This is a genomic window from Nonomuraea rosea, assembly GCF_039539705.1.
GTDB lineage: Bacteria > Actinomycetota > Actinomycetes > Streptosporangiales > Streptosporangiaceae > Nonomuraea > Nonomuraea rosea.
Genome location: NZ_BAABDQ010000061.1, coordinates 1 through 55,229 on the forward strand (window position 1 = coordinate 1; position 55,229 = coordinate 55,229).

Consider the following 55,229-nt stretch of genomic DNA (forward strand, 5'->3'; position numbering starts at 1 on the left):
TCAGATTGTCGCCGTAGATGATGACCTTCTGCGCCAGGAAGTGCGTGAAGGAGATGACGCTGCCGTCCTTGTACTCCAGCCGCAACGGCTTGGCCGAGCTCATGCCCGTCGTGTGGTCCTTGAGCTTACCCGGATAGGCCCCCAGGCCCAGACCGCCCGCGTTGGCGGGCGTGTGCTGGTAGCCGGTGTTGGAGAAGTCCGGCCACAGACCCGAACCGTCATTGGGCCGCGCGTGCAGCCGCGCAGTCGCCGTCACCGCGGTCTGGCTGGGTGTCGCCGAAGCCGACGCCGTGGAGCTGGGACTCTTGGTCGGCGTGGCGGTGGGAGTCGCCGTGGGGCTCTTGGTCGGCGTGGCGGCCGGGGTTGCCGTGGGAGTCCTGGTCGGCGTGGTAGATGCGGTGGGAGTCTTGGTCGGCGTAGCAGATGCGGTGGGCTTCTTCGAGGGGGTGGGCCTCGGCTTGTGCTTGCGCTTGCGGCTGCGCGTAGGCGTGGGAGTGGCGGCGGCCTGCTGAACCGTCTCAGAGCCGGCGGCCAACCGGACATTCGACTCCGCAAGGCCCCGTTCCGGGCTTGCGGCGACGACAAGGACAGAAGCGACAAGGGCCGCGGCTGCTGATACAGCGCCGACAAATCGGCGTCTACTGGCTAAGTGATGTCGTGCCATAGTTCTTCCTTTAGTCGAAACGGAGAATGGTAAAACGGCGAAGTGGACCCGCTCACGCCGCCGGATCTCCGAGAGCGGAAGACACCCCGGAGACAGGCCACGCCTCCTGCGCGGGCCGCACGATCGGGAAGCGTAGTGTATGTGTCATCCGTAATCTGGCGAATCGGTCATCTGAATTATCTTTTCCGGCGAGAAGACACGGCCAAAGGTCGTCTCTACAGGAAGCAAATCCAATTGCGTGATGAGCGGGTCACCTCTTAGTGACCTCAGGTCATTAATATTGGCTCAAGGTCAGTATGTCAACTGCGCGCGCTCAGTCCTGCAGAAGCTTCACCTGCCAGCCCCACTTGAGGCCGCCGAAGACGTGGACGACGGCCTTTCCGGCCGCGTTCCTGGTTCCGGTGTCCTGTACGAGAAACGTCTCGGCCAGGAACTGCACCGTGGCCTCAGGCCTTCCGACGCCCACTGAGGGCGCGTCGTAGAAGCTGCAGACGTTCTGACCGTTGACCGAGGTCAGGCCGCCGGCGAGATAGAACGGGTTGGCGCGCCAGAGGTTGTCGAGCGGTGGGCCCAGCGACTTGACGACCTGGATCCACTGCAGCTTGTCGGTGGCGGCCGGATCTTGCTTGCGGGGGTCGGGGCGGTAGACGACGTGCAGGTCGGCGCCGCAGTCCAGAGCGGCTGCGTTTCCCGCCGGTCTGCTGGTGTACACGCTGTGCGACTGGATGCGGAACTCCTCACGGCCACGGAGACCACCCGCGTAGGTGAAGGTGTAGTGGGCTCCGAACGCCTCGGCGAGATGCCGCTGGAAATCGACGGCCGGATCTGCCGGAGCGTCTTGGTAGACCAGGTGGGGATCATCGCTGGATGGGCTGATCGGGAGCAGGGCGACACGATAGGGCTTGCCGTTGTGCTCGAAGTCCTTGGAGGTGACGTGTCCGCCGACCGTGGAGCCCTGGTACCACCCGTGTGGCCGGCTGGGCTGATAATCCCGCACGACGTGCGTCCGTGACACGGCCGCGGCGGGCGTGGTCGCGCCGGCGAGCGTGGACAGGCCCAGGAGGCTGCCGCCTCCCAGCACGGACCTTCGTGACGGGCGCAGCGGATCGGCGGCATGGTGGAGCTGGGTCGAACGCATGGAGCCGGCAACCTCACGATCGTCGTGGCGGGTGAGTTGGTTCATGGTTGTGGGTTCTCAGTTGCCGGCCGCGCGCGATGTCAGCTGCCAGCCGTATTTGATGCCGCCGAAGACGTTGACGACGGCCTTTCCGGCCGCGTCCTTGGTCCCGGTGTCCTGCACGAGGAACGTCTCGGCCAGGAACTGGACGTCCGACGGGGCGGACGTCTGTTCCGGCAGGACGCCGTAGGCGAAGTTGACCACCTGATCGCCGTAGACCGAGGTGCGTCCGCCGTACTTGTAGAAGGGGTTGGGGCGTCCGGCGTTGTCGACCTGGGCGGCGGAGGGTCCGCCGGCCACGATCCGCTTGCCGACCTGGATCCATCGCATGGTGCCGCGGCTGGGGGGCGGGTCGCAGACGACGTACAGATCGGCGCCGTAACTCAGGTCGGGCGAGCCGTCCTGGTAGGCGTACACGCTGTACGACTGGACCTCGAACGCGTGCCTGGCCCGGGAACCGCCCACGTAGGTGAACGAATAGCGGGCGCCGAACGCCTTGGCGAGAGTTCTTTTGAAGTCGATGGCGGGGTCCGCTGGTACGTCCTGGTAGAGCGGTTGCGGCGACCCGCCCGCCTCGCCGAGCGGTAGCAGGCCGATGCGGTAGGACCTTGCGTTGAAGGTGAAGTCCTTGGCCGCGGTGTGCCCGCCGACGGTCGCGCCGACCTCCTGCCCCGGCCGCGCGGGCCAGCCATGGGGCTGACTGTTCCGGTACGTCAGGAGGAGGCGGGTGGATGAGGTCACGGTGCATGCCTTCCGTTGTCGCGTCGTTCGCCCTACTTCTTCACTTGGGCGAAGCACCGGGAGGCGTTTCAGGATCCGGTCCGGGGCTTCGCCGCGAACAGGCCGGACGGGCAGAAACGTCGTCGTGATGCGCGCTGGAAACGCTTTTGGCTGCCCGGCCCAAGTAGGGGTGTGAGGAGCGGACGGCGAAGGGAACGAGGCGCGACGGCGCTGACCCTTCCCACCGGCACAAGCGGCGACGGGTCGCCCGGCTGCAGCCCGGCGGGATCTGCCGACCATCACGATGCGAACCCAGACAGGAGAAGTATGAAGATCAGCTTGATGCTGGCCGTGCCGCTGATGGCTGTGGCGTTGACCGCGTGTGGCGCCACAGCCGAGGACGGCGGGGTGGCCGGCGCGAGCGGCAACACAGCCACGTCATCGGCACCGGCGTCGTCCGCGGCCTCGGCACCGGCCGATCAGCGGGAGGCGGCGCTCAAGTTCGCCCAGTGCATGCGCGAGCACGGCGTCGACATGCCCGACCCCGAGCCCGGCGGCCCCATCGCGATCCAGGAACGCGCCGGCGACGGCGAGAAGGCCAAGAAGGCGCAGGAGGCATGCAAGCAGTTCCTGCAGGCCGCCGTGGGCGAGCAGGGCAAGGGCATCGACCCCGGTGAACGCGACATGCTGGTCAAGCTCGCCCAGTGCATGCGCCAGCACGGCATCGACATGCCCGACCCCGGCGCGGACGGGAAGGTCGAGATCAACGTCCCGGCGGGGACGCCCGAGGAGAAGGTCAAGCAGGCTCACGAGGCGTGCAAGGAGTTCTCCGCCGATCTGCCGCTCAAGCCGTGAGGAAGGCATGGGCGTTCGGCGGCGGTGTCGTGCTGGCGGCGGCGGTCGCCTGGACGGCGGTGACCCTGTCCGGCGGCGGTGACGAGGCCGGGACGACGCCGTCCGGCGCCCAGGCCGTTCCCGCCACGGCGACGATCACCCGGCAGGACCTGGTGGACGCGAAGACCGTGGACGGCGCTCTCACCTACTCCGGCTCGCACCAGGTGACGGGCGCCATCGCCGGCACCGTCACCTGGGTGGCGGCCGAGGGCGCGATGATCCGCCGCGGCCGGCCGCTGCTCAAGGTGGACCGCAAGCCGCTGGTGCTGATGTACGGCGGGCTGCCGCTGTATCGCGAGCTGAGCCAAGGGGCCGGCAACGGTCCCGACATCGAGCAGTTGGAACGCAACCTGCGTGCCCTCGGCTACGGCGACTCGCTGACCGTGGACGAGCGTTTCAGCTACGCCACCTACCTGGCCGTCCGGCAATGGCAGGACGATCTCGGCCTGACCAGGACGGGACGGGTGGACGCGGCCCAGGTGGTGTTCCTGCCCGCCGCGGTCCGCGTGACCGAGGCGAAGATCGAGGTCGGCGGGCGTACCGGGCCGGGACAGCACCTGCTCACGGTCAGCGGCGTACGGCGCCTGGTGCACGTGGACCTCGACACCGACGATCAGGCCCTGGCCAAGAAGGAGGCGGAGGTCACCGTCAAACTGCCGGGCGGGGAGCAGATCACCGGGAAGATCACCACGGTCGGCACGGTGGCCCGGTCGACGCAGCCGGCGCAGGGACAGGACAGCGGCAGGACCACGATCGACGTCGACATCACCCTGGACAAGACGCCCCGGACGAAACTCGACCAGGCCCCCGTGGAGGTCGAGCTGGAAAGCGAACGCCGCAAGGACGTGCTGGCCGTACCGGTCGAGGCGTTGCTGGCGCTGCGCGAGGGCGGCTACGGCGTCGAGGTCGTCGAAGGCGCCGCCACCAGGATCGTAGCCGTGAAGGTCGGCGCGTTCGGCGGCGGCAAGGTGGAGATCAGCGGCACCGGCCTGGCCGAGGGCGTCAAGGTGGGAGTGCCCGCCCCATGAGCGTCGTCGAGTTGCGCGGCGTCTCCAAGGTGTACGCCGGGCCGGTCGAGGCGCTCGGCGGCGTGGACCTCACCGTCGAGCAGGGCGAGCTGCTGGCCATCGTGGGCCCGTCCGGCTCCGGCAAGTCCACCATGCTCCAGCTGATCGGCACCCTCGACCGGCCGACGTCGGGCAGCGTGCGCATCGCCGGATACGACGTGGCCGCGCTGCCGGACCGGGAGCTTTCGGCGCTGCGCGCCCGCCATCTGGGCTTCGTCTTCCAGCAGTTCCGCCTGGCCGCCGGCGTGAGCGCGCTGGACAACGTGGCCGACGGCCTGCTCTACACCGGCGTCCCCCGGCGCGAGCGGCGCGAACGCGCCGAAGCCGCCCTGAACCGGGTCGGTCTGGGCCACCGGCTGGAACACCGGCCGCAGCAGCTGTCGGGCGGCGAGCAGCAACGGGTCGCGGTCGCCAGGGCCGTGGTGGGCGATCCGCCGCTGCTGCTGGCCGACGAGCCGACCGGCAACCTCGACTCCCACGCCGGGGCCGAGGTGCTGGGCGTCCTGCATGACCTGCACGCCGCCGGGACCACGATCGCGGTCATCACCCACGACGCCGACATCGCCGCATGGTGCCCACGGCAGGTACGGGTACGCGACGGGCGGATCACCGCCGACGACGGGCCCGGCCGGGGCCGCCGTCCTCGGGCCGAGACCCCGAACGGCCGCGGCCCCGTCGCGTCGAGACAAGGGAGCGGCGCGTGAGGCCCCCGAAACTGTCACCCGCCCGGCTCCACCTCGCCGATGTGCTGCGCGTCGGCGCGAGCGGGATGCGGGCGCGTCCCGCGCGGGTCGTCCTGTCGGCGCTCGGCATCGCCATCGGCATCGCGACCATGGTCGCGGTGATCGGCATCTCGTCGTCGTCGCAGGCGCAGCTGCTGCGCCGGCTCGACCGGCTCGGCACCAACCTGCTCACCGTCACGCCCGGCCGCACCTTGTTCGGGGAGCAGGCCAAGCTGCCTGCCACCGCGCTGGGCATGGTCAAGCGCATCGCGCCCGTCCGTACAGCCTCCGCCACCGGCACCGTCGAGGCGACCGTGCGGCGCACCGACCACGTGCCCGAGGCGGTGACCGGCGGCATCGCCGTCCAGGCGGCCAGCGCCGACCTGCTCACCACGCTGGAAGGCGCCGTCGCCAAGGGCACCTGGCTGAACGCCGCCACCGAGGCCAGGCCCGCCGTCGTGCTCGGCTCGGCGGCGGCCGAACGGCTCGGCCTGAGCAGGACCGGGATCCAGGTGTGGATGGGCAGCCGGTGGTTCACCGTCGTCGGCATCCTCAGGCCGATGGCGCTCGCCTCCGAGATCGAACGCTCGGTGCTCGTCGGGTTCCCCGCCGCCCAGGCCTACCTGGGGTTCGACGGCCACCCCACGACCATCTACGAACGCTCCGCCGAGGACGCGGTGGAGGCGGTCAGGGCGGTGCTGCCGCGTACCGTCAACCCGCGGAACCCGCAGGAGGTCGCCGTCAGCAGACCCTCCGACGCGCTGGCCGCACGCGTGGCGGCCGCCGACGCCTTCACCAGCCTGCTGCTCGGGCTCGGCGCGGTCGCGCTGCTGGTGGGCGGGGTCGGCGTGGCCAACACCATGGTGATCTCGGTGCTGGAACGCCGCAAGGAGATCGGGCTGCGCCGCTCGCTCGGCGCCACCCAGGGTCAGGTACGCGTCCAGTTCCTGACCGAATCCCTCCTGCTGTCCGCGCTCGGCGGGCTCACCGGCGCGCTCCTCGGAGCCCTGGCCACCGTCGGCTACGCGCTCACGAGGGACTGGCCGCCCGTCGTCCCGGCCTGGGCGCTCGGCGGTGCGATCGGCGCCACCCTCGTCGTCGGCAGCATCGCCGGGCTGTACCCCGCCATGCGCGCGGCCCGCCTGCCGCCGACGGCCGCCCTGGCCACCACCTGATCGCCGCCTCCCGTACATCACGAAAGGGATCGTTGAATGATGTCTCTCATCAGGACCGTGGTCGCGTCAACCGCGCTCGCGGCCCTGCTTCCGGCCTCTGCGGTCGCGCGGACGCCGGCTGCGGAGATCAGCTGGCATGCGTGCCCGGCTTTGCCCGACGACGTGCTCAAGGCTCGCGGGGTCGTCGCCGATCGGATGCCGCAGCTCCGCACCCTGCTGGCCCGGATGGAATGCGGAAAGGTCAACGTCCCCCTGGACTACCGTGCTCCACACGGCCGGCGGATCACCATCGCTCTGACCCGGCTCAAGGCAACCGGCTCGGCGAACCGGCTGGGCAGCTTGGCGCTCAATCCCGGAGGGCCGGGTGGCAGCGGATATCTGATGCCGGTCGAGGTCGTCATGATGAGCGAGCAGAACGCCCGGTTGAACGACCGCTACGACCTCATCGGCTTCGACCCCCGCGGCGTCGGCCACAGCACCAAGGCCGCCTGCCCACCCGCCGCCGGCGGACCGCCCGCACCGGGCCCGCTCACCAGGCAGGCGGCCAAGGCCGTCTACGCGAGCGAGAAAGCCGCCAACGCCGCCTGCGGACGCTCCGACCCGGACTTCCTCGGCACGCTCACCACCCTGAACGCGGCCCGCGATCTCGACCGCATCCGCGCGGCACTGGGCGAGGACAAGCTGAGCTTCCTCGGCGTGTCCTGGGGCACCTGGCTCGGCGCCGTCTACCGCGGCACCTATCCGAACCGGGTGCACCGCATGTTCCTCGACAGCGTGGCCCTGCCCCGCTTCCGCCTGGACGACTTCGAGGACGGCCGCGCCGACGCGACCGAGCGAGGCTTCTCCCGCCTGGCGGCCTGGATCGCCCGCCGCCATGACACCTACGGCTTCGGCGGCACCGCCAAGCAGGTCACGGCCGCGGTGGTCAAGCTCGGCCGCGCTTATGACGACCGCCCCCGCCGCTACACCGACGTGCCCGCCGTCGCTGACGGCGCGCTGGTCGCCATGCTGGCCGGACGCGGCTCGCCCGACTGGCCCAAGGTGGCCAAGGCCCTGAGCGAGCTGCGCGACGCCACCGGCACCACCGTGCCGCCCGCCGTCAAGGAGATGCTCGGCGGCCCGCCGCCCGCCATGCCACCGGGCGCGCCGGAGCAGATGAACGCGACCGCGAGCCAGGCGTTCTTCTGCGACGAAGACGCCAGCCGGCTCGGCTTCGACGCCGCCTGGACCGCCTACCAGCGCCGCTTGGAGCGCAACCCGGTGACCGGCCGGGCACAGCGCTTCTCCGCCGGATGCGCCGGCTGGCCGCTCCCCGTCCAGAAGATCGAGGTGAACCGGGTCGCGGGGTCGCTGGTGCTGTCCGGCCACCGCCACGAATCCATCTCCCCCTACGCATGGACGACGGACATGCGCAGAACCATCGGCGGAACCCTGTTCACCGTCGAAGACGACATGCACGGCTCCGCCATCCGGGAACCGGATTGCGCCGCCGAGCTGGTGTCGTACTTCCTCACCGGCCGGATCGGCCGAGGCTGCCAGGGGGTGGCGACACCGTAGCGGCAGTGAATGCCCGACGCGAGCGCCGCAGACATAGGCGGCCCTCGACCCCGAACCGGGCCAGACCGGCACCGATCCAGGTCAACCCGCGCCCAGCCTCCCTTTTGCCCGGCGAGCTCCCACATGCGTCGTCACTGGCTGGGTGTCAGCGGCTATTAGCTAAAGTCGGCTTCATGTCTGGAACGGAGCCGGTGACCTTCTCGATCGGCGAGGTGGCCAAGCGCTTCGGCGTGGAGGTGTCCACGCTGCGGTGGTGGGAGAAGTGCGGCCTGCTGGTGCCCAGCGGCCGGGAGTCCGGCCGGCGGCGTTACGACGCGGCGGACATCCGGCGGGTCGCGCTGATTCAGCTGTTGCAGGAGACGGCTCTGATGAGCCTCGATGAGATCCGGATGGTGCTGAGCGGCGGCCGCCACTCGGGTGGGTGGCGGCAGGCCGTCCAGGCGCGGCTGACCGCATGCGAGGAGCAGCAGGTTCGGCTGCGATCGGCGCAGGCGTACCTGTCTCACGCGTTGAATTGCCGACGTGATGACCCCGTCGACGGGTGTCCCCACCTGGCCGGGGAGATCGACGGCTACGTGGCGGCGCTCGGCGATCGCGACGGTGACCGAACGCTTCGGGCGCAGCATCGCTCCCGGCGACGCTCCGAAGTACTGGCCGAGACGACTGCTGACCGGCGGCGGGAACCCCGGTAGTCATTGCCGGGCGGTGCCATGAACGGTCCGAGGGCCAGCCCGGTGAACGCTGGCCGGCCGGAACGTGCGGATCGGTGGCGGAGGTGTCATGACGTCCTCGCGGCGATGGAAACGGGCTTCACGTCAAGCGCCTGCCGCCAGCGCACGGTCGGCGTCGTAGCCGTAGAGCCAGTCGAACTTGCTGAGGCTGTACCGGCGCAGGATCACGTCGCGGGCGCGCTGTTTGAAGCCGTTCGGCAACTGGAAGAGATCGCCGTTGCGGATGGATCGTTGCTGGACGGTGGCGGTGCGGGCGTGACGGGCTTTCTCATAGCTGCGGAGCGCGTCCGGTGCCGTCGATCTGGTCGCGCCTTCGAGACTGCGGCCCAGGACCCAGGCGTCCTCGATCGCCTGGGCGGCGCCCTGGGCGAAAAAGGGCAGCATGGGGTGCGCGGCGTCGCCGAGCACGGTGACGCGTCCCGATCCGGCGTCCTTGAGCGGCGGCCGGTCGAACAGGGGCAGGCGCAGCGTTGTCGTCGCGGCCGAGACGATCGTGTGGATGTCGGGGTCCCAGCCGGCCAGCGCGGCGGCGAACTCCTCGGCCGGGCCCTGGCGTGTCCACGATTCGGTGTCGGCGATGTCGGCGGGCAGCGCCGCGGCGAGGCTGAGCAGGCGTCCAGCCGAGACCGGGTAGGAGACCAGATGCTTGCCCGGCCCGAGCCACATCCGCACCGTGGGCGGCTCGGCCAGGTGTGCGACGGCTTCGGCGGGTACCAGGACCCGCCAGGACGCCTTGCCGGAGAAACGCGGAGTGCCGAAAACCGAGCATCAGCAGCCAGGAAAGACGCGCCGGCGCGGAGGCACCGGGGTCATACGTCGCTCAACGATCGAAGCAGTCGGCTGACGTGGTGAGGCGGGCAGACATGTTGCGCTCCATCATGCACAGTGCCGCCTGGCCAAGGTCCTCATGGATGGCCGCCACACAGTCGGGTGGCACGATCAAAGCGTAGTGCCGCACGTACGCGTCCAAAGCGCTGTACAGCACGCACTGCTCTGTCACTTGTCCGGTCAGCACGACCGTCTCCACCTGCGCACGAGACAGCAGGTATTCCAGGGCGGTACCGAAAAACGCGCTGTGGCGAACCTTGGGCAGGAAGGCGCACCCGGGCGGCGGCAGGATCGGCTCGACCAGATCCGGCCGCCTGCCGTTCAGCGCCCGCGCCTCGATCCCGTGCCGGTCGGTGGCGAAGTCGCCGTAGTTGTCGTTGACGTACACCAGCTCGACATCGTCACGCTCACGGGCGCGCGCGACCAGTCGCGCCAGCGGTTCGGTGATCGCTGCCACCCGCTCGCCGAGTTGCTCGGCGTCCTGGTGGTCGTACGGATTGAGCATGTCGATGACGACCAGCGCGGATCTTGCCATAGCCTCTGTCATCTCCAGAGACCTGCCCGTTTATCCCGGCACGAGGCAGGCGACTGGGCCCATGTCCGGATTGTTCTGCACCGGGCGTGCCACCGCACCTGGGAGCAGTGCCGTCGTCACGATGACCAGCGAAGCCAGACGGCATTTTCGTCACCGTACCTGGGCCGGCACAGATCCTGGCGGCAGTCTTTCGACCTGCAAGAAAGTGGTCAGGCGGAGCTCATCCGGCCGGGGCCGCGTGGCATGGAAGGATGCCCCTGATCGCGTCCTTGACGTGGGCGGGATACCGCCGTTCCGTCATGGCGCGGCCTCGAAGCTCGGCGTGTCCCGCGTAGGCTGCGCGGTGGTGAGACGGACGAGGAAGCCCCTCCCCCACCACATGGTCATTCGGTGCTTCTCGAATCAGGATCTTGCTGTTGGCCCGGTCAGTGCCGTTGGGCCCACAGCAACCGTTGACAGAGCTTGCCAGGCCGCCTTCTTTGCAATGCCGCACGGCACCCACCGGACCACGTACGAGCGTCAACTGCTGAGGCGCTTCTTGAGAAGCTCCTTCGCCTGGTCGGCTCCCTTACGGCTTTCTCCCTGCGCGCGCCGGAAGAAGTCCGCGAGCTCCCGGTCCCCCTCACGCTCGGCGTCTTGCGCGTAAGTCTCCAGACGCAGCACGTTGCTCAAGCAGGTTTCGGTGAACCAGAGGATGTTGTAATCCTTGTCTTTGGTTCCGGTGACCCGGCCTGTCTCTTCAGCAGACATGAGTCCTCCTGTTGTCGGGTGGGCGTCGCCTACCCGCACAGGCACCGGCGAATCTGGCTACCTTCCGCAAATGGCGTCAGCGAATTCGAGATCAGAATGTCCGTGGTCGCGAACCAGGTCAACGAACGAGGGGAAGGACCTGTTCGGCGTAGAAGTCGAAGAACGCGTCCTGCTCCGGACCGATCTGGCACACGTAGATTTCGTCGAAACCCGCCTCCACATATTCCCGAAGCGCGCGAGCGTGTACCTCCGGATCGGGACCGCACGGCACTGAACGGGTCGCCTCCTCCTCGCTCACCATCCCGGCGAGCTGCTCGAAGTGCCGGGGCAGCGGCAGCAGCTGGGAAGCCTCCCCCTGGATGCCCTCGGTGGGCCAGATGCGGTGGGCGGTTTTGCGGGCGGTCGCCTCGTCGGAGGCGTAACACACCTTGATCCCGCCTTGCACGACCTTGCCCTGGCCGCCCGATTCGTGAAACGCGCGCACCAGGTCAGCAGCCGGTCCAGTACAGATGTAGCCGTCACCGATCTGTCCGGCAAGCGCCACCGCCTTCTCGCCGAAGCCGGAGATGTAGATCGGTGGCGGCTCCTCAGGCAGCGTGTAGAGCCGCGCGGTGTCCACCTCGTAGTGCTCGCCCCGGTGGGTCACCAGCTCGCCGGTCCACAACCTGCGCATCACGCCGACGGCTTCCTCCAGCATCTCGCGCCGCTGTTCGGCCGACGGCCAGCGCGCCCCGACGATGTGCTCGTTCAGCGCCTCTCCCGTGCCCACACCCAGCCGGAATCCCCCGCGCGACATAACGGCCGCGGTCGCCGCCGCCTGCGCGACGATGGCCGGATGGATCCTGACCAGCGGACAGGTCACCGCCGTGGTGATGGGCAGCCTGATCGCCTCCGCCAGCGCTCCGATCACCGTCCAGACAAAGGCGCTCTGCCCCTGCTCGTCCGTCCACGGATGGTAGTGATCAGAGATCCACAGTCCCTCGAAGCCCGCCTGCTCGGCCAACTTGGCCTGGCGAACCAGCTCATCCGGGCCGTGCTCCTCACACGCCAGGAAATATCCGAACCGGGCCATCATCTCCCCCTCCTCGTTTTCGGCGGCCCCTACCCTCGATCATGGGTTTCATCTGCCTAGCCTCAGAGGGCGCCCACGGCCACGCTGCCGGCCCATCTCAAGCGCTCTCTGACCTGTCCGTTCACACCCGCCACCAGCTCGACGTCGTCGCCGCCCAGCCTGCCCCTGACCTGTGAGAGCAACAGGACGGCCGGTGGTCCTGGTGGGCTAATCAGCCGCAGTGTTCCCGGCTCTGCCCGTCCTGCTGCCGGGCCCCAACTCCTCGGACAGGAGCTCCAACAGACCGGGCAGATGCTGCTCGATGTCCTGCCTGGGCAGCGAAACGGCGCTGCCGTTGCCGTGGTCACGCTGCGTGATCAGCCCCGCCTCACGCAGCACCCGGAAGTGATGCGTGCGCGCGGCCTTCTTCACCGGCAGGTCGAACGAGCCGCAGGCGCGCTCCTGGTCGTCGGGGTCGGCCGCGAGCTCGGCCACCACCCGGCGGCGGGAGTCGTCGGCCAGCGCGCGGAACACCTTGCCCAGATCCATGGCTTACTCCTAGGTACGATTTGCATCATACCTGACCGATGGCTAGCGTTGGCAGGTATGAAGATTGTCGTACCTGAAGGAGACGGGGCAGTCGGTATCTACGGCTTCGCCCGGCCGAAGCCCGAGCGCGCCGATGAGCTGGAACGGCTGCTGCTGTCATTCGTGGAGCCGACCAGAGCCGAGCCTGGCTCGATGCAGTACCAGGTCCACCGCGACGTGGCAGATCCCAGCACGTTCGTGTTCTACGAACTGTGGCGGTCGGCCGACGACCTGCGCGCGCACCTCGCGCGTCCCGAGCTCGCGCACTTCCAGCAGCACCGCATGGACTACCTACGAGAAGACCTGGAGATCCACTGGCTCACGCCTCTCAGCGTGACCCCCTGACTCCCGTTTCAGCGGCTCCACGCCGATATTCTGGACAGAGCGACCGACCTTGGCCAGGCGCGCCGCGCGGATCACCAGGCCCTATGAGGACGGCAACCCGCGACAGTTGAATAGACGACCCCACCGCTGTCGACCCCGAGAAACCCACCGAAGGCAATCCCGGCAGGGCGCCCTCGGCCCAAACCAATGGTCTTGGCAGAACCGCTCTCCGGAGGTCCCAGCCGGGGACCTCCGGAGACGTGGCTCTGGTGCAGGTGGTGGGCTCAGCTGATGACGCCGATCCGGTACCTGGACTCGCCGCTGCGGAATTCGTAGTTGCGGGTCACGTGCCCGCGGATGCGGATGCTGCCGAGGTTGTCGTTTGAATCGAGGTCATCGACCTCGATGAGCCTCTGCAGGCTGCCGACCTTGACGCACTTGTCCACCTCGACCCGCTGGTCCCGGGCGATCGACACATAGGGCGCGGTCACCGGCCAGATCTTCTTGCCTCTGCCATTCACGATCTTCACTTCGTCGCGGCCGTTTTCGCTGACCTCGAGGGCCCTGATGCCGTCGAGGAACACGCCCCTGCCACAGAGGCTGGCGGCGGCCTTGTCGGTTCCTGGTGCGGCCTGGGCGGTCGCCGGGCCCACGAGCGCCACGACGCTGATCGCCGCGGCGGCCAGACCCGCGAATGTGTGAAGTAGTCGCATTTCTTTTCCTTCCCCGAAGATGTCGCCGTTTGCTTTCTGCGGAGTTTCAGAATGCCGAACCGGGCAGCAAAGATCTGTTTCGGCCGTCGCGCTTCCGTTTACGGATCTTCCGGTTTATCGGATCATCGCCGTTCCTCCGCAATAGGAACGTTCGCAAGGTGCGAGGAGACCTTGCAAGTAATCGGGGCGAGATGGGATGGTGGGATGGGTTCCCAGCTGTAACCTGCGGTTATGCCGACCTGCTGGGACGCGGGTGGGATGCTGGGAAACGGGTCGACGCTCAGGCCGTGGAGTCGTTTGGGGTCACGTTGTGCAATCGCAGGAAACTGACCGGTTCGCCGCCCAGATCCGGGCGCTTAAAGATCGCGCCGGGATCAGCTTCGAAGAGCTGGCCAGGCGAACCGGAATCAGCAGTTCAAGCCTTCACCGCTACTGCTCCGGAGCCAAGATTCCCGCTGACTACGGCGTAGTTCACGCACTCGCCAAGGCCTGTGGCGCGAGAAACGACGAACTCCGGGAGCTGCATCGACAGTGGGCGCTCGCCGATGCCACACGATCATCAGTGTCACCCGGCGAACTGCCGGCGGCCGTTCCCGGCGATGACCAGAGCACGAGGTCACCCACGACTTCCTGGGGCGCACCCGAACCAGCGCGGCGGTCGCACCGTCGCAGGCTCACGATCGTGACGATCGTCTGTCTGATGACGATCACCGCAAGCGTGGTCGCCGTACTGAACGCCTACCGGCCTGACAGCTCGAAGGCCGGGAGCGACCCGCCGGCAAACGCCAGGGCCACCGCCCCCGTGCGGGTCTTCAACATCGAGGAACGCTGCCGAAAACGCAGTGACAGAGCCCCGGGCTGCAGCATCGGACTGGCGATCAACCCACGGCTCAACTACGACGCCCGCAACGTGGTGAACCACCGCGTCTGGCACAACGACGTACTGAACGCCGACTGCGTCCTTCACGACGGCGACGACGTCTTCGATGAAATCGGCACCAAAGGCACCCGCTGGTACCGAGTCCGCCTCGACGACGTACCCGGCGGCCACGCCTGGCTGTCCGGCATCCGCACCCGCGACACTCCGGCGCTGCCGACATGCGCACCATGACGCAGCGTATCGGCGACGTGCTCGCCCAGCGGCCGCCCTGACCGGACGGCGTCCCGGCCTGCCGAACCAGCTCAGCCCCTTACGGGCCGGGTTGCCGCCGGGGACGACATGCGCTATCACGTACGGTGACAGATTCAGTACACTCAGTGATAGCGCAGAGGACTCTCCGTGGAATCACAGCTGCCGGTCCCCGGCGAACGATGCTCACGCACGCTCCGCCGCCTGCGCGACGAGGCCGGGCCGGTCGTGCCCGTCATCCTGCCAGGTGGCGTCCGCGTCTGGTGTGTCATGTCCTACGAAGCGGTCAACGAGGTCCTCGCGGGCGACGGCGTGCTCTACAGCAAGCAGGCCAAGAACTACACCGCCCTGCACGACGGCACGATCCCCGCCGACTGGCCCCTGCGGCAAATCCTGGAGGGCAACCACCTGCTCACCAAGGACGGCGCCGATCACCGCAGGCTGCGCAGCCTGGTCAACCGGGCGTTCACGCCGGGCCGCGTAGAGGCGCTGGCGCCGCGCATCCAGGCCCTGGCCGACGAGCTGCTCGACGGGCTCGCCGCCAAGGGCGACGGGGCCGACCTCGTCCACGCCTTCAGCGAGCCGCTGCCGATCACCGTGGTCGCCGAGCTGTTCGGCGTGCAGGCGCAGGAGCGCGGGCTGATCCGCGAGTGGACGCAGACGATCGTGGCGCACGACTCCGCCCCGGAGGAGGCCGCCAAGGCGGGGGCGGACCTGCTGGCGTGCCTGTCCGGGCACATCGCGCGCCGCCGCCGCGACCCCGCCGACGACCTGACCACCGCCCTGATCCAGGCGCAGGACGAGGACGGTGACCGGCTGTCCGACGACGAGATGGTGGGCATCCTGTGGCTGGTGATCGTGGCCGGCCATGAAACGGTCGTGCACCTGCTCGCCAACACCGTCATCGCGCTGTGCACCGATCCGGGGCAGCTGGCCCTCGTACGGGAGCACGGCGACTGGTCGCTGGTGGTGGAGGAGGCGCTGCGCGCCCGCAATCCCGTCAACAGCGCCATCCTGCGCTACCCGCTGAGAGACGTGACGATCGCCGGGGTGCCGGTGCCCGCCGGGGAAGGCATCGTCATCGGGTTCAGCGGGACGGGCACCGACCCCGCCCGGTACGGCCCGGACGCCGGGCGCTTCGACGTCGCGCGGGCCCCGGAGACGCATCTGGCCTTCGGCCGGGGCCCGCACTTCTGCGTCGGCGCGCCCCTGGCCAGGCTGGAGCTGCGCATCGCACTGTCGGCGCTGTTCGAGCGCTTCCCCCGGCTGCGCCTGGCCGTGCCGGAGGAGGAGATCGTCTACACTCCGTCGATCATCACCGAGGGGCCGGTCGCGCTGCCGGTGCTGCTGTAGCGGCACGAAAGACGCCATCGTACGAACGAGATCCTCAGATCCAGCCCTGCCGCTTGGCGAGCAGGGCTCCCTGGAAGCGGTTCGCGGCGCCGAGCCGGTCGAGCAGCTCGGCCACGTGCCGCCGGTAGGTCCGCAGGCTCACGCCCATCTCCCTGGCCGCGACCTCGTCCTTGTCGGTGCTGGCCAGCAGGTACAGCACCTGCCGCTCCCGGCAGGTCAGGCCGGGCTCGGGGTGGGGTTCGAGATCCACCGCGTGCGCCCACACCCGCTCGAACAGATCCACCATCGTCGCGACGACTCCCGTCTGCGAGATCATCAGGGCGCTCCGGTGACCGCCTTCCGGCTCGCTGGGGACGAAGACCACCGCACGGTCCACGATCACCATCTGCTGTCCGGCGTCGTCGACGATACGGTGAAGGTCACCGGCGCGGTGCAGCGTGATGCAGTAGTCCATCAGCGCCGGGTCGATCAGGGCCTTCCTGGCGACGATGGTGCGCCACCGGACACCCTCCTGGAGCCGCTGAAGGTAGGCGGGCAGCCTGCCGGGGTGCGGGCGCTGCCGTTCCGACTGCACGGACAGCACCTCGTGCGCGTCGAGCGCCAGGGACCAGATCCGCCCGTTGATCCGGTCGGCGCCGTCGATCCGCTCGATCGTGACCGTGCGGTCGGGCCCGCGGCGCTCCGCGCTGAGCAGGTGCAGCGCCTCCCACGCGGCCGAGATGCGGCGCTGCTCCGCGCTCGTCTCCAGCAGGCGGCGCCTGATCAGGCGGCTGATCCCGATCTCCGGCTCGACGGCGGAGGGCCGGCCGGCCGGGTCGAATTGGATGAGGTCGAGTGCCGCGAGCCGCTCCAGCGCCGCTCGCAACGCGTCCGGATCGCCCGCCGCCGCTTGGCAGCCGTGCAGGAGGTCGCGGTACACCGTCTCGTCGAAAGCGGTCAGTCCGAGACTGCTGAGACTCATGTGGCTCCCGATGTAGCGAAAGGGACCGGCGCGGCTGCTGGTGTACGAGTGGCAGCAAGTTGCACGGCCCTGCAGCTTGATGCCAGTCCCGACTGCTTACTTCAGTTGATCATCCGTGGCTATTGTCCTGTTGTCGGCGGCGTTGAACACCCAAATCGCGCATGTCGGCTTACCGGCACCCCCACCGCCGGTTCGCACAAGAGGAGGATCCCTGTGTTCCGTGCACTCAATGAGATGAGCGACCGGCTTCTCAGTAGGTTGCTGCCCACCGCCACAGCCGAGGCCGAGCCCTGCTGGTGGACGCCGACCGGCATCAGGTGCTGCATCTACGCCGGCAAGACGTACTGCAGCCACTAAGCCTGAGCCGAACGGATCGGCCGCGTGGAGTGCGTCGCGCTGACCGCCACGGTGGCCGCCCTCGACGGTGGAGCGTACGGCATCGGCCAGGCCGGTGCCGTACGGCATCCCCTTTTCCGCCTGCTGAACCGTAAGGGACGCCGATGTCCTTCCTCGTGGCCGCCGTCGTCTTCGTCGGCGTGCTGAGCGCCGTCAATCTGTTCCTGCTGCTGGCCGTGATCCGCCGCCTCCGCGAGCACGCGAACATCCTGCGGAACACCTCCATGCCGCCCCCCTTCACCGCACCGGGCACGAAGCTGCCGGAGTTCACCGCCACGGACAGCACCGGCGCCTCCGTCACCCGCGCCACGTTCGGCGCCGGGGGCGGGACGACCGTCGTCGGCATGTTCTCCACCGACTGCGCGGCCTGCGACGAGCACCTGCCCGAGTTCGCCGAGCGGGTCCGCACCCTGGGCCGCGACCGCGTCATGGCGCTGGTCGTGGGCGGAGGGCCGAAGCGGGAGACCTTCACGGCCGCGCTCGCCGCCATCGCGACCGTGGTCGCCGAGGAGCGCGACGGCCAGGTGTACGCGGCCTTCCGGCAGCCGCCGTTCCCCGGCTTCTACCTCGTGGACGGCGAGGGCGTCGTGACCGCGTCGGCGGGCTCCCTGGACGAGCTCCCGATCCCGGCGAACGTCTGACCGGTATGGCGAACCCCACGCTCGGGCGGGTCCGGGTCGCCGTCGCCCTCGCCTGGGCGGCCCATCCGGTGGCCGCCGCCGGCGCGGCCGTACTCGGAGTCCTCGCCGGTGTGGCGCCGGTCGCGACCGCCTGGCTGACGAAGCTGGTCCTCGACGCGCTCGTCCAGGGCGCCGGGTTCGCCGCCCTGGCGCCCCTGGCCGGTGGGCTCGCCCTCGCCGGACTGGCGGTCATCGTGCTGCCGCACGTGTCGGACTATGTCGAGGCGCAGCTGCGCAGGTCGCTGCGCCTGCTCATCTACGACCGGCTGTTCCGGGCGGTCAACCGTCATCCCGGGCTCAGCCGTTTCGAGAACCCGAACTTCCACGACACGCTCCGCCTGGCCTACGACTCGAGCCACAACGCGCCGGACCGCCTGGTCATCGGTGCGCTGGCGATCGGTCAGGCGCTCATCACCCTCGCGGGCTTCGCCGTCACCCTGTTCGCCGTCAACCCGCTCATGGTCGCCGTCATCCTCGTCGCCGCGCTGCCTTCGCTGCGCATCCAGCTCATGCTCAGCCGCAAGCGCGCCGAGGTCATGTGGGACATCACCCCCGCCATGCGGCGGCAGGTGTTCTTCGGCGATCTGCTCACCAGGCCGGAGGCGGCCAAGGAGGTGCGGCTGTTCGGCCTGGGCGACTACCTGCGGACCCGGATGCTCGACGAGGTGCGCGGCATCAACCAGGCCGAGCGGGACGTCGACCGCCGGACCCTGCGCAGCCAGGGCGTGATGGCGCTGCTCGGGAGCGTCGTGGCGGCCGGCGGGCTGCTGTGGGCCATCCTCAGCGCCGCCTCGGGAGGCATCAGCGTGGGCGACGTGACGGTGTTCGTCGCGGCCGTCGCGGGCGTCCAGGCGGCACTGACCATGATCGTCAGCCAGTGGGCTGACGCGCACAACGCGCTGCTGATGTTCGGCCACTACACGGCGGTGGTGGAGGCCGCGCCCGATCTGCCCGTCCCGGACGAGCCTCTCGCCCTGCCCGCGCTGCGCGACGGGATCGAGCTGCGCGACGTGTGGTTCCGCTACAGCGAGGAGCACCCCTGGATCCTGCGTGGGGTGGACCTGTTCATCCCGTCCGACCGTACGGTGGCCCTCGTCGGGATGAACGGCGCCGGCAAGAGCACGCTGGTCAAACTGCTGTGCCGGATGTACGACCCGGTCCGGGGGCAGATCACCTGGGACGGTGTGGACCTGCGCGACGCGAGCCCGGACGACCTGCGCGGGCGGATCGGCGCGGTGTTCCAGGACTACATGGACTATGACCTCACCGCCGCCGAGAACATCATGCTGGGCGACCTGACGGTGGCCGGCGACCTGGGGCGCGTCTACGACTCGGCCCGCCAGGCGGGCGTCCACGACACGCTCACCGCACTGCCGCGCGGGTACGACACCATGCTCAGCCGCATCTTCGGCGACCGTGACGAGCAAGCCGGGGTCGCGCTGTCCGGCGGGCAGTGGCAGCGGCTGGCGCTGGCCCGCGCGTTCATGCGGCAGCGCCAGGACCTGCTCATCCTGGACGAGCCCAGCTCGGGGCTCGACGCCCAGGCGGAGCACGAGGTGCACACCAGCCTGCGGAGTTACCGCGGCGACCGGACGAGCGTGCTCATCTCGCACCGGCTGGGCACCGTGCGCGACGCCGACCTCATCGTGGTGCTGAGCGACGGGCGGATCGCCGAACGCGGCACGCACGACGAGCTCATGGCCGCGGGCGGCGAGTACGCCCGGCTCTTCACGCTGCAGGCCAGCGGCTACGAGAGCGGCTCTCCCGACGGCCCCGGAGACGACGGCCCTGGCTCCGGGGACGACGGCTTGGAGGACAGGCTTCGCACGACCACGCCGAGCACCCGGTCGGCCGGCAGGTAACCCCACACCCGTGAGTCGGCGCTCGACGTGCCGTCCCCCACGACCACGAGCGCGTGCTCGGGCACCCCCGCGCCAGGTTCGGCCGCCACCGCCCGTACCACGTCGGCCGGGACGGGGTCGCCCGGCAGCGCGGTCACCCGCTTGATCGCCCAGGGAGCCGCCGGCGGGCCCGTGCCCCAGCCCGAAGGCCGCGTCGACTCGAAGACCACCACCTGACCGCGCCGCACCGAACCGGTCCGGCGGACCAGCACCCGGTCACCCGGACGGTACGTCGGCGACATGCTCACGCCGCTCACCTGGACGACGACGAGCCTGCGCCGGGCGACCACCGCCACGACGGCCGCGAGGACGACGAGCACGGCGACAACGATGAGCGCGGACCACACATGCCTCACTCTAGGCGCAAACGACCCGGCATGATCGTCGGGTTCAGCGCCGACCGGCTAGGGTGTCGCGAAAAATGGAGATCATTCGTGTCGCGATTAGCCCTGCTCGTCTGGGTGGCCGCCCTGGCCGCCGCCGCGTATCCTCCATCAGGTCCAAGACGGAGCCTCCTCCATCGTCTACGGCTGCGTGGGGTTGCTCGGCGGACCAGGCTTCGAGCTCACCGAGCTGGCTTCGCCTCCGCTGGGGGACGCCTACGACCTCGCCGGGCTGGCCGTCCAGTGGGGCGTGCCCGCGATCCTCGTCCTCGCGGGCCTGCTCACGTCGGCCGCCACCACCGGCAACGGAGCCGTCATCGGCCGCCGCGTGGCCGGCCTGCTGACCCTGCTCGCGGTCGCGACTCCGCTCAGTCCCTCATACACCTCCGACGACGGCTGCTCGATGATCCCCGCCCTCAGCGGCGATTGGTTCGCGATCGTGCTGAGCTCCTACGGGCCATATGAGTCGGCCCTCCTGCTCTCCGCTCTGCTGGTGCTGCTGGCCACCCGGACCGCAGGGGATCCCGGGCCGGGCGGATTCGCCGTCCGCCGGGCGGCCGCGTTCGCGATCGACTACCTGCTCTTCGCGAGCTTCCTGGCCGCTTTCGAGCCGAGGCCGAGCCGCCTGGACGTCGGGCTGCTGGACTGGTTGAGCTTCGACGAGCCGGCGCCGCTGCTCGCCGTCGGTGTCATGTTCCTGTACGTGCTGAGCGGCCGGACGTTCGGCAAGCAGATCATGCGCATCCGCGTCGTCTCCGAGGGCACCGGGCACTGGCCGGGCTGGCGCAGGTCCGCCGTCCGGGCGCTCGTCTTCCCCGTCCTCGTCTGTGTGCCGGAGTTCGGCCTGGTCGTGCTGCTGGTGGACGGTCTGTGGGCGGTGCCGGATCCGGCCGGCCGCGGCCGCCGAGCGGCACGCCTGGGTACGCCGAGCGGCGGCCGTGGTCGTGACCGACGACAAGACGGGCGCGCCGAACCTGGTGGTGTGCGCCGAGCTGAACCCACGGGAAGCGGCCCTCATGGACCAGGGCCACCGGTCGGCCCATCACCGCTCTAAGTCAGCGATGTCTTCCCCGTGCAGCGGCCGCATCCGGGGATCTCGTTCGGCGGCTCCTCCCCCGCCGCCTACGCCACCGGAGGCGCCGAGGCCGGCGTCTACTGCCTGTGGGGCGATCCCTGGCCGACACCGCCCAGCAGATCGAGTCGGTCTGGGCCGCGGCGCGCGCGGCCGGGCGCGCATCCAGGCGGCCTTCCGCCCGATCATCGCCCCCACCGAGGAGCTGGCCTGGGAGAAGGCACACCGTACGGTCGAAGCCATCAGCGTACGGCGGGCGAAGGGCCGGCAGGCGCCGCGCGGCCACCAACCGGAAGGCCCGGAGAACACGGGCGCGCAGCGGCTGATCGCCATCGCGTCCAGGGGCGAGAGCTTCGACCGGGCCCTGTGGACCCCCACGTCCGCCGCCACCGGCGGCGAAGGCAACTCCAACGCGCTCGTCGGCACCCCGGAGACGGTGGCGAAGGCCCTGCTGCTCTACTACGACCTGGGCTGGACATCCTCTCCGCCCGGGGGTACGACCTGGTCGGCGACGCGATCGACTTCGGCCGGCACGTGATCCCCATCGTGCGGGAGGAGGTGGCCAGGCGGGATCGCGAGGGCGCCGAACGCGGGCCCCACCTGCTGGAGAAGATCGTCGCCGGAATCTGACTCCGCGTTGCCGGGGTCAGCCGACCGTGTAGCGGAGGGGGTCGGCCGGGTCGGCGATGAAGTGCAGGCCCTTGCCCGCCAGGCGCTTCTCCAACTCCTCGGGGCTTTGCGGGGCGGTGTCGGGCAGCCGGTAGTACTCCTCCAGGATGGCGCGGGCGGTGTCGTCGTCGCTGACCGCGCAGTCCCAGATGACCTGATCGCCCTCGACGGTGATGCCGAAGGCGAAGAACGCGCAGCAGGCCTTCTCCCGCGCGGCCAGGTCCCGCACCCACGCCGCCACGCCGGGCTCGGCGCGCAGCCGGAAGCGGATGCCCTGGCCGGTCTTCTCGCGGTCGATGAGGTGCCGGCCGAACAGGTGCCGGTATTCGTCCAGGCGCTGCTGGGCGGTGTCGGGGGCGGTGGTCATGTCGCAGACGATGGGGGTGGAAGCGGCGGGGATGTCCACGGTGGGCTCCTCTTCGGGATGGCTTGCCGGCGCTCTTGTGACGCCCTCACCGCAACCGTAGAGTCTGGACTTGAGTCCAGAGTCAAGGGGTGGAAGCCGTGAAAATCGGACAGGTCGCGCAGGAGGCCGGGGTCAGCGTGGACACGGTCCGCTTCTACGAGCGGCGCGGCATCCTGCCCGCCGCCGAGCGCAGGCCCTCGGGGTATCGCATCTTCGACGCCACGACGGTGGAGCGCATCCGGATGGCCAAGGCCCTGCAGGAGCTCGGCTTCACTCTGGACGAGGTCGTCGACGCCCTCACCTCCCACGACCGGGGCGGGGCCACCTGCGACAGCGAACGCTGGCGACTGGAAGCGGTGGTGGACCGGCTCGACGCCAAGATCGCCGAGCTGACCCAGGCCCGGCGCACCGCCGCAGGGCGGCTGCGGGACTGCCGTACCGGCCGATGCGTACTCATCTACGGACACGCCGACCACTGATCGCAGCAACCCGAGCGGGCCCGCACGCCCTCCTACAGACCGAAGGCGACGCCCTCGACGAGAATGAGCGCTCCGAGCCCGATCAACACGATCGGCAGCAGGACGTGGCCCCACGGGCTCAGCGCGCGAGCGACGACCGGGCGGGTGGCGAAGGTCACCGCCGCGACCTCCAGCACCTTCGGTCCACCGGCGTGCTCTTGCGCCGAGCCCCGGCGCCGGCTATCTGACCAAGGCCCGCAAGAGCGGAGACGACACCGTGTTCCGGCACTACGGTGGGAGCTGTCCGCCGTGCTCGCACGGGGGCGGTCTGCGCAGCGTCAGGGACGAATTCCTGGCTCTGCACCGACGGTGATCGCCTCGACGATCTCCCGGACGGCCGAGGCGTCGGGCAGCGCGCCGAGTTCCCCGGCGAACAGCAGGTGACCGGTGCCGATCAGGGTCAGGGCAAGCGTGCGGGCATCCGCGTCCGCCGTGACACGCCCGACGCGGCGCTCAGCATCCAGATAGGCCGAGAGACAGGTGCCGGCCTCGGTGAGGATCGGGATGCCGCGCGGGGTCGTCGCGCGCAATCGGGACCGCAGATCGTCACGGGCGATCACGACGCCCACCAGACCCAGGTTCACCGGCGTGAAGATGCGGGTCAGAGCCTCGACCAGGTTGGCGACCAGTGTGGCCGAGCCGGCCGCCTCGGTCAGCTCGCCGATCTCCGCTTCGAGCCGGGCGATGCGGTCGCGGACGAGCCCCGCCAGGAAGTCGTCGAAGTCCGCGAAGTGACGGTGCAGCACCCCCTTGGCGACCCCCGCCTCCTCCGTCACGGTGCGACTCGTCAGCCCGCCGGCGCCGTTGCGCGTCAGGACCCGCTCGGCGGCGGCGAACAGCTGCGCCCGTGCGTCGCGTAGGGCTACACCCGTCGGCATGAGTCCTCCTGCGAGCAGTTGACGAATGGGCGTGTGCCTACTTCGTGTGGGCGCATGGTCACTCTACCGCCGCCGGGGGGCATTACGGTGCGCATGGACGGGCCTTCTGTACGGCGGACGAGTGCGTCACACCTCTCATCCTGCCACCGAAAGACCCGTTCCCCCTCTCAGGCCTCGTCAGCTCGCGGTCGCGGCCACACCGCGCGTCAGGACGAAACCCCCAGAGCCTGCCGCCCACGTTCGAAGTAGTCGGACACGGATCGGTCATCCCAGCTGCCTCCCGCGAGGGCGACGTAGCCGTCAGGGCGGATCAGCACGAGCCCGTCACCGTCGACCCCATAGAGATCGTGCGCCTCCCCGGCTGAGTCGATGAGCGCACTTTCGCTGTGTGGGAGCCCCGGGCGGAGAATGCGATGCGTGTGGACATCGCCGCGTCGGCCCTCGCTCACCTGGGGTGCGGGCCTGGAGCCGAAGACGAGCAGCGTGAAATGCGTGCCGTGGAACAAATCGAACAGCCTCACCTGCTCGTCGCTCGCCGGCTCGATGCAGTCCTCGATTCCGTGCTTGATGCCGTGCTTGATGCAGTGGGCGTCCGGGGCTCGATCGCCTGCACGGATGCCGATCGCCTCATCCAAGTCGCGGGCCAGACTGCTGCCCCGGTAGGTGATGCTCAGCTGGCTGACGTCGCTGAACGGGTCCCGGCCTTCGAACGCGCCGACAATGCGCTCCGACACCCGTGCGGAGTCGTCACTGGCCCAGAACCTGCCCCGAGCGGTGGTCGAGGCCAGCACGTGCTGGGCGATCGGCAGACGCTCCTCCTCATACGTGTCCAGCAGCGGTTCGGGCGCTCCGCGCAAGACGTGCGCGAGCTTCCAGCCGAGATTGTAGGCGTCCTGAACGCCCGTGTTCATGCCCTGGCCGCCGGCAGGGGTGTGCACATGGGCGGCGTCTCCCGCCAGAAAGACGCGGCCGTCCCGATACCGGTCCACCATACGGATGTTGACGTGGTACACCGAAAGGTAGACCGCATCATGGAACCGCACCCCGGACATCCCGACTCGCTGCGAGAAGATGTCGGCAAAGGTCTCCACCGAGACCGATGACGGCCCCTGGCCGCCGTCCGGCGGCAGCGGCGCGGTGAAGAACCAGGTTTCACTCTTCGGCATCGGGCACAGGGTCAGCATCCCGCCGGGGCCGTTGGCCCACATGTGCGCGACCGAGGCGTCCAGCCCGTCGACGCGGAGATTGCCGAACAGCATCCGCTGCTGCTCCCACGTCTCCCCGAGGAAGCTGATCCCGGCCTGCTTGCGCACGGTGCTGCCACTGCCGTCGCATCCGATCAGGTAGCGCGCCCGAACGTCCTGGCGACGCCCGTCGAATCGGACGGATGCCGTGACCTGGTCGCGATCCTGTGCGAGTTCGACCAGTTCGCCGCCGAGCTCCACCCGGGTGCCGAGCGATGCCAGCTTCTCGCGCAGGGCCGCCTCGGTGAACTGCTGCCCCACCATGAGGCTGCCCGGATAGGGCGCACCCGGCACCGGCGGAGCGTCGTACATCACCGCCTCGCGCACCACGTGCCCCTGCGCATCGTAGAAGCGCGTGGGAAGAGGCCGCTCGGCGTGTTCAGCCAGGCGACCCAGTACGCCGATGTCCTCGAACACCTCTTGAGTGCGGGCTCGGATGCCGCGAGCCCGCGTTCCGACCGGATACGCGGTGGCACGATCGATGATCCGCACGCGGAGGTCGCGGCGGGCGAGGTCGCACGCCAATGTGAGCCCCACTGGCCCCGCGCCGACGATGACGACATCCGTCATGTCTGAAGTCTCCATGGACACGCTCTCCTCTCATGGCGGCGCTATAGTGACCGCGCGCCCATTATTAGTGGGCACTCGCCCACTCGTCAATTGCGACCGGGACGGCAGAGGTGGTGATGCCGTCCAGGGTGAGCTTGAGCGTTGGAGCGGTGGTGCCGCCGAAGCCCGCCCGTGCCTGCGCGGCTTCGGCGTATCGGAGGTCGATGTCCTGGTGGGAGCGGTAGTTGGCGAAGCTGACCACGTGGAGGTCGGGTAGCACCAGCCAGGCGTAGGCCTGGTCGGGTTCGGAGGTGGGGTTCTGGAGTACGAGCCCGGACCCGTTGAGCGGTTCGTAGGGCCCGGTCAGGCTGGGCGCGGCGAAGCCGTACAGCCCGGTAGGAGCACGGCCGGCCGGGTGGAAGCTGTGACGCTGGGTGCAGAAGAAGAGGTAGTACCAGGAGTCGTGAACGATGACGTGCGGTCGTTCGAGCTCGTGGTTGACGCCGTCGGCGACGAGCAGAGGTGGGAGCAGCGACCAGGCGTCGCCCTGGGGCTCGGCAAGGGCGATCGCGCCGGTGAAGCCGTCGTTCCAGGCGGTGGAGGCGGCGATGAGCAGATAGTCGCGCCCGTCGGCCGGGTCGCGGAACCAGCCGGGATCGCGGAAGGCTCGGATCTGGCCGGGTGCCCCGTCGGTTTCGTCGGCCGGCAGATACAGCCGGCCGTCGGAGCGCAGGATCTCTCGATGCTCGGCGTCTTGACGCAGCAGGATCCGGCCGCCGTCGGTGATGAGGGCGGAACGGGTCTCGATGACGCTCTGCCGGTAGGTCGGGCGCGTTTCGCCGCGCCGTCCGGCGGCCGTGTAGAACACCGACACGGTGCCGTCGGGCCGGCGGAGCGCCGATCCTGACCATTCGCGGCTGCCGGGCGAGGCGCCGTCGGCGAAGACGTCGCCCAGGTCCTTCCACTCCTTGCCGTTCTTGCCGAGCAGGCGGATGCGGGCCTGATCGTGGCGCTGTTCGGGGTGTCCGAGGGCGGGCGCCGACAGGGCCATCCACAGCTCGTAGCCGCCGGCCACGCTCGTCGAGCCGTCCTCCTCCTGGATCGGCCACAGGTCCCAGAGGTCGTGGTCAGGCAGGACACGCGGTACGGCCGCGGGGTCGATGACGGGCGCGGTGGTCACGCCGGTCTCGGCGAGCAGATCGAGGTGCCGGCGGGTCCAGCGCGCCGGTCGGCCACCGCTCACGCGGCACGCTGCCGGCGGCGGTGGCCACCGGCCCGTCGCGGAAGCATGCCGGATCGACTCGCCGCTTCCCGTGCGGCGCCTGGACGTCCTCGTGGGACCATGGATGACCTCGTCCTTTCACTCAGTGGAGCCCGGATGCAGGGCAGCTCATCGCCGTCAGCCCTTCAGGGAGCCCTGCAGCAGGGCCTTGACGAAATGACGCTGGAAGATGAGGAAGATCACGAGCGTGGGCGTCAGGATCAGCAGCGATCCGGCGCACAGCAGCGGGATGTCGGTGCCCCACTGACCCTGGAAGGCGCCCAGCGCGCCGGACATCGTGCGCTTCGTCGGGTCGTCCACCAGGACGATGGCCAGCAGGAACTGGTTCCACGTCCACAGGAACAGCAGGATGCCCAGGGACGAGATCGCCGGCATGGCCAGCGGGACGTGGATGCGCCGGAACAGCTGCCACACGTTCGCGCCGTCCATCCGTGCGCTTTCCGACAGCTCGCCGGGCATGTTGACGAAGTGAGCGCGCATCCAGAAGACGCTGAACGGCATGAACAGGCCGATGAGCGGCAGGATGATGGCCCAGCGCGTGTTCAGCAGCCCCATGTCGCGGATCTGGTAGTACAGCGGCGTGATGATGCCCTCGATGGGAAGGGTCAGGCCGAGCACGAACAGCAGGAAGATGACGCGGCCGCCGAACACCCGCAAATGACCGATGGCGAAGCCGGCCATGGTGCCCAGCAAGATCGAGATCGGCACCACGCCCAGCACGATGAGGACGCTCGACTTCAGCAGCTCCCCCATGTTCGCGGCCTCGAAGGCGCGCGGGAAGTTGCCCCACTGCGGGTCCTCGGGCCAGGCCAGTCCGGCCGGATAGCTGCCCGAGCGGTGCAGGGCGGTGACGAACAGGCTGAGGAACGGCAGGAGCGTGACCGCCATCATGAGGATGAGCAGCAGCCGGCCGGTCCAGGCCTCCCGGCCCGCGGTGATCATCGGTTGCCGTCCTTTGCGAACCACTGGATGGGAAGGGCGCAGGCGATCACGAGGACCATGAGCACCACGGCCAGGGCCGAGGCCATGCCCACCTCGCGTTCGGAGAAGGCCAGGTAGAAGATCTGCAGGCCGGGCACCATGGTCGTGTTGCCGGGGCCGCCCTGGGTGGCGATGTAGATGATGTCGAAGCTGGCCAGGGCGGCGATCACGGTCACGGTGACGCAGACCGCGATCTCCTGGCGCAGGCTGGGCACCGTGATGGAGACGAACTCCCGCCACGCTCCGGCGCCGTCCAGCCGGGCGGCCTCGTACAGCGCCGGGTCGATCTTGCTCATGCCGGCCAGCAGCAGGAGCGTGCACAGGCCGAGCAGCACCCAGGCGCCGATCATGCCGACCGCCGGCAGGGCGGTGCTGAAGTCGCCCAGCCAGGCCCGGGTCACCCCGCCGAGGCCGACGAGCGAGAGCAGCTGGTTGATCACTCCGGTGGAGGCCAGCAGCCAGCTCCACGCGATGCCGGCCGCGACCAGAGGGATGACCTGCGGCAGGAAGAGCACGGTACGCGCCACGAGCGCGAGCCTGCTGGCGGCGATGCGCCGGATCGTCGCGGCGATCGCCAGACCCAGCACCACCGGGATCGCGCTGAAGAACACGATCAGCTGGAACGCGTTGACCAGCGAGTCGGACAGGTCCGGGTCGGTGAAGACCCTGCCGTAGTTGGCCAGCCCGACCCAGGTGGAGGCGCCGATGCCGTTCCACTCGTACAGCGAGTACTGAAACGTCAGGGTGATCGGGCGCAGGACGAACACCGCGTAGAAGACGAGGGCCGGGGCGACGAACAGCCAGCCGGCCAAGCCGCGCGCGTCGCGCAGCTTGGTCGCGGCCGGCCGCCGGTGCGCGGATCGGGCGCCGGCGGGGCGGGTCATCACCTGGCTCAGTTCCCTTCGAGCTGGCCGGCGTAGTCGGCCTGGACCGCCTTCAGCAGCTCCTGCGGGCTCTGCTGCCCGGCCGCCAGCTTCTGCAGGTGCGGCGTCCAGCTCTTGGCGTAGATGGCGCCGGTGGCGTTGGCGATGAAGTCCATCGCGCCGTTGTCCTCGGCGATGTCCGCCCCGGCCGCCAGGGTGCTCGCGGTGACCTTGTCGGAGGCCACGGCCGGCATGTACGCGTCGGCAGGTCCCATCGGTCGCGATCCGCCGACCTCGACGCCGATGTCGCGGGCCCGTTTGTCGGTGGCCACCCAGTTGAGGAAGAAGGCGGCGCAGTCGGCGTTCTTGGCGTTCGCGGCGATGCCGAAGGTGAGGGGGGCCGACATGGCGGCGAGCTTGCCGCCCTGCTGCGCCGGTGGCATCAGGGCGAAGCCGACGTTGCCCGGCATCTGCTTGTCGAGGTTGCCCGACTCCCAGTCGCCGTTGAACATGAACAGGCCCTGGCCGTCGATGAAGCGGCTCATCATGGTCGCGTAGTCGAGCGCGTTGACGTCCTTCGGGAAGTATCCCGCTTTGATCCATTTCTCCAGGTGCTGGGCGGCCTGCAGGTTCGACGGGGTGTCGATGGTGGCGCCGGGCTTCTGGAAGATCCAGTCGTTGATGGGGGCGGCAGGGCCGTAGGAGGCCATGAGGTTCTGCAGCGGGAAGGCCAGGCCGCCGGTGGCGCCGCCGTTGAACTGCAGGATGGGCGTGATGCCCGCGCTCTTGGCCTTGCCCAGCGCCTGGTCGAGCTCCGCCAGTGTGGCGGGCGGTGCGGACATGCCGATCCGGGCGGCGAGCTTCTTGTTGTAGAAGACGCCGGTCATGCTGAAGTTGAGCCCCAGGGCGTACAGGGATCCCTGGCCGCGCGGCCGCCCGCCCGGCCCCAGGCGCAGCTGTTCGAGCTGCGAGGCCGGCCACTTGTCCCAGCCGAACGCCGTCGCGTACCCGTCGAGGTTCTTCAGCAGGTTGTCCTTGACCAGCTCGGACACCTGGGGCAGGCGCATCAGGTCGGGCGGGTTGTCGGCCAGCACCCGCGGAGCGTTCTGCGTGATGACCGCGAACTGGTCCTCGCGGATGTCCCAGGTGACGTTCGGGTGCTGCGTGGTGAACTCGGTGGTCAGCGCTTTGGGCAGCGGGAAGCCGGTCTCGAAGTAGCCGTTGAGCTTGATCGGCGCCGAGCCGCAGGCCGGTGCCGCGGACGCCGAGGATGCGCTGGTGGCCTGAGGCTGCGGGCTGTTGCTGCCGGGAGCCGAGCAGGCGGTGGCCAGCGTCCCCATGGCGATCACCAGCGCGGCCCCGGCCCTGCCGGGGCGGACTCGACCAGCCATGTGCATCTCCTCTGCTGCTGGGGGACCATCGGCACCGGGCTGATGTCCCGACTCCGTTGCTAAATCGGGTTAGCGCCCGATAGTCTCACCACGCGCGCCGTATGATGTCAACCCCCCGTAACGCACTCTTGACGATCGGAGATTCTGGGTGAGCCCACGACGGGTCACGCTGGCCGATGTGGCCAAGGCCGCCGGTGTCTCGCGTCCGACCGCCTCGCTCGTGTTGTCAGGCCGCGGCCGCGAGCTGCGCATCTCTCAGGACGTCGAGGAGCGTGTCCTGCGGGCCGCCGACGAGTTGCAGTACCGGCCCAACATCGTCTCCGTGGGGCTGCGCACGGGCACCTCCCGGACGATCGGCTTCGTCTCCGACACCGTCGCCACCTCACGGCTGGCCGGTGACATGATCAAGGGCGCGCTCGAAGCCGCCCGTGAGCGCGGTTTCATGCTGTTCATCGGCGAGACAGAAGGCGACGCCGAGCTCGAACGTCTCCTGCTCCAGGCGATGCACGACCGTCAGGTCGACGGGCTCATCCTGGCCTCGATGTTCACCCGGACCATCAAGGTGCCCAAGGCCATCACGACCGCGCCCGCCGTGCTGCTCAACGCGCTGCCCAAGCAGCCCACTCCCCTGCCCGCCGTCCTGCCCGACGAGGTCGAGGCCGGCCGCCGCGCCGCCCGGGTCCTGCTGGAGGCCGGCCATCGCGACGGCATCTATCTGATCGGCGCCGGTCCTGGCCTGCGCAACGTACCCGCGGAGAGCCTCGCGGCGGTGGAACGGCTCGTCGGCATCCGCGAGGCGCTCGGCGAGGCAGGGGTTACAGTGGCGGGTGCCCGCACCTGCCCCGATTGGCAGCCGGAATACGGGCTCGCCGCCACGCGGGATCTCCTGGAGACCGAGCGCCCGCGCGCGCTGATCTGTTTCAACGACCGGATCGCCTTGGGCGCGTACCAGGCGCTCGACGATTTCGGGCTCAAGGTGCCGGCGGACGTCTCCGTCGTCTCCTTCGACGACCACCCCATCGCTTCGTGGATGCGGCCCCAGCTGACCACCGTGGCACTGCCCCACTACGAACTGGGCCGCAAGGCCGTGGACGTGCTGTTCACCGAGATCGAGCGTGACAGTGCGGACACTGAGCAGGCGGGGCAGGTGCACCGGGTCCCGATGCCCGTCCGCAACCGCGAGTCCGTGGCGCGGGATTCCTCGGCTGAACCCCACGCCTTGCGCTGACGGCGTCGAGCGCGTGCCTGGTGAGCTGCGGATCGCCCGCGCCACCAGCCACTCAGCGGCCGTCGGGGGTGGGACGGTGATGGACGTACTCCACCACCGTCCCGTCGGGGTGGCGGGCGTTGAATCCGGCGCCGGTCGGCACCTCCTGCAACGCGAAGACGATCTCCGCGCCTTCGGCGACCAGGCGGTCGTGGTACGGCCGTACGTCGTCCACGAGCAAGGTGCCCACCGTGTCGCGGAAAGGAGCCAGGGCGTCCACGTCGCCTTCGATGATCAGGAACGCCCCCACCGTCGCCAGCTCCAGCCGGGCCGCCGGGAAGGCGAACCGGGCGTCGACCTCCACCTGCTGCAACCGTTCGTAGAAATCGATGCTCTTGCCCATCTCCCCCGGCTCCACGAACACCCGGATCAACACGCGGGGCTCGGCCAGGCCGGAGGAGTCGTTGCGCTTGCGCCACATTTGCTCGCTCATGCCGTCCACCCTGCCGCGGACCTGCTCGTACAGGCAGGGGACGGTTCATGGGGTGAGCGGAACTCATAGGATCGTGACCATGGACGACGCGCTGCGCCGCGAGCTCGGAGCGCATCTGCGAGCGGCCCGCGAGCAGGTCCGCCCGGCGGACGTGGGCCTCGGCGGCGGCGGGAAACGACGCACGCCGGGGCTGCGCCGCGAGGAGGTCGCGGTCCTGGCCGGGGTGAGCGTGGCCTGGTACACCTGGCTGGAGCAGGGCCGGGTGAGCACCACCCGGCAGGTGCTCGACGCGCTCTGCCGGGTGCTCGGGATGGACGCGGCGGCGCACCACCACACCCTGGCGCTGGCCGGATTCCTGCCGTCCGCGCCGCTGAAGGGCGACGCCGTGGTCGGCGAGCCGACGTGGGCACTCCTGAAGAGCTGGACCGAGACGCCGGCCGCCGTCGTGGACGAGCGTTTCGACGTCCTCGGCTGCAACGACGCCTATCGCGGCTTCTGGGGCGACCCGGCAGGCGTTCCGGCCGAGCGGCGCAATCTCCTGATCATGTTCGCCTCTTACGGGGGCCCGGTGGAGGTGGAGCCTGTGCTGCGGGGACTGTACGAGCAGTTCCGCGCCAACACCGGCCACGCCCCGGACGACCCGCGCGCCGCCGCCGTCGTCGGCCTGCTGCAGGAGGAACGGCCTGACGTGGCGCACTGGTGGCAGTGTCGCGCGGTCCGGGAGTTCGCCCCGGTCACCGTCGACGGGCTCACCTTCTCGCTGCTGCGGCCGGTCGGCGGCGACGGCACCTACATCTTCACCCAGAGCGCCTGCTGATGATCGCGCCAGGGGGAACGGCGAGAACCTCGCTCCCGATCAGCGGTTCCGTCCCGCGGCCGAGCCGGCGGCACGCTATCTCGGCCTGGGCGTCACGGCCGGAGCGGAGATCGGGGAGGGATGCGATATATCCAACAATTCATACATGCATTGTAGGATTGCTGGTCATGACGTACATGACCGTGTACAGCGAACAGCCCGGGACCCTGCTGGAGACCGAGGCCATCGCGGCCGGGACGAACTGAGCGCCGCCGCCGTGCTCCTGCTCACACAGTCCGAGATCGAGCGGCTGCTCTCGCCCGCCGACTACATCGACCTGATCGAGGACGCGTTCGCGGCCTACGCCCGCGGCGAGACCTCGCCGAGCCGCCTGTCCCACCTCGACAGCCCGCCCGGCGAGTTCCACATCAAGGCCGCCGGGCTCGGCGGGGTCGTCGCGGTCAAGATCGGCGCCTGCTTCTACGACCGGCCCGCCACGCTGGGCCTGCCGAGCATCGTCGGCGTCATCGCGCTGTTCGACGCGGCGAACGGCCAGCCGCTGCTGTTCCTGGAGTCGGCCACGGTCACCCGGCTGCGCACGGCGGCGGCGACCGCGGTGGCCGTGCGCCACCTGGCGCGGCCGGACGCCGCCACGCTGGCCGTCCTCGGCACCGGCGCCCAGGCCTCGGCCCACATCGCCGCGATCCGCGCGATCCGGCCGATCGGGCGGATCCTCGTGTGGGGGCGCGACCCGGTGAAGACCGCGCGCTTCGCCGGGGAGCACGGGGCCGAGGCCGCCCGCACGCCGTCCGACGCGAGCCTGCCCGCCGACGTCGTCGTCACCCTGACCCCGTCCACCAGCCCCTTCCTGGGCCTGTCCGACGTGCGGCCGGGCACGCTGGTGGCGGCCGTCGGCTCGGACGCGCCGGACAAGCGCGAGCTCCACGACGACCTGCTCGCCGCAGCCACGCTGATCACCGACGTCACCCACCAGTGCGCCGAGGTCGGGGAGTTGCACCACCGCCCAGAGACACCGGTACGGGCCGAGCTGGGCGAGGTCGTGCTGGGCGTGCAGGCGGGCCGCGAGCGGGCGGACGAGATCGTGGTCTTCGACTCCACCGGCACCGCGGTCCAGGACGTGGCCGCCGCCCGGGCACTCCATGCCGCCGCGACGAAGCGCGGCGCCGGCCGCGCCCTCCCCTTGTGGGAGTGACGATCCGAGAAGGCCCCCCGGCCTCGGTCAGGTCGCCGGCTGTGACAGCTCCCAGCGGAGCCGGGTCTCGCTCGGTGACTGCTCACCCGGTGCGCAGAGCCGGGGTCCGTGCGGCCAGGCCGAGCAGGGCACATATAACCTACCGCTTGAATAGGTAATGGGGAGGAGAGGAAGCGCTGGACGGTGACCGTGATCACATGCGTCTCTATCCCTCACTTAGTAATCGGTACCGTATCGTTTACTAAGTGACTGACACCGTACTCATCGCGGGCGCCGGCCCCACCGGGCTGGCCCTGGCCATCCACCTGGCATTACACGACATCCCCGTACGCGTCATCGACGCCGCTCCCGGCCCCGCCACCACCTCCCGCGCCCTTGGCCTGCAACCACGCGGCGTCGAGGTCCTGGAACGCATCGGCGCGCTCGGCGACCTGCCACAACGCTCCCAGTCCTCGCTCAACATGTCCTACAACGAGGGCTCGCGCACCGTGCTACGCCTCCACGTCGGCCAGGCCGTCGCCGACCAGCCGAAACAGGCACTGCTGATCTCACAGGCCGACGTCGAGGGCACCATGCGGCAACGCCTGGCCGAGCTCGGCGGCCACGTCGAATGGGACACCCGGCTGGTCGCGGCCAGGCAGGACGACATGAGCGTCATCGCCACCGTCCAGACGGCCGACGGCACCGAGCTCCACATCGAGGCCCACTGGCTGGTCGGCTGCGACGGCGCACACAGCACCGTACGCAAACTCGCCGCAATCGGCTTTCCCGGCCGCAAACTCCTCGAACGCCTGCTGATGGTCGACGTGCGGGCCCAGTGGCCGCTGGACAAGAACGGCAGCACGACCTGGATGGACGCCGGTCACATGCTGTCGGTCACCGCGCTGCCCGACGACACGTGGCGGGTGTTCACCGAACCACCGCCAGACCTGCCGGACCAGCTGTCCGAGAACGAGATCAGCGACCGGGTGCTGAGCGAGTTCTCCCGCCGCAGCGGCGTCAGCCTCGACACGGTCACGGACATCCGCTGGGCCTCGGAGTTCCGCATCCACCGCCGGCTCGCCGACGCCTACCGGCGCGGCAGGATCCTGCTGGCCGGCGATGCGGCACACATCCAGAGTCCCACCGGCGGACAGGGGCAGAACACCGGGCTGGGCGACGCGGAAAACCTGGCCTGGAAACTGGTGCTGGTCGCCCGCGGCCGCGCCGAGCAGCGACTGCTCGACACCTACGAGGGCGAGCGACGGCCGCTGGCCCGCAAGGTCCTGCGCGCCACCAGCACCGCCGTGGACATCATGCTGCCGCACGACCCGTGGAAACGCCTGTTGCGCGACAAGGTCGTCCTGCCGGTCGTCCGCCTGCCCGCGGTGCAGCGCCGATTGTGGCTGGCCGCCTCCCAGCTCGGCATCAGCTACCGGGGCGGACCACTGGCCCCGGCCGCGCATCGATGGATGCGCGGCCCGCGTCCCGGCGACCGGATGCCCGACCTCGCCTGCCGGCGGCTCGACGGCGGTCGGACCACGCTGCACGCCGCGATCTCCGGACGCTGGGTGGTGCTCGCCGGCGATCAGCACGACGCCGCCCGCCACGCCGAGGCCGCCGGCGCACAACTGGGCGCCGACCTGGTCGTCGCACTCACACCGATAGAGCCGTACTCGCACGATGTGGTGCTGATCCGCCCCGACGGGCACATCGGTTGGCGTGACCATCCCGCACCCGACAAACTGACGGCATGGCTGAACCAGGTGCTGTGGCCGGCGTAGAACGCCACGGCCGCCCACGCGACCCAGGAAACGACGCCGCCATCCTGGACGCGGCGTTGGACCTGCTGATCGAACGCGGCGCGGCGGGCACCAGCATCGAAGCGGTCGCCCAACGCGCCGGCGTGGCGAAACTGACGGTCTACCGGCGCTGGCGAGCCAAGGACGACCTCCTGATGGCCGCGCTGGAGCACGCCCGCGCCCCCGACATGGACGCCGCCCCGGCCGGGCAGTCGATCGACGAGCTCGTCTCCTCCATAGCCGAGCTCCTCAGCCGCCCCCGCTTCCGCACGCTGATGGCCCGCGTCATCGGCGCCTCGGTCGACTACCCGAAACTGGTGACCGCCTACACCGAGCGCTACCTGCAGCCCCGGCTGAGTGCCCTGGCGCAGATCGCGCAGCAGGCCATCGACACCGGTCACCTCCCACCGGACACCGACCCGAGCGTCATCCAGGACATCCTGGCCAGCTCGATCGGATCCGTCCTGCTCCAGCATGCGGAAGACGTGACCGCGGCACAGATCGAGGGCCGGCTGCGGATTCTGTTGCACCACATCGGATACCAGCCTTGATGGGGCGTGGAAGACAGCCTGCAGCCGGTCACGTAGAACACATGGTGCTTCGCACGTGGCGCGGCGTGCGCCGAATCAGACGTCGAGCAGCGTCTGGGCGCGGGGGGTGCGTACGTAGAGCATGACCCGGCCGACGCGGTGCTTGGTGACCAGGCCGGCCGACAGCAGCAGGGTCAGCTGTTCGGAGACGCTGGCGGCCGACAGTCCGGTACGGCGGGACAGATCCGTGGTGGAGGCCGGCGTGTCCAGCTCGGCCAGCAGCAGGGCACGGGAGCGGCCGATGACGGCGGCCAGCGCGTCGGGGGCGGGCGCGGTGCCGCGCTCCCACAGGGTGGCGATGGCGCGCACCGGATAGGTGATGATCGGCTGCCCGGGTGAGTCGGTGCGGTAGAAGATGCCCGGCCAGACGAACACGGATGCGGCCAGCAGCAGCCCCTCGCCGGCCAGCAGCCGGGACATCTCCTCTGGGCGCTGTTCCAGGTGCAGGTTGCGGCCTTCCCAGCGGACGGTCGGGTGCATGTCCGTGAAGACCCCGGCGGGGCCGTGTTCGGCGTACTGCCTGGTGCGATAGAGCAGGTCGCCTTCGAGGAGGTTGCGCATGCGCGGCCAGTGCGGGGCGATGGCGAGCTGCCAGTAGGTTTCGATGGCGTGCGCCAGTCGTTCGAGGCCCGCGGCCGGATCCTGGTGCAGCTGCGCGGCGCAGCCGGTCAGCGGGCCGAGCTCGCTCGCCATGCGGTCGAGGTCGCCGCGGATGACTTCGTGGGGGGTGGCGCGCAGCACCGCCAGCTCGCCTGCCAGGTCCGGGGTCGGGCTGGTGGGGACGGGGCAGAGGAAGTCGGGGATGTAGCCGCCGCCGGTGATGAGGTCGAGCAGCGGCGTGAGCTCGCTGCCGAGCTGCGGGCGTACCTGCTTGAACCAGGGCAGGTGCAGGGCGCGCCTGGCGGGTGTGCGCAGCGCGTGGACGCTGGCGGCGACCTCCCGCAGCGGGGAGAAGGCGAACCTGAGGAAGGACAGGTCGTAGGCCGAGAACGCCAGCGTGAGCATGCCCAGGGCCCCCTTGGATTCGGCTGCGGCCGAATGTATCGCACGGGTCGGTAACCAGGCCACACCATGGGTCCCACAACGGCTCGCCCCTACCGCAGGAGTTCTCGATGAGGAAGATCGTCGCGGAGTTGTTCATGTCGCTGGACGGCGTCGTCGGCTCGCCGGACCAGTGGCACGGCCCCTATCACAGCGAGGAGATGGAACACGACATCCAGGCGGGCCTGGCCGCCGCGGGCACCATGCTGCTCGGCCGCCGCACCTACCAGGAACACGCGGGCTTCTGGCCAGGAGAGAGCGGTGGCCTGGCGGACCTGATGAACGACATCGACAAGATCGTCTTCTCCGCCACGCTGACCGAGACCGGCTGGCGCAACTCCACGCCGGCCACCGGCGACCTCACCGAGGAGGTCACGCGGCTCAAGCGGCAGCCCGGCAAGGACATCCTGGTCACCGGAAGCGTCACGCTGGTCCAGAGCCTGCTGCGGGCCGGCCTGCTGGATGAGCTGCGGCTGCTCATCGACCCGGTCGTCGTCGGCGACGGCAGGAGACTGTTCGAGGGCGAGCGGCTGTCCTGCGCGCTCGCCGGCTCACGCACCTACACCAGCGGTACCTTCTCCGCCACCTACGCGATCAACCACTAGGAGAACCACATGCGCAAGGTCGTGCTCTACCATCTGATGTCGCTGGACGGAATCGCCTACGAGGACGGCGACTGGCTGGCCGACGACGGCCCCCAGCTCATCGCCTACCTCGGCCAGGTCATCGCCACCCAGGACGACGTCCTCCTGGGACACGGGACCTACGACTACTGGGCCGGCCACTGGCCCACGTCGGACTTCCAGCCCTTCGCCGACTTCATCAACGGCACCCGCAAGCACATCGTCACCTCCAGCGCGCCCACCCAGGAATGGGCGAACTCCACCCCGGTCACCACCCCGGTGCGCGACTACGTGACCGCACTGAAGCAGAGCTCCGGCGGTGACATCGGTATCCACGGCAGCATCACACTGGCGCGTTCCCTGCTGCAGGCCGGGCTCGTCGACGAGCTGCGGCTGGTCGTCGCACCGGCGGTCGTCGGGCACGGCAGGCGGGTTTTCGAGGGCGATGACGTCCAGTCGTGGAAGCTGCTCGACCTCGAACGCGGCAAGAACGGCACGCTGTTCCTCAACTACGGCCGCTGAACCATTCGCGCCACCTTGAATACCAGCGCGCGACATGCTCCTAGAGATCATGACCGGGCGACGTCGGGCCGGGGGGCGCTGGTCCGCTGTCCACCAAGATCCGCCTGGTCGCCGACCGGCGCTGCCGTCCGATCACATGATCACGGGAACCTGCCTGGTGGTGGGCGCGGCGGGCCAGAGCCTGGCCGGCGGGCAGGTCGGCGACGAAGGCCCGCAGGAAACCGAAGAGTTGCTCAAGGTCGCGGCCCTCGGCTGCGGCGTCGATCGACTGGTAGAGCCGTTCCTCGGTCTCGGTGATGTGCCGTCCCAGATCGGTCCCTTCCTCGGTGAGCGACAGGTCGATGTGTCGGCGGTCATAGGTCGCCGCCCGTTTCGGCGAGGAACGTCTCGACCGCGCGGGCGTAGGTTTCGGGGTGGGGGAAGCGGAACATGTGCCCGGTCCGGTCCAGCCGGATCTCGCGGGAGTCGGGGATTCCGGTACGCATGGTCTCCGCGGCCTGCTCACCGATCAGTTTGTCATGGGACGGGGTGATGATCAGGGTGGGCACGCGTACCTTGCCGAGATGGTCGGTGTAATCGGCGGCGAGGAAACGGGGTTGGCCGCGAAGTTGCCCGACATGACCAGGGCGCGAAGGCCGCGCGAGACGCTGCCGCACATGGCCCACGGCAACCGGCGGCTACTCGCCGACCGCCGCGGCCCAGGCGATGTGGGCGTCCGGGCGGATCAGCAGGACATCGGCCGGACGCTCATCGGTCTTGGCGGTGCGCACGTCCACGCGATCGTGCCACTCCCGGGCGAGCTCGCGAAGCTCCGGGCGGCCGGCGAGGTCGAGCAGGACGGGCCGGGCGGCGTGCGAGAGCTCCGCGACGCTGGTGACGCCCTGGTCGGTGTGCAGGGTGAGGTCGGGGGCGAAGGTGCCGGCCAGCGGGTGGGGCTCGGTGCCGGGCATGGGGTAGCGCAGGTCGGTGCCGGCGACGAGCGCTCCCATGCGGCGCAGCGGCTGCTCGTCGGTGAGCAACTCGGTGAAGACCGCACGCAACGCCTCGGCGGCCGGGTCGTGCCCGCGCCGCAGTGCCACCTGGGCCCGGGTGTGCAACATGGTGCGGGCGCCGGCGAGGTGGCGTTCGCCGTGGTAGGTGTCCAGCAGGCCGGCCGGTGCGCGGCCGTGCAGGTCGGCGGCCAGCTTCCAGGCCAGGTTGACCGCGTCGAGGAGGCCGGCGTTGAGCGCCACTCCGGTGGCGGGGAACAGGTGCGCCGCGTCGCCGGCCAGCAGGATCCGGCCGTCGCGGTAGCGCTCGGCCTGGCAGGCCTTGAAGGTGAACCGCGACAGCCGGGTCGCCTCCGCCACGGGCAGCCACGCGCCGAGCACGCGGTGGATGCTGTCCTGGAGCTCCGGCATGGTCATGGGGACATCGTCGTCGTACTCGGTGCTCTCGTCCTCGATCGTGTAGAGGGAGACGGCCCTGGAGCCGGGCGAGGATCCGATGCCGAACAGGCCGTGGTCCGTGCGGGTGAAGCCCGCGCTGATCGTGCCGAAGCCGGGGACGTCGAGGTCGCCGTTGCCGTCGACGGTCACCTCGTCGGGCAGCGTGACCTGGGCCAGCCGGTTGACCTCCGGATAGGTGATGCCGGGGAAGGGAATGGCGGCCCAGTCGCGGACGCGGCTGCGCGCGCCGTCGCAGCCTACGACGTAGCGGGCGACTACCTGGTACGGGCCGTCCGGGCCCAGCACGTCCACGGTCACCGCCGTGTCGTCCTGGCTGATCCCGGTCACCTCGTGCCCGCGGCGGATCTCGGCGGCGAGCTCGCCGGCGCGGTCGTCGAGCAGCTGCTCCAGTTGCTGTTGCGGGAGCGGCAGGGCGTGCAGCGGGGGGTCGGCCAGCTGGGTGAAGTCCAGATGCACGCCGCCGAACGGGAACCGGGGTGGCGGGACGGGGCCGGTGCAGGCCGCCTCGAAGCGTTCCAGCAGGCCCCGGTAGCGCAGCAGCTCCAGGATCTGCCCGCCGAGGCCGCCGGCCTTGGGGATGTCGCGGCGCTGCGGCTTGCGCTCCAGCACCAGTGGCCGTACGCCGGCCAGCCGCAGCTCGGCGGCCAGCATGAGGCCGGCGGGGCCGGCCCCTACGATGATCACGTCGGTTCGGGTCACGGGGTTTTTCCTTCTTCGAGGTCGCGGGCCACGGTGGAGGCCGGGGTGTGCAGGATGCCGTCGAAGGCGTCCAGGACGGGGGTGTGCAGGAAGGTGCTCTGCAGCCGGATACGGTCGGGGCCAGGGTCGGCCTGGGTGCGCGCCGGGCGGAGGCCGGCGATGCTGAGCCCGAGGCCGGCGCCGGCGAAGGCGGCTTCGACGCTGCCCGGCTCGGGCGGCTGCAGCGCGGTGTCCTCGATGCGGAAGCCGAAGCGCGCCTCCTCGTCGCGGATCATTTCGCCGGTGTGGCCGCCGGTGCTGGTCAGGCCGAGGGCGAAGTACGCGTCGCCGAGCGCGTCGTGCAGGTGTTGCCCCATGGGGAAGCCGGTGAGCTGCCCGTTGAAGGAGATGGGTGCTTTCTGGATGTGGGCGTTGTGGGCGGCCAGCACGATGCGGGCTCCGGGCTCGGAGCGCTCCAGGTGCCACAGGACCGATCCGGCCATGTAGACGTCGCGGGCCGAGGTGTCGGCGGTCAGCCCGGTCCCGGCGAACAGGCCGGTCATGGCACGGAAGCCGTAGTCGGCCTGGCAGGCGCCTTCGAGGCGGCGCAGGGCGATGTCGTAGCTGAGCCGGTCGCCGCGGGAGACGTACAGCGGCTCGACGGCGCGGAACCGGATGAGCAGGCGCGTCAGGGCGGCCGTGAGGGCGTCCTGGTCGGCGGCGGGCAGGCGGGCCCACGCGGGCGCGGCCGCGGCCGCGGAGGTTCCGGCGAACGATCCGGCGATCCGCGTCGCCGTCTCGATGGAGGACAGGGCTTCGGGGTCGATCCGGCGCAGGTAGCCGGCGACCGGGGCCAGGGCGGGGAGCAAGGACCCGCCGGCTGCCGGGATGTCGATGCCGGCGAAACGCACCCGTTGTGCGGCTGTGGCGTTGTGCCGGCGGATCCAGCGCAGCGGGTCGTCGACGCCCACGGGGATCGCCTCGGCGAGGTAGCCCGTCAGGTCGTCGTCCCTGCCCTCGCCCTGGGCCCAGGTGTCGAGGGGGAAGCCTTCGCTGAAGCCGTACTCGAAGGCCAGGACGGTGAAGCCGCAGCGTTCGACCAGGAACCGCAGGAGGCGCCGGCGCAGGCGGATGAACTCATCGATGAAGTGGGAGTGCTCGCCGATCGCGACGACGCGCGCGTCACCGATGAGGTCGCGCAGCGGCTCCAGGTCGTCGAGCGGCGCCTCGGGATCGAGGTGGGTGAGCGGGGCGGCGTGGCCGCCCAGCCAGCCGGCGAACTGGCCGGGGTGGGACGAAGCAGGCATGCTGATGACTCGATTCTGGTGCTGGAAGGTCAACGGACGGGTCTCACGCCTGCGCGGCCGCCACCTTCTCCAGGTCGCCGACGCTGCCCGACATGATCGTGCGAACGTGTTCGGTGATGAGCTGGAGCGGCCAGTCCCACCAGGCCACGGCCAGCAGGCGGTCGACGTCGGCCTCGCTGTAGCGGTGGCGGATGAGCCTGGCCGGGTTGCCGCCGGCGATGCCGTAGTCGGGCACGTCGTCCACGACGACGGAGCCGGAGGCGATGATCGCTCCGTGGCCGATGCGGACGCCGGGCATCACCATCGCCCGGTAGCCGAGCCAGACGTCGTGGCCCACCACCGTGTCACCCCGTCCTGGCAGGCCGGTGATGAGGTCGAAGTGCTCGGCCCAGGAACCGCCCATGATCGGGAAGGGGAACGTCGAGGGGCCGTCCATGCGGTGGTTGGCGCCGTTCATGATGAACCGCACCCCCTCGCCGAGCGCGCAGAACTTGCCGATGACCAGCTTCTCCGGCCCGTAGTGATAGAGCACGTTGCGGGTCTCGAAGGCGGTCGGATCGTCGGGGTCGTCGTAGTAGGAGAACTCGCCAACCTCGATCAGCGGCGAGGTGACCAGCGGTTTCAGCAGCACCACCCGCGGCTGGTCGGGCATCGGGTGCACCACGGTCGGGTCGGCGGAAACGGGTATCACAAATCGGCTCTTTCCAAGAGAGGCTTATCAGTACGGAACGTACCGTACCGATAAATGATGTCGCCGTACGGCCGCCGATGTCAAGTACGGAACGTGCCGTACCGATAAGGTGGCCGCATGACCCGCACACCCCACCGCCGCGGCGCCGACCGGACCGAGGCCATCATGCGGACCACGCTGGAGCTCGGCCAGGAGATCGGCTACGCGAACCTCAGCATGGAGGCGGTCGCGGCCCGCGCCGGCGCCAGCAAGCAGACCCTCTACCGCCGATGGCCCTCCAAGGGAGCCCTGCTGCTCGACTCCCTGCTGTCGCTGAACGAGCCCGACCTGGACTATCCCGACACCGGCGACCTCGCCGCCGACCTGCGCGCACAGATCTACGCGGCCGTGGACCTGCTGGGCGGCCACCCCTACGGTCCCCTGTTCTACGCCTTGGTCGGCGAGGCGCAGCACGATCCCCGGGTCGCCGCGTCGCTCAACGAGCGTTTCATCACCCCGCAGCGGGACAAAACCGTCGCCCGGCTGCGGGCGGCCCGCGACCAGGGCCAGCTGTCGCCCGGCTTCGACCTCGATCTGGCGATGGCGATCCTGTCCGGCCCGCTGTACTTCCGGCTCCTGATCACCCAGGAGCCGCTGACCCACGAGTACGTCGACCGCGTCCTCGACGCGCTCTTCGCCGGGATGATGCCCCGCCCGTGAGCACGTCGCAATGCGATCGACTATGAACGCAAGCCCTCGCACAGGGAAGCGCATTTGACCGTGGCGGCGATCACGCTCATGACGCGCAGCTGACCAGGAAGAAGGCTCAAGCCCGGACCCGCAGGCCGGTATCTGCGCCACGCGCCGCCTGAGGCCGGTGACAGATCACGTCCCTTTGCCCGGCGGGGGCTGGGCAAGCATCCTTCTCAAGGAAGGTTGCGGAAGACCCCTGAAGCTTTGCCGATCACCCCGGTGGCCAGGAGCGGACCGCCGGAGACGGCGGACAGCGACGTGAGCTCGCCACCGGCCGGAACCCTCGTCCAGCGGCCGGAGGGATCGCGGTGGGCCAGGGCCGAGTCAGACCCGTTGACGTCGGTGGAGCCGAGAAACCAGTGTCCGCCCCGGCTGTCGGGCACGGGCGGGAGATCACGGCCCATGCGCCCGGCCTTCGCGGAGGTGTCCTCGCTATGCCAGCCGGAACCGGTCTGGGAGAGCAGGAACGACGACATCCCGATCTCCCCAGTGATCCAGATGCCGGACGGATCGGCGGTGATGGCGCTCAGCCGAGGGCTGAGCGGGCCGGGCGGGACATCGTCGGCCGGGGGCGGCGCCTTCGGCAAGTGCGCGCTCAGGTCGACTCGGGTCCAGGCCCTGCCGTCGAAGTGATGCACAAAGGGGCCATCGACGTCAACGGCCCAGATGTCGGAGGCCGAGCGGGCGCTGACCCGGAGGGTGCGAAAGGAAACACCCGACTCCGACCAGGTTGAGCCGTCGTAGTGCCACGCCTCGTGGTCACCGAAGATCCACACGTCCTCACCGATGACGGCGAGGGTCCAGGCCGTATCGAGCGCCTCCCGAACGATCGTCCAGGCACGCCCGTCCCAACGCAGAACGGAACCACCGGCCAGGGCCCACACATTGGACGGACCGGACGCGGCGACCGGACCGACATCGCCGCGCTCGACGGGGAAGTCGCTTTTCGTCCAACGATCGCCGTCCCAGTGGAACGCCGTGGGACGGTGCGGGCCGTCGGCCACCGGCACCCAGGCGGCGATGCCGAGGATGTCCCAGCCGAAGGCCCAGGCGTCACGCTCACCGGTGGCGATGACCCGTCCATACGTGACCGACGACTGGCCGGCCACCAGTTTCCAGCGGTCGTTTCCGTCTGCCCAAGGAGCAGCCCACCACAGCCACAAGCCGGCGACGGTCACGACTGCGCCGGCCATCCACCAAAGCCGCAGGCCGGTGGAAACCAGATTCAGAGGCATGATCCATAGCGTATGAAGGCTGCCAGAACGGCACATGAGTATCCGTACTCAGCCGGACGGGCGCAGAGTGCCCGAAGATGTTCCCCGCTCGACACCCGCATCCGCTCCCACTGCCGAGATCCCAGGCGTGACCCCCTGTCACCCAAGATCGCAGAGGTGCGCTGAGGGATTCGAAGACACCTTCTCAGAATCCGGGCGGCGGGGTCGCGGCCGGGCCAGCCCGGCCAGCCGGCGTCGGCGGGATGGGCGTACTTCTCGCCAGGCTTCGCCGGGCGGCCCAGTCTGACCTCCGCGGGCCCCTTGATGTTTGCGGTGACACGGAAGGCCGTGATGCAGTTTCGACCCGCTCAGGGCAGCTGTCCCCGGCGAACGTCGCTCTCGCGTCAGGGTCGGACTTCTCGAATCCGAAGACGCGGAGCCTGGCTCTCGCGGCGAAATGTCACCTCCGCCGATTTCGGCGTAGGTGACCCGTTGCTCGGCGGCCACCGAGACGGCGGCGCCATCGCCCCCTTGCGAACCCGCAGAGTCAGCGGAAAGCTCTGGGCGCAGATCGTCTGGCCTGTTCCGTCGCGCCTCTGGGATGATCTCGACGATTCGTTCCCGCCGAGCAAAGGGGCCCTGCTTGAACACCGGACAGCCGCCGACCGCCGACCTGCACGAGCATTATCGGCGACTGAGAAGCAGCAAGCAGTGGCTCAGCGCGGGCATGTGCTGGACGGCGGTGGTCCCCGACGACGGGCGAGTGTTCACTTTGGACCAAATCGCCGCCCGGCTCGCCGGGAACACGCCCTACCAGCTGCACGAGCCGGCGCCCCTCGACGCCATCGGGCCACCCGAACGCGATGCCTACCCCGTCCTGATCGACCAGTGCGACTCGACCACCGTTCTCTTCGAGTGGGACTACCTCGGGGCAAACCCCGCCGTGCTCCGGCGGCTCAGTGAGGGAGCGCGCGTCTACAGCGCCTGGTGGAACGTCAACGCCAACAATCTGCTGAGCTTCGCGGCCGGAGGCGAGCACGTCCTGGCAATCGACGCGCTCTTCCCCGGGCGGCAGGAACACCATGCCGGCCTGGCTCGATGGCCCGAGCTGCAGGCGATGATGGACTTCTTCGCCGCGCCCGCGTCCGAAGACCCCGACGAGGAAGAGGACGAGGACGACCTCGATGACCGCACCGGCTACGACTGGAGGTCCGCCTGCCTGGCAGTCATCGACCGCACCACCGGGGCGCGGCTGACCGGCGGGTGGCTGGAGCAGCCGCATCCCTACGTGACGGTCCGCATGCCTGACGCAACTCACTGACCCCTGAACGGTCAGCGCCCGAGCTGCGTACGCGGGAAGCGATCATCTCAACCCCTCTTGCACCCCAGACCAGCCCTATTCGTGAACACCCCATGTGGTCAACCCCGCGGATCCTGCGCAGGGCAAACGACGTCCGTTGACGGCGTCGTCGCGGAACTTCACATCGAGCGATCACCGCCCTCCTCGGTGATCCTCGTGATGGGCTCGTTGGCGGCCCGAGGACATTCCCCCCGAAGAGTGGCTATGCGGGGCGCAGGAGCTCCTCGCGCCTGGTCAGCAGTTGGGTGCGCTCGGTCAGCAACTGGGCGTGACGCGTCTTCAGGTACGCCCCGGTGTCGTGCACCCACTGGGCCAGCTTCTTCACCTCGGTCCGGGCCTTCTCGATGCGCTGATGCTTGAGCACATCGCTGATGATGTTGTCGAAGAAGGCGTCCACAAACCACCGCGTGTCCACCTTGGGCATCACCGGCCGGGCCGCGATCCCGGTGTCGGCCAGCTCGCGGGCGAAGACGTCCAGAGCCCGCTGGGCATGCCAGGCGGCCTTGTCGGCGCTGGTCAGCTTGTCGTGCTCGTAGGCGTCGACGAGCAGCCCGCCGCCGAACATGTCGAAGGTGGAGGCGTTCCTGGCGGAGTTGAGGAAGCGCAGCACGACGCCGAGCGCCTCGTTCGCGCCCTGCCCCGCCTGGTGGGCCTCCTCGCATTCGCGTACATCGGCGCTCAACCGGTCGAGCGCGGCGCCGAGGTCGGCCAGCTCACGCGCGCGCGGATCGCCGCTCCGGATGAGCTGCTGCTCCTTCTCGACCAGCAACCGGGCGTACTCCCGGGACGCGGGGTCGAGCACGGCCAGCTCGGCCGCGGCCGCCGCCGCGTCCGCTTCGAGCTGCGCGAGCCGGGCCCGGTGACCCACTACACGTTCCCTGGCCACCACCGCCTCGGCGCGCTCGCGCTCCAGCCGCTCCTCGCGGTTGCCCAGCATGCGGGCCAGGACGGCGGACAGCCCGCCTTCCAGCCGAGCGACGTCACGCTCCTCCTCGACCAGCTCGAACTCCAGGTTCTCCAGGGTGCCGCGGACGTCCTCGATCTGTTGCGCGGTGGTCTTGCGCAAGTGCCGGACGCGCTCGGCGCGGTGCATTCTGGCTGCCGCCTCGCGCAGCCGTTCGTCAATCTCCAGGGAGAAGGTCACGCAATGACGACGAACGGGCCGGACCGGACGTTCCGGCACGCCTCCCAACGCTCATCACCCCATCGAACCGCCGGCCGCCGCGCGATGATCGCCGCGGCACCGGCTGGAGACCCGCGTCGGCGCCATCCCCTTCGGCGCCTCAAGTGTTGTCACATTTCGGGGCTGACGGCATGGAAGGGATTGCCAGGTCCATGATCGCACCACCATGATCGGCGCAAGCCGACACCCCATGGAGGAGCAACATGCTTACCGTGATCGGCGCGGGGTTCCCGCGCACCGGTACGAGTTCGATGAAGGCGGCACTGGAGCGGCTGGGGTTCGGGCCTTGCCACCATATGTTCGACGTCGGGTCCGACCCCGACCGCGCCCGGCGGTGGGCGCCCCTGGCCAACCATGACACGGTGCCGGAGTGGGATCACGTGCTCGAGGGGTTCCGTTCCTCTGTGGACTGGCCGGCCTCGTTCTTCTGGCGCGAGCTGGCGGCCGCGTACCCGGAGGCCAAGGTGGTCCTCACGGTACGCGACCCATACTCCTGGTTTGCGAGCATGCGGTCGCTCATCTCCAACGGCCCGACACGGTTACAGGCCGAGAACCTGGCACCGGAGATGGCCGGTCTGGCGGCGAACATGGAGACCACCCGCCCGCTGCTCGAACGCATGATACGAGAGATGTTAGGCAGTGACAGTCCCTTCGGCGTGGTCCCCGACGAGAAGGACAGCATCCTGGCGTTCGAGCAGCACACGGCCACGGTGAAGGAGAGCCTGCCGCCTGAGCGGCTGCTGGTGTTCGACGTGCGGGAAGGATGGGAGCCGCTCTGCCGTTTCCTGGGCGTGGACGTCCCTGCCGGAGAGCCGTTCCCGCACCTGAACGACAGTAAGGTGATGCAGGAGTCCATCGACAGGCTGATGCAGGGGGAGAATATCGGACTTCCCTTTCACCCCGCGGGCTGAACACGTCGGACTCGGTGACAGGCCCGCCGGTAAGAATCGCGCCGTACGGCCCTGATCGAGCGGCGTCACCACAGGTCACAGGCCCCCTGCGGAGGGCAGGTATCGGTCCGGGCGTTCGGACGCCCTGTGGCACGACAACAACGCTGAACCGGGCGTCTCCGAAGGTCGCAACTGGCAACAAACCTATCTCTGACCTGCGATTACGCGAGTCCCGGGAAGCTCAGCGGCGACGGCTGGCGGGATCGTGCCCGGCGGTGATGCGGGCGGAGGTCTCCTCGCCGAGGCGGATATAGCGGCCCGAGGCTGGTCAGGTGCTGGTGCGGGGCTTGGCCTGGGGGTCGGGCGCGGTGCGGTCCGCTTCGGCGAGATGCCGCGGCGCGCTGTGACAGAGCTGATGCGGCGTTGGCCCGGCGCTCGGGTACCTGCGCCAACGCTCTACCTGGCGGCCCGTGACATGAACCCGTGCGCCGGGCCACCGGGGAGGGCGTCCGCTCCCCGGTGGCCGGTCGGTTCGATCACAAGTGTGCCGCGAAGACGTGGGCGGCGGTTCCGCCGCTGAAGGCGGCTGTGCTCGTCGGCTCGATGGTGAGCGGCTCGCCGAAGAGCCGGTGCAGTATCGCGCCTGCCGAAGCGCACCGAGACAACGCCTGCATGAGCTGGCCAGTCTTGTGCGGCAAGCCCACGAAGGTGGGGGCGGGGGCGTTCCGTCGTCGTTAATCGACGTGCTCTTGCTCGGCGACTGCGGCGTAGGCGGCGTCGAGGCGCTCGAACGGGCCTGGACCGTCGTGCGGCTTCGGCGGGGCGTCGAGGTGGCGGACGCGAAGCTCGTCCATGAGCTCCTCGATGAACGCCGGACCCTCATCGCGCATGAGCTGCTGCCGGCTCCGGAGCTCGTCGCTGCCCGGGCGCCAGTCGAGGCCCCAGTTGCCGAGGGCGTAGATGATCGGAAGAGTCTGGATACCGGTTTCAGTGAGGCTGTAGCGAGCGCGCTGCCCCCGCGCGGCGGCGCCGCGGGTGAGAATCCCCGCGTCGACGAGTCGCACGAGGCGGTCGGCGAGGATGTTCGAAGCGATGCCCTCGATCGACCCGGTGAGCAGTACCCGAAAGTAGCGGCGGTCGCCGAAGATGACGTCGCGAAGCACGAGCAACGACCAGCGGTCTCCGAGCACCTCGACGGCGGCGTTGATCGGACACCCGGACCGTGGCTCCACGATTCCTCCTTGACAGGCATTTCGCCCTACCTATAGTAGTTGCAGAATACAATCACTCTTTGGAAGAGGCGACGATGGGCCGCTTCGTCTACTCGATGCAGGTGTCCCTCGACCTGCGAATCGAGCAAGTTCCCGGGGACAACGGCGCCGGCGAGTGGCTGCGTGTCCACGAGGAGCTGCACCGCTGGGCCAACGCGCAGACCCAGGCGCTCGCGCTCATGGTCCAGGGCCGGGTCTACTACGAGGCCATGGAGGAGTTCATGCCGCTGGCGCGCGAGGACGCGTCGCTGCCGGACTTCCTGCGTGAATACGGTGAGATCTGGACAGCCAACCCCAAGGTGCTTGTCTCCCGTACGCGCCTCAGCGCCGATCACAACACGAGGATCATCGGCGGAGACGACGCGATCGAGCAGCTCGCCGCCCTGCGGGCCGGGACCGACGGCAACATCAGTGGGCGGCGCGGCGCTCGCGACGCAGCTGCTCCGTGCGGGGCTTCTCGACGAGCTGCTGCTCTGCACCCACCCGTCAATCCTCGGCTTCGGCAGGCCGCTGTTCGACGACTACGACGTGCCGATCGAGCTCGACCTGCTTGAGCAGCGATCGTTCGAGCAGGGAGTCACGATGCATCGTTACACAGTCAGGGATGCAAAGGAGGCGAGCTCGTGCTGAGGCAGATCGCGGAGGGTGTGCTGGTCCACGAGAGCGAGTTGCTTCAGAGCAACACCGTTGTCGTGCAAGGCCGGGCCGGCGTGTTGCTCATTGACCCCGGGCTGACGGGCGACGAGATGGTCACCATCGCGGACGACCTTCTCAAGTTGGGCCAGCCTGTTGTTGCAGGCTTCGCGACGCATCCCCACTGGGATCACGCGCTCTGGCACGCCGAGCTCGGCGAAGCGCCCCGTTACGGTACCGCCCGCTGCGCGGCTTACCTGCGAGATCTGCGGTCGAACGCGGACTGGAAGGCCCTCGTCGCCGAGGGGTTGCCGCCGGAGATCGCCGAGGAGACACCGCTGGACCTGTTCGGCCTCATTACCGGTCTGCCTGCCGAAACCACGCGGATTCCGTGGGATGGCCCTGAAGTCCGGGTCATCGAGCATCAGGCACATGCGCCGGGCCACGCGGCGCTGCTGATCGAGGAACACAGGGTTCTCGTCGCCGGCGACATGCTGTCTGATGTCTTGATTCCGATGCTCGATGTGAGCGCCGCCGACCCGATCGAGGACTACCTCGCCACGCTGCGACTGTTCGAAGGCGTAGAAGGCGACGTCGATGTCTTCATCCCGGGTCACGGGTCCGTCGGCGGAGCTGACCAGCTGCGCGCACAGATCGACCAGGATCGGGCGTACGTGCAGGCCCTGCGTGACAATCAGGTGGTCAGTGACCCGCGGATCGGCCCATCGGCCAAGCCCGGCTGGGAATGGGTGAGCGATGTGCACAACGGGCAAGCCCAGCGCCTCGCCCGAAGAAGCGAGCGCGACGGGACGCCCGGCTAGCGATCGCGAATGCTGTCGCGGCGCCGGTCCTCGGCCAGGGCGAGCGCGAGGTCGAGGATCAGGGACCGTTCGGTGTGCTCACCGGCCGCGCTGCCTTGCTGGAACGGGTCGTTGAGGACGATCAGCCCTTGCGGCCGAGCCGGTCGGCCTCGTGGACGGTCAGCAGGTCACCCCTTGGCGTCCCCCTCGCCGAACGAGCGGCTTGGGACTTCATCCGCGCTGTAGAAGGACGTTGACAGCGTCGTCAGGTTAGCGCAAACATGGGCGCCCGATCAAGAAACGCTCTGACAGCATCCGACCTTCACGCAGAGAGCAGGGGTTCATGCTACGCCGACTGTCGATCATCTCCTTGACCGCGGTGATCGCCGTCTCGACGGCGACGTCGGCCTCCGTGTCCGCCCAGGCGGGGCCCGTGACCGACCGTAAGCTCGCCCGCGCGTACGGCGCCCTGGGCGCCAACTTCAACCAGAACATCGACGCCCTGGACTACGCCGAACTGCGCAAGGCCGGAGCCAAGTGGATACGCGGCTTCTTCCCGATGCCCGCCACCGACCAGGGCGACCCCGGCCGGCACATCGCCATCCGCACCCTCAAAGAGGCGTCCGGGCGCGGCTACCAGACCATCCTCAGCCTGAAGTTCCCCTACAACAACACCTCCTTCCCCGCGCCCGGCAGCGCGAAGCTGGCCGCGGAGCTGGCCCGGCTGGACAAGGTCCTGCCCACGGCGATGGGGAAGGTGGACATTCTCACGATCGGCAACGAGCCCTTCATCGAAAGCCTGCCCGCCGAACGCGACCAGCGCCTCAACGCCTTCTACGAGGCCGTCGCCCGGCATGTCGTCGACTACCGGCGCAAGCAGTGCGGTACCGGCTGCGGCACCGCGCTCTACATGGGTGCGCTCAACCGGCTCGACCAGGCCGGCTGGCGCTCACCGGCCGCCGTACGCTGGATGACCTTCGTACGCAAGACGGCGGACATCGAGGGCGTGGACATCCACCCGCACCTCCCCGGGCCCAAGAGCGCCCAGCCGTTCCTGGACTTCATCCTGCCGAAGATGCGTCCCGAGCAGACGTTCCTGGTGACCGAGTTCTCCCTCGTCCGGTACTGGAAGGAGCATCTGCGGGACAAGGTCCCGGCCGGCTTCGCCAGTCAGTACGGCTTCGCCCCCGGCACTCAGGTCTGGCAGGTCATCAAGGCCGCCATCGACAAGCCGTTCACCGAGAAGAAGTGGGACGCCTTCCTCACCTCCAGCCCCTGGTTCAAGAGCCAGTCCGGCTTCCTGAGCGACCAGATGAAGCTGTACCGGGGCACCGGGCGGCTGGCGGTGGCCACGTACGGGTTCAAGCAGGACGATGCGATGGTCACGAATTTCGGCCCGGACAAGGACCCGTGGCTGCTCAACAGCGTGTTCGCGCCGTACACGGTCAAGCCGCGTGCCTCGTCCGGGCTGTCGGGGCAGGGCTTCTGGCTGGAAAGCTTCAAGGCACTGCAGAAGACCTCCTGACGGGACTGATAGGGAAACTCAGATCTGGTTCAGGCCGCCGTCGACGTACAGGCTCGAACCGGTGATGAAGCTGCTCTGCTCGGAGGCGAGGAAGGCCACGGCGGCGGCGATCTCCTCCGGGCGCCCGAGCCGGCCCAGCGGCACCTGCGTGGCCAGGTGCTGCCTGAGGCCGGCGGCCTGTTCCGAGTCGGGCGCGAGCCCCGACAATCCAGGGGTGTCGGTCGGGCCGGGCGTGATGGCGTTGACCCGGATGCCGCGTCCTTTGAGTTCGTTGGCCCAGGTCCGGGCGAACGATCGGGTGGCGGCCTTGGTCGCCGCGTACACGCCGAACGCCTCCGCACCGGCGTCCACGTTGGTGGAGCCGTTCAAGATGACCGAGGCGCCGTCGTTGAGCAGGGGCAGCGCCTTCTGAACGGTGAACAGCGTGCCCCGGACGTTGATGCCGAAGAGGGTGTCGAAGTGCTCCTCGGTGATCTGCTCAAGCGGCACGAACGCGGCGATGGAGGCATTCGCGAAGAGTACGTCCAGGCCCTGTCCCCTGCTGCGGATCGTCTCGTAGAGCCGGTCCAGGTCGGTCAGGTTCGAGATGTCGCCGATCACCGCGGTAGCCGCTGAACCGATCTCTTCGACGGCCGCGTCGAGTTCGGTCTTGCGCCGGCCGGTGATGAACACGTGTGCGCCCTCGGCCGCCAGCCGTACGGCACTGGCCAGGCCGATTCCGGTGCTGCCGCCGGTGACGAGAGCGGTCTTACCCTCAAGGAGTCCCATGTGAATAACCTCTTTCGACTTCTGCAGCGATCGCTGCTGAAGTTGAACGGTAGCACTTCTGCAGCGATCGATGCAGAAGAGGTAGGCTGCAGGGGTGGCGATCAAACAGAGCGGCCCCCTCGGCCGACCGCGAGGATTCGACGCTGACGAAGCTCTCGAGCGCGCCATGCTGGTCTTCTGGGAGCATGGCTACGAGGGGGCCAGCCTGGCCAACCTGACCGAGGCGATGGGCATCTCCGCCAAAAGCATGTACGCGGCCTTCGGCAACAAGGAAGAGCTGTTCCGCCAGGCCCTGGAGCGCTACACCGAAGGCCCGAGCGCCTACCTGACCCGGGCCATGGAGGAGCCGACCGCACTCGGCGTCGCCACCGCGATCCTGACCGGCACCGTCCGCACCACCACCCGCCCGGCCCATCCCCACGGGTGCATGGGCGTCCAGGGCGCCCTGGCCGCCAGCGACTCCGGGCGTGGCGTCCGTGACCTTCTCATCGCCTGGCGCAAAGACGGCTGCTCCCGCATCCGAGAGCGGTTCCAGCGAGCCGTCGACGACGGCGAACTGCCTCCGGAGACCGATCCGGGGCTCCTGGCCCGCTATGTCACCACCTTGGCATTCGGCATCGCCGTGCAAGCCGCGAGTGGCATCGGCCACGACGAACTCCAGGGGATGGCCGACGCCGCCCTGCGCACCTGGCCGCTCCCCTGAGAACCACCCGGCGAGGGCCGGAGTCGCTTCCTAGAACACCTGCTCACGGAACGCGATGAGCATGAAGGCGGCGGCCAGCGGCCCCGCGGCCGCCAGGACCGCGTAGATGACGTGGGCCCGCGAACCCCCGGGACTCCGCTGGTGCGTGTTGTAGGCCGCCGCGCCGAGCACGATGCTGTTCACCACGAGGATGACCAGTCCGGTCCAGATGCCCCCGACGAGGTCACTCCGGTCCGGCATCCGCGACGCGGCCAGTTGTTCGGCCGGGTTGAGACTCCAGGTGACGACGATCGCCACGCAGAACGCCTGCCACGCGGATCCGAACGCCGGCAACCAACCCGACCCTCTGCTCGGCTGGGCCGCCGGAGGGCTCCAGGCGGTCGACGGTGTCGGGTACGACTCGGTCCAAGTGGGTGCGGCGCCGGTGCCGTACGGGCCTGCCGCGGGCGAGTTCAGCGTGGTGGGGTGATCACCGGCGGGCCCGGCGCGGTGTTGTCGTTCGGCGAGCCGCAGCTGCCGAAACTGAAGGTAGAGCTGGGGAAGCCCGATGAGGAGCGTGACGGCCAGGCCCCCGATGGCGACAGCGGTGTCCACCTCTCGACGATCCACCCCATGGCCAGGCACGCGCAAGGGTGAACGTTGCCATCGAAGCAGGGTCCAGGCGTCGATGACCTTGTCGTCCAGGCGACCCACCGGCTCACTCAAGATCGTGGTGAAGTCGTTGGGATTGAGGGCGCCACCGTCATCCCAGAGCCTGAGCGTGGCGCCGACCGGATGATTCCTCCTTCGGGTTACCGGGTGACGGTGCCAGGCTGGGCGGACAGCAGGGTCTGGGTCCAGCCGGAGGTGTCGACCGTGCCCTGCCCGGACACGTCCGCGCCCTGGCCGTCGAAGGGGTTGATGTCGAAGTAGCGGTACAGCGACCCGTCGGCTCTGCGGCCGTAGTACAGGCCCGCACCCGGCGACAGCAGGTGGTCGAACACCTGCCAGGTGGTGTCGCGCAGCTGGTAACGCCGCCAGAGGTCCGCCCCCATGATCTTGTAGGAGATCAGCGCGCCGGCGGCGGTCGTCCCCAGGATCCACCCCTGCCCGGTCGTGGTGAGCGTCTTCAGGGTGAAGCCGGTCCCGATGAGCGTGTTGCCGGTGATGTCGGCCAGGGCCGGCTTCGCCACCGTGATGATGTATCGGCGCAGGGCGCCGCCGGCGATCCCGAACAGGAACCTGCCGTCGTAGGCCAGCAGATCGTGGGTGTAGCCGCCGCCGAGATACACCGGTGTGGCGAACTCGACGGTGCCCGTCACGTTCTGCACGTCGACCCGGTAGAGCTTGCCCGCAGTGCCGCTCTCGGTCACCAGCAGCGTGTCGGCGTTCAGCGTCGCCATCGCCTTCGGCGTGAACCCCAGCTTCTGGGCCGAGAGGATCGGACCCGACGTCCGCTTCCCGGACGCCGCGTCGATCGCCGTGTACGTCAGCCGCCCGTCCGGCAGCACCCCGTACACCGAGGCCACCCCCTTCGGCCCGCTGACGTACGGCCAGACGGTGTTGACGATGATCTGTGCGTCGGCGGCCTGTGCCTGGTAGCGGACGGGGTGAGCCGCGACCTGGACG

60 protein-coding genes (1 of these 60 running past the window's edge) are annotated in these 55,229 nt (G+C 69.5%); 29 read left to right on the plus strand and 31 right to left on the minus strand.

What is annotated here, in order from left to right:
• The 3 genes from ABEA43_RS62640 to ABEA43_RS62650 form a co-directional block, all read right to left on the minus strand.
• Window positions 1-256 (minus strand): hypothetical protein (locus ABEA43_RS62640; RefSeq protein ID WP_345567242.1); only part of this gene is annotated, 256 nt, incomplete at its 3' end.
• 721 nt (window positions 257-977) lie between these two features.
• A complete protein-coding gene (locus ABEA43_RS62645) occupies window positions 978-1,802 on the minus strand; it encodes a hypothetical protein (protein WP_345578679.1) in 825 nt (274 codons plus the stop codon).
• A gap of 57 nt (window positions 1,803-1,859) precedes the next feature.
• Window positions 1,860-2,582 (minus strand): hypothetical protein, encoded by a 723-nt coding sequence (locus tag ABEA43_RS62650; protein ID WP_345578682.1) that lies wholly within the window; start codon window positions 2,580-2,582, stop codon window positions 1,860-1,862.
• A 306-nt stretch (window positions 2,583-2,888) separates the two neighbouring features.
• Here ABEA43_RS62650 and ABEA43_RS62655 point away from each other — a divergent pair, with 306 nt between their 5' ends.
• From ABEA43_RS62655 to ABEA43_RS62680, 6 genes are all read left to right on the plus strand, one after another.
• Window positions 2,889-3,416 carry a hypothetical protein gene (locus ABEA43_RS62655; protein ID WP_345578685.1) on the plus strand — a complete coding sequence of 176 codons (528 nt, stop codon included), beginning with the start codon at window positions 2,889-2,891 and terminating at the stop codon, window positions 3,414-3,416.
• Window positions 3,413-4,483 carry a peptidoglycan-binding protein gene (locus ABEA43_RS62660; protein WP_345578688.1) on the plus strand — a complete coding sequence of 357 codons (1,071 nt, stop codon included), beginning with the start codon at window positions 3,413-3,415 and terminating at the stop codon, window positions 4,481-4,483. Before ABEA43_RS62655 ends, ABEA43_RS62660 begins: the two co-directional genes overlap by 4 nt.
• On the plus strand, window positions 4,480-5,226 hold the full coding sequence (locus ABEA43_RS62665; RefSeq protein ID WP_345578691.1) for an ABC transporter ATP-binding protein: 747 nt from the start codon (window positions 4,480-4,482) through the stop codon (window positions 5,224-5,226). Before ABEA43_RS62660 ends, ABEA43_RS62665 begins: the two co-directional genes overlap by 4 nt.
• Window positions 5,223-6,419, plus strand: coding sequence for an ABC transporter permease (locus tag ABEA43_RS62670; protein ID WP_345578694.1), 1,197 nt, complete (start codon window positions 5,223-5,225; stop codon window positions 6,417-6,419). Before ABEA43_RS62665 ends, ABEA43_RS62670 begins: the two co-directional genes overlap by 4 nt.
• Window positions 6,420-6,455: 36 nt before the next feature.
• The gene (locus ABEA43_RS62675) at window positions 6,456-7,976 is read left to right on the plus strand and encodes an alpha/beta fold hydrolase (protein ID WP_345578697.1); all 1,521 of its coding nucleotides are present in this window, start codon (window positions 6,456-6,458) and stop codon (window positions 7,974-7,976) included.
• A 173-nt stretch (window positions 7,977-8,149) separates the two neighbouring features.
• A complete protein-coding gene (locus ABEA43_RS62680; RefSeq protein ID WP_345578700.1) occupies window positions 8,150-8,668 on the plus strand; it encodes a MerR family transcriptional regulator in 519 nt (172 codons plus the stop codon).
• A gap of 123 nt (window positions 8,669-8,791) precedes the next feature.
• Here ABEA43_RS62680 and ABEA43_RS62685 read toward each other — a convergent pair whose 3' ends face one another.
• From ABEA43_RS62685 to ABEA43_RS62705, 5 genes are all read right to left on the minus strand, one after another.
• Complete coding sequence (locus ABEA43_RS62685) at window positions 8,792-9,373, minus strand: FAD-dependent monooxygenase (RefSeq protein ID WP_345578862.1); 582 nt, start codon at window positions 9,371-9,373, stop codon at window positions 8,792-8,794.
• Between the two features lie 154 nt (window positions 9,374-9,527).
• Complete coding sequence (locus ABEA43_RS62690; protein WP_345578703.1) at window positions 9,528-10,070, minus strand: cysteine hydrolase family protein; 543 nt, start codon at window positions 10,068-10,070, stop codon at window positions 9,528-9,530.
• Between the two features lie 519 nt (window positions 10,071-10,589).
• The gene (locus ABEA43_RS62695) at window positions 10,590-10,820 is read right to left on the minus strand and encodes a hypothetical protein (protein WP_345578705.1); all 231 of its coding nucleotides are present in this window, start codon (window positions 10,818-10,820) and stop codon (window positions 10,590-10,592) included.
• A 118-nt stretch (window positions 10,821-10,938) separates the two neighbouring features.
• Window positions 10,939-11,892, minus strand: a complete 954-nt coding sequence (locus tag ABEA43_RS62700) for a TIGR03557 family F420-dependent LLM class oxidoreductase (RefSeq protein WP_345578865.1) — start codon at window positions 11,890-11,892, stop codon at window positions 10,939-10,941.
• Between the two features lie 207 nt (window positions 11,893-12,099).
• Window positions 12,100-12,420 (minus strand): ArsR/SmtB family transcription factor, encoded by a 321-nt coding sequence (locus ABEA43_RS62705; RefSeq protein ID WP_345578708.1) that lies wholly within the window; start codon window positions 12,418-12,420, stop codon window positions 12,100-12,102.
• 57 nt (window positions 12,421-12,477) lie between these two features.
• Between ABEA43_RS62705 and ABEA43_RS62710 the strand changes: the two genes are divergently transcribed.
• Window positions 12,478-12,804 carry a putative quinol monooxygenase gene (locus tag ABEA43_RS62710; protein ID WP_148434218.1) on the plus strand — a complete coding sequence of 109 codons (327 nt, stop codon included), beginning with the start codon at window positions 12,478-12,480 and terminating at the stop codon, window positions 12,802-12,804.
• Window positions 12,805-13,067: 263 nt separating this feature from the next.
• On the opposite strand, the gene ABEA43_RS62715 is transcribed toward ABEA43_RS62710, so the two are convergent.
• Entirely contained in the window at window positions 13,068-13,496 is a 429-nt protein-coding gene (locus ABEA43_RS62715; protein WP_345578714.1) for a hypothetical protein, read from the minus strand.
• 310 nt (window positions 13,497-13,806) lie between these two features.
• On the opposite strand from ABEA43_RS62715, the gene ABEA43_RS62720 reads away from it, so the two are divergent.
• Entirely contained in the window at window positions 13,807-14,607 is an 801-nt protein-coding gene (locus tag ABEA43_RS62720) for a helix-turn-helix domain-containing protein (RefSeq protein WP_345578717.1), read from the plus strand.
• Window positions 14,608-14,775: 168 nt separating this feature from the next.
• Window positions 14,776-15,978: a cytochrome P450 family protein gene (locus ABEA43_RS62725; RefSeq protein ID WP_345578720.1), complete on the plus strand. Its 1,203-nt coding sequence runs from the start codon at window positions 14,776-14,778 to the stop codon at window positions 15,976-15,978.
• A gap of 34 nt (window positions 15,979-16,012) precedes the next feature.
• Here the strand turns inward: ABEA43_RS62725 and ABEA43_RS62730 are convergent, their stop codons facing one another.
• Window positions 16,013-16,939: a helix-turn-helix transcriptional regulator gene (locus ABEA43_RS62730; RefSeq protein WP_345578723.1), complete on the minus strand. Its 927-nt coding sequence runs from the start codon at window positions 16,937-16,939 to the stop codon at window positions 16,013-16,015.
• Window positions 16,940-17,173: 234 nt separating this feature from the next.
• On the opposite strand from ABEA43_RS62730, the gene ABEA43_RS62735 reads away from it, so the two are divergent.
• The 3 genes from ABEA43_RS62735 to ABEA43_RS62745 all read left to right on the plus strand — a co-directional run bounded on the left by ABEA43_RS62735 (window position 17,174) and on the right by ABEA43_RS62745 (window position 19,877).
• On the plus strand, window positions 17,174-17,296 hold the full coding sequence (locus ABEA43_RS62735) for a hypothetical protein (protein ID WP_345578726.1): 123 nt from the start codon (window positions 17,174-17,176) through the stop codon (window positions 17,294-17,296).
• A 143-nt stretch (window positions 17,297-17,439) separates the two neighbouring features.
• Window positions 17,440-17,976 carry a redoxin domain-containing protein gene (locus ABEA43_RS62740; RefSeq protein WP_345578729.1) on the plus strand — a complete coding sequence of 179 codons (537 nt, stop codon included), beginning with the start codon at window positions 17,440-17,442 and terminating at the stop codon, window positions 17,974-17,976.
• Window positions 17,977-17,981: 5 nt separating this feature from the next.
• Window positions 17,982-19,877: an ABC transporter ATP-binding protein gene (locus tag ABEA43_RS62745; protein ID WP_345578732.1), complete on the plus strand. Its 1,896-nt coding sequence runs from the start codon at window positions 17,982-17,984 to the stop codon at window positions 19,875-19,877.
• Here the strand turns inward: ABEA43_RS62745 and ABEA43_RS62750 are convergent.
• Window positions 19,763-20,263, minus strand: a complete 501-nt coding sequence (locus tag ABEA43_RS62750; protein ID WP_345578735.1) for a S26 family signal peptidase — start codon at window positions 20,261-20,263, stop codon at window positions 19,763-19,765. The two genes, ABEA43_RS62745 and ABEA43_RS62750, sit on opposite strands and share 115 nt — an antisense overlap.
• 187 nt (window positions 20,264-20,450) lie before the next feature.
• On the opposite strand from ABEA43_RS62750, the gene ABEA43_RS62755 reads away from it, so the two are divergent.
• Complete coding sequence (locus ABEA43_RS62755; protein WP_345578738.1) at window positions 20,451-21,353, plus strand: RDD family protein; 903 nt, start codon at window positions 20,451-20,453, stop codon at window positions 21,351-21,353.
• A gap of 7 nt (window positions 21,354-21,360) precedes the next feature.
• Window positions 21,361-21,909 (plus strand): LLM class flavin-dependent oxidoreductase, encoded by a 549-nt coding sequence (locus tag ABEA43_RS62760; protein WP_345578741.1) that lies wholly within the window; start codon window positions 21,361-21,363, stop codon window positions 21,907-21,909.
• A 108-nt stretch (window positions 21,910-22,017) separates the two neighbouring features.
• Here ABEA43_RS62760 and ABEA43_RS62765 read toward each other — a convergent pair whose 3' ends face one another.
• Window positions 22,018-22,446, minus strand: a complete 429-nt coding sequence (locus ABEA43_RS62765) for a hypothetical protein (RefSeq protein ID WP_345578744.1) — start codon at window positions 22,444-22,446, stop codon at window positions 22,018-22,020.
• A 98-nt stretch (window positions 22,447-22,544) separates the two neighbouring features.
• Here ABEA43_RS62765 and ABEA43_RS62770 point away from each other — a divergent pair, with 98 nt between their 5' ends.
• Window positions 22,545-22,925, plus strand: coding sequence for a MerR family transcriptional regulator (locus ABEA43_RS62770; protein WP_345578747.1), 381 nt, complete (start codon window positions 22,545-22,547; stop codon window positions 22,923-22,925).
• A gap of 32 nt (window positions 22,926-22,957) precedes the next feature.
• Here ABEA43_RS62770 and ABEA43_RS62775 read toward each other — a convergent pair whose 3' ends face one another.
• The 7 genes from ABEA43_RS62775 to ABEA43_RS62805 form a co-directional block, all read right to left on the minus strand.
• Entirely contained in the window at window positions 22,958-23,101 is a 144-nt protein-coding gene (locus ABEA43_RS62775) for a hypothetical protein (protein ID WP_425570695.1), read from the minus strand.
• Between the two features lie 141 nt (window positions 23,102-23,242).
• Window positions 23,243-23,842 carry a TetR/AcrR family transcriptional regulator gene (locus ABEA43_RS62780; protein ID WP_345578750.1) on the minus strand — a complete coding sequence of 200 codons (600 nt, stop codon included), beginning with the start codon at window positions 23,840-23,842 and terminating at the stop codon, window positions 23,243-23,245.
• 206 nt (window positions 23,843-24,048) lie between these two features.
• Window positions 24,049-25,671, minus strand: a complete 1,623-nt coding sequence (locus ABEA43_RS62785; protein ID WP_345578752.1) for an FAD-dependent monooxygenase — start codon at window positions 25,669-25,671, stop codon at window positions 24,049-24,051.
• A gap of 49 nt (window positions 25,672-25,720) precedes the next feature.
• Window positions 25,721-26,878: a glycoside hydrolase family 68 protein gene (locus ABEA43_RS62790; protein ID WP_345578755.1), complete on the minus strand. Its 1,158-nt coding sequence runs from the start codon at window positions 26,876-26,878 to the stop codon at window positions 25,721-25,723.
• Window positions 26,879-27,034: 156 nt separating this feature from the next.
• Window positions 27,035-27,859 carry a carbohydrate ABC transporter permease gene (locus ABEA43_RS62795; RefSeq protein ID WP_345578758.1) on the minus strand — a complete coding sequence of 275 codons (825 nt, stop codon included), beginning with the start codon at window positions 27,857-27,859 and terminating at the stop codon, window positions 27,035-27,037.
• A complete protein-coding gene (locus tag ABEA43_RS62800) occupies window positions 27,856-28,782 on the minus strand; it encodes a carbohydrate ABC transporter permease (protein WP_345578761.1) in 927 nt (308 codons plus the stop codon). The genes ABEA43_RS62795 and ABEA43_RS62800 overlap by 4 nt, the downstream gene beginning before the upstream one ends.
• Before the next feature lie 8 nt (window positions 28,783-28,790).
• A complete protein-coding gene (locus tag ABEA43_RS62805; RefSeq protein ID WP_345578764.1) occupies window positions 28,791-30,152 on the minus strand; it encodes an ABC transporter substrate-binding protein in 1,362 nt (453 codons plus the stop codon).
• 148 nt (window positions 30,153-30,300) lie between these two features.
• On the opposite strand from ABEA43_RS62805, the gene ABEA43_RS62810 reads away from it, so the two are divergent.
• A complete protein-coding gene (locus tag ABEA43_RS62810; RefSeq protein WP_345578767.1) occupies window positions 30,301-31,380 on the plus strand; it encodes a LacI family DNA-binding transcriptional regulator in 1,080 nt (359 codons plus the stop codon).
• Between the two features lie 52 nt (window positions 31,381-31,432).
• Here ABEA43_RS62810 and ABEA43_RS62815 read toward each other — a convergent pair whose 3' ends face one another.
• Entirely contained in the window at window positions 31,433-31,852 is a 420-nt protein-coding gene (locus tag ABEA43_RS62815; protein WP_345578770.1) for a hypothetical protein, read from the minus strand.
• 52 nt (window positions 31,853-31,904) lie between these two features.
• Here ABEA43_RS62815 and ABEA43_RS62820 point away from each other — a divergent pair, with 52 nt between their 5' ends.
• From ABEA43_RS62820 to ABEA43_RS62835, 4 genes are all read left to right on the plus strand, one after another.
• Window positions 31,905-32,669, plus strand: coding sequence for a helix-turn-helix domain-containing protein (locus ABEA43_RS62820; RefSeq protein WP_345578773.1), 765 nt, complete (start codon window positions 31,905-31,907; stop codon window positions 32,667-32,669).
• A gap of 256 nt (window positions 32,670-32,925) precedes the next feature.
• A complete protein-coding gene (locus ABEA43_RS62825) occupies window positions 32,926-33,861 on the plus strand; it encodes an ornithine cyclodeaminase family protein (protein ID WP_345578776.1) in 936 nt (311 codons plus the stop codon).
• A gap of 245 nt (window positions 33,862-34,106) precedes the next feature.
• Window positions 34,107-35,624, plus strand: coding sequence for an FAD-dependent monooxygenase (locus tag ABEA43_RS62830; protein ID WP_345578779.1), 1,518 nt, complete (start codon window positions 34,107-34,109; stop codon window positions 35,622-35,624).
• Window positions 35,594-36,193, plus strand: a complete 600-nt coding sequence (locus ABEA43_RS62835; RefSeq protein WP_345578782.1) for a TetR/AcrR family transcriptional regulator — start codon at window positions 35,594-35,596, stop codon at window positions 36,191-36,193. The genes ABEA43_RS62830 and ABEA43_RS62835 overlap by 31 nt, the downstream gene beginning before the upstream one ends.
• Before the next feature lie 75 nt (window positions 36,194-36,268).
• Here the strand turns inward: ABEA43_RS62835 and ABEA43_RS62840 are convergent, their stop codons facing one another.
• Complete coding sequence (locus ABEA43_RS62840) at window positions 36,269-37,237, minus strand: ArsR/SmtB family transcription factor (protein WP_345578785.1); 969 nt, start codon at window positions 37,235-37,237, stop codon at window positions 36,269-36,271.
• A 107-nt stretch (window positions 37,238-37,344) separates the two neighbouring features.
• Between ABEA43_RS62840 and ABEA43_RS62845 the strand changes: the two genes are divergently transcribed.
• Window positions 37,345-37,878 (plus strand): dihydrofolate reductase family protein, encoded by a 534-nt coding sequence (locus tag ABEA43_RS62845; RefSeq protein ID WP_345578788.1) that lies wholly within the window; start codon window positions 37,345-37,347, stop codon window positions 37,876-37,878.
• 9 nt (window positions 37,879-37,887) lie between these two features.
• Window positions 37,888-38,418 carry a dihydrofolate reductase family protein gene (locus tag ABEA43_RS62850; RefSeq protein ID WP_345578791.1) on the plus strand — a complete coding sequence of 177 codons (531 nt, stop codon included), beginning with the start codon at window positions 37,888-37,890 and terminating at the stop codon, window positions 38,416-38,418.
• Window positions 38,419-38,771: 353 nt separating this feature from the next.
• On the opposite strand, the gene ABEA43_RS62855 is transcribed toward ABEA43_RS62850, so the two are convergent.
• The 4 genes from ABEA43_RS62855 to ABEA43_RS62870 are packed head-to-tail and all read right to left on the minus strand — an operon-like array spanning window position 38,772 to window position 42,503.
• On the minus strand, window positions 38,772-39,074 hold the full coding sequence (locus ABEA43_RS62855) for an alpha/beta fold hydrolase (protein WP_345578800.1): 303 nt from the start codon (window positions 39,072-39,074) through the stop codon (window positions 38,772-38,774).
• A 21-nt stretch (window positions 39,075-39,095) separates the two neighbouring features.
• Window positions 39,096-40,565: an FAD-dependent monooxygenase gene (locus tag ABEA43_RS62860; RefSeq protein ID WP_345578803.1), complete on the minus strand. Its 1,470-nt coding sequence runs from the start codon at window positions 40,563-40,565 to the stop codon at window positions 39,096-39,098.
• Window positions 40,562-41,851, minus strand: a complete 1,290-nt coding sequence (locus ABEA43_RS62865) for an erythromycin esterase family protein (protein ID WP_345578806.1) — start codon at window positions 41,849-41,851, stop codon at window positions 40,562-40,564. Before ABEA43_RS62865 ends, ABEA43_RS62860 begins: the two co-directional genes overlap by 4 nt.
• Before the next feature lie 43 nt (window positions 41,852-41,894).
• Window positions 41,895-42,503 carry a CatB-related O-acetyltransferase gene (locus ABEA43_RS62870; protein WP_425570702.1) on the minus strand — a complete coding sequence of 203 codons (609 nt, stop codon included), beginning with the start codon at window positions 42,501-42,503 and terminating at the stop codon, window positions 41,895-41,897.
• A 156-nt stretch (window positions 42,504-42,659) separates the two neighbouring features.
• Between ABEA43_RS62870 and ABEA43_RS62875 the strand changes: the two genes are divergently transcribed.
• A complete protein-coding gene (locus ABEA43_RS62875; RefSeq protein ID WP_345578812.1) occupies window positions 42,660-43,241 on the plus strand; it encodes a TetR/AcrR family transcriptional regulator in 582 nt (193 codons plus the stop codon).
• A 206-nt stretch (window positions 43,242-43,447) separates the two neighbouring features.
• On the opposite strand, the gene ABEA43_RS62880 is transcribed toward ABEA43_RS62875, so the two are convergent.
• Window positions 43,448-44,545 carry a hypothetical protein gene (locus ABEA43_RS62880; protein ID WP_345578815.1) on the minus strand — a complete coding sequence of 366 codons (1,098 nt, stop codon included), beginning with the start codon at window positions 44,543-44,545 and terminating at the stop codon, window positions 43,448-43,450.
• Between the two features lie 586 nt (window positions 44,546-45,131).
• Between ABEA43_RS62880 and ABEA43_RS62885 the strand changes: the two genes are divergently transcribed.
• On the plus strand, window positions 45,132-45,809 hold the full coding sequence (locus ABEA43_RS62885; RefSeq protein ID WP_345578818.1) for a DUF6461 domain-containing protein: 678 nt from the start codon (window positions 45,132-45,134) through the stop codon (window positions 45,807-45,809).
• A gap of 241 nt (window positions 45,810-46,050) precedes the next feature.
• On the opposite strand, the gene ABEA43_RS62890 is transcribed toward ABEA43_RS62885, so the two are convergent.
• Entirely contained in the window at window positions 46,051-46,992 is a 942-nt protein-coding gene (locus ABEA43_RS62890) for a hypothetical protein (protein WP_345578821.1), read from the minus strand.
• A 242-nt stretch (window positions 46,993-47,234) separates the two neighbouring features.
• Between ABEA43_RS62890 and ABEA43_RS62895 the strand changes: the two genes are divergently transcribed.
• On the plus strand, window positions 47,235-47,942 hold the full coding sequence (locus ABEA43_RS62895; protein WP_345578824.1) for a sulfotransferase family protein: 708 nt from the start codon (window positions 47,235-47,237) through the stop codon (window positions 47,940-47,942).
• A 713-nt stretch (window positions 47,943-48,655) separates the two neighbouring features.
• Here ABEA43_RS62895 and ABEA43_RS62900 read toward each other — a convergent pair.
• Window positions 48,656-49,153, minus strand: coding sequence for a winged helix-turn-helix transcriptional regulator (locus ABEA43_RS62900; protein WP_345578827.1), 498 nt, complete (start codon window positions 49,151-49,153; stop codon window positions 48,656-48,658).
• A gap of 450 nt (window positions 49,154-49,603) precedes the next feature.
• On the opposite strand from ABEA43_RS62900, the gene ABEA43_RS68530 reads away from it, so the two are divergent.
• From ABEA43_RS68530 to ABEA43_RS62915, 3 genes are all read left to right on the plus strand, one after another.
• Window positions 49,604-49,822 carry a dihydrofolate reductase family protein gene (locus ABEA43_RS68530; RefSeq protein ID WP_425570701.1) on the plus strand — a complete coding sequence of 73 codons (219 nt, stop codon included), beginning with the start codon at window positions 49,604-49,606 and terminating at the stop codon, window positions 49,820-49,822.
• A complete protein-coding gene (locus tag ABEA43_RS62910) occupies window positions 49,816-50,646 on the plus strand; it encodes an MBL fold metallo-hydrolase (protein WP_345578833.1) in 831 nt (276 codons plus the stop codon). Before ABEA43_RS68530 ends, ABEA43_RS62910 begins: the two co-directional genes overlap by 7 nt.
• 322 nt (window positions 50,647-50,968) lie before the next feature.
• Window positions 50,969-52,150, plus strand: a complete 1,182-nt coding sequence (locus tag ABEA43_RS62915; protein ID WP_345578836.1) for a hypothetical protein — start codon at window positions 50,969-50,971, stop codon at window positions 52,148-52,150.
• A gap of 18 nt (window positions 52,151-52,168) precedes the next feature.
• Here ABEA43_RS62915 and ABEA43_RS62920 read toward each other — a convergent pair whose 3' ends face one another.
• The gene (locus ABEA43_RS62920) at window positions 52,169-52,918 is read right to left on the minus strand and encodes an SDR family oxidoreductase (RefSeq protein WP_345578868.1); all 750 of its coding nucleotides are present in this window, start codon (window positions 52,916-52,918) and stop codon (window positions 52,169-52,171) included.
• 166 nt (window positions 52,919-53,084) lie between these two features.
• Here ABEA43_RS62920 and ABEA43_RS62925 point away from each other — a divergent pair, with 166 nt between their 5' ends.
• On the plus strand, window positions 53,085-53,621 hold the full coding sequence (locus ABEA43_RS62925) for a TetR/AcrR family transcriptional regulator (RefSeq protein WP_345578839.1): 537 nt from the start codon (window positions 53,085-53,087) through the stop codon (window positions 53,619-53,621).
• A gap of 30 nt (window positions 53,622-53,651) precedes the next feature.
• Here ABEA43_RS62925 and ABEA43_RS62930 read toward each other — a convergent pair whose 3' ends face one another.
• Together ABEA43_RS62930 and ABEA43_RS62935 are read right to left on the minus strand one after the other, a co-directional pair.
• Window positions 53,652-54,215, minus strand: coding sequence for a hypothetical protein (locus ABEA43_RS62930; protein ID WP_345578841.1), 564 nt, complete (start codon window positions 54,213-54,215; stop codon window positions 53,652-53,654).
• A 197-nt stretch (window positions 54,216-54,412) separates the two neighbouring features.
• On the minus strand, window positions 54,413-55,229 hold the 3' portion of the coding sequence (locus tag ABEA43_RS62935; protein ID WP_345578844.1) for a hypothetical protein. It continues 452 nt past the right edge of the window; the window shows 817 of its 1,269 coding nt (coding positions 453-1,269); its start codon lies beyond the right edge, outside the window; it ends in the stop codon at window positions 54,413-54,415.

Bases quoted from the DNA above. Each gene is read 5' to 3' on its own strand.
- ABEA43_RS62645 (WP_345578679.1), bottom strand. From the start codon at position 1,802: ATGCGTTCGACCCAGCTCCACCATGCCGCCGATCCGCTGCGCCCGTCA.
- ABEA43_RS62655 (WP_345578685.1), top strand. From the start codon at position 2,889: ATGAAGATCAGCTTGATGCTGGCCGTGCCGCTGATGGCTGTGGCGTTG.
- ABEA43_RS62665 (WP_345578691.1), top strand. From the start codon at position 4,480: ATGAGCGTCGTCGAGTTGCGCGGCGTCTCCAAGGTGTACGCCGGGCCG.
- ABEA43_RS62675 (WP_345578697.1), top strand. From the start codon at position 6,456: ATGATGTCTCTCATCAGGACCGTGGTCGCGTCAACCGCGCTCGCGGCC.
- ABEA43_RS62680 (WP_345578700.1), top strand. From the start codon at position 8,150: ATGTCTGGAACGGAGCCGGTGACCTTCTCGATCGGCGAGGTGGCCAAG.
- ABEA43_RS62685 (WP_345578862.1), bottom strand. From the start codon at position 9,373: ATGTGGCTCGGGCCGGGCAAGCATCTGGTCTCCTACCCGGTCTCGGCT.
- ABEA43_RS62690 (WP_345578703.1), bottom strand. From the start codon at position 10,070: ATGGCAAGATCCGCGCTGGTCGTCATCGACATGCTCAATCCGTACGAC.
- ABEA43_RS62695 (WP_345578705.1), bottom strand. From the start codon at position 10,820: ATGTCTGCTGAAGAGACAGGCCGGGTCACCGGAACCAAAGACAAGGAT.
- ABEA43_RS62700 (WP_345578865.1), bottom strand. From the start codon at position 11,892: ATGGCCCGGTTCGGATATTTCCTGGCGTGTGAGGAGCACGGCCCGGAT.
- ABEA43_RS62705 (WP_345578708.1), bottom strand. From the start codon at position 12,420: ATGGATCTGGGCAAGGTGTTCCGCGCGCTGGCCGACGACTCCCGCCGC.
- ABEA43_RS62710 (WP_148434218.1), top strand. From the start codon at position 12,478: ATGAAGATTGTCGTACCTGAAGGAGACGGGGCAGTCGGTATCTACGGC.
- ABEA43_RS62715 (WP_345578714.1), bottom strand. From the start codon at position 13,496: ATGCGACTACTTCACACATTCGCGGGTCTGGCCGCCGCGGCGATCAGC.
- ABEA43_RS62730 (WP_345578723.1), bottom strand. From the start codon at position 16,939: ATGAGTCTCAGCAGTCTCGGACTGACCGCTTTCGACGAGACGGTGTAC.
- ABEA43_RS62735 (WP_345578726.1), top strand. From the start codon at position 17,174: ATGAGCGACCGGCTTCTCAGTAGGTTGCTGCCCACCGCCACAGCCGAG.
- ABEA43_RS62740 (WP_345578729.1), top strand. From the start codon at position 17,440: ATGTCCTTCCTCGTGGCCGCCGTCGTCTTCGTCGGCGTGCTGAGCGCC.
- ABEA43_RS62745 (WP_345578732.1), top strand. From the start codon at position 17,982: ATGGCGAACCCCACGCTCGGGCGGGTCCGGGTCGCCGTCGCCCTCGCC.
- ABEA43_RS62760 (WP_345578741.1), top strand. From the start codon at position 21,361: ATGTCTTCCCCGTGCAGCGGCCGCATCCGGGGATCTCGTTCGGCGGCT.
- ABEA43_RS62780 (WP_345578750.1), bottom strand. From the start codon at position 23,842: ATGCCGACGGGTGTAGCCCTACGCGACGCACGGGCGCAGCTGTTCGCC.
- ABEA43_RS62785 (WP_345578752.1), bottom strand. From the start codon at position 25,671: ATGGAGACTTCAGACATGACGGATGTCGTCATCGTCGGCGCGGGGCCA.
- ABEA43_RS62795 (WP_345578758.1), bottom strand. From the start codon at position 27,859: ATGATCACCGCGGGCCGGGAGGCCTGGACCGGCCGGCTGCTGCTCATC.
- ABEA43_RS62800 (WP_345578761.1), bottom strand. From the start codon at position 28,782: ATGACCCGCCCCGCCGGCGCCCGATCCGCGCACCGGCGGCCGGCCGCG.
- ABEA43_RS62805 (WP_345578764.1), bottom strand. From the start codon at position 30,152: ATGGCTGGTCGAGTCCGCCCCGGCAGGGCCGGGGCCGCGCTGGTGATC.
- ABEA43_RS62815 (WP_345578770.1), bottom strand. From the start codon at position 31,852: ATGAGCGAGCAAATGTGGCGCAAGCGCAACGACTCCTCCGGCCTGGCC.
- ABEA43_RS62835 (WP_345578782.1), top strand. From the start codon at position 35,594: ATGGCTGAACCAGGTGCTGTGGCCGGCGTAGAACGCCACGGCCGCCCA.
- ABEA43_RS62840 (WP_345578785.1), bottom strand. From the start codon at position 37,237: ATGCTCACGCTGGCGTTCTCGGCCTACGACCTGTCCTTCCTCAGGTTC.
- ABEA43_RS62845 (WP_345578788.1), top strand. From the start codon at position 37,345: ATGAGGAAGATCGTCGCGGAGTTGTTCATGTCGCTGGACGGCGTCGTC.
- ABEA43_RS62850 (WP_345578791.1), top strand. From the start codon at position 37,888: ATGCGCAAGGTCGTGCTCTACCATCTGATGTCGCTGGACGGAATCGCC.
- ABEA43_RS62865 (WP_345578806.1), bottom strand. From the start codon at position 41,851: ATGCCTGCTTCGTCCCACCCCGGCCAGTTCGCCGGCTGGCTGGGCGGC.
- ABEA43_RS62870 (WP_425570702.1), bottom strand. From the start codon at position 42,503: ATGCCCGACCAGCCGCGGGTGGTGCTGCTGAAACCGCTGGTCACCTCG.
- ABEA43_RS62875 (WP_345578812.1), top strand. From the start codon at position 42,660: ATGACCCGCACACCCCACCGCCGCGGCGCCGACCGGACCGAGGCCATC.
- ABEA43_RS62880 (WP_345578815.1), bottom strand. From the start codon at position 44,545: ATGTGCCGTTCTGGCAGCCTTCATACGCTATGGATCATGCCTCTGAAT.
- ABEA43_RS62895 (WP_345578824.1), top strand. From the start codon at position 47,235: ATGCTTACCGTGATCGGCGCGGGGTTCCCGCGCACCGGTACGAGTTCG.
- ABEA43_RS62915 (WP_345578836.1), top strand. From the start codon at position 50,969: ATGCTACGCCGACTGTCGATCATCTCCTTGACCGCGGTGATCGCCGTC.
- ABEA43_RS62920 (WP_345578868.1), bottom strand. From the start codon at position 52,918: ATGGGACTCCTTGAGGGTAAGACCGCTCTCGTCACCGGCGGCAGCACC.
- ABEA43_RS62925 (WP_345578839.1), top strand. From the start codon at position 53,085: ATGCTGGTCTTCTGGGAGCATGGCTACGAGGGGGCCAGCCTGGCCAAC.